We start from the raw sequence: 57671 nt of genomic DNA, 5'->3' as shown, positions 1-57671 counted from the left end.
ACGATGATCGACGGCGAAGCCTGGAAGATCAGGTCCGCCTGGCGATACGGCGTATTCCCGTTCAGCGCTGGGGTCAGCTCGCTCTCGATGATGCGGGCATGCGTGTAGGTCGCGCCGCCGGTCAGGTGGAACACGCCGTAATCGACGCCCGCTTCGAGCTCGACGCCGTAGGAGCGGTAGCGATTGTTGATCGTGCGCTGCTGCGGGATGATGATCTCGTTCGACTCCGCGGTCGTCGCGCGGAAGCCGGTGACGTTGGCGAAGAACGGACCCGAGCGGAACTTCACGCCCGCCTCCTGCTGGTTGACGAAGTTCACCGCGACGTCGTCGGCGATGCTGCCGTCATCACGGACACCGCCGCCGAATAGCACGCGATCCGCGTTGAAGCGCGCACCGCGGCTGACTCGGGCGAACAGCGCGAGATCGTTCTTGATCTCGTAGTTCGCACCCACCGACCAGGTGAAATAGTTCTTGCGGTAGTTCACCGGCTTGGCGGCGGACAGGCTGACGACCGGAACGGTCTGTTCGGGAACCTGGATCACGCCATCCTGATTGACGTCGAGTACGGTCAGCGCGTTCGACGCGTAAATGCCCTTCGCCTTCGAGCTGTTGTAGCGGACGCTGCCGTCGAGGTTGAGACGACCGGTCTTCCACGTCGCCGCCAGATACGGCGCGTCGATGGTGTAATCGACATCGTAATAGCGCTGGCAGCAATTGCCGTACACCGGCTCGCCATAGGCGATCAGCCCGTTCTGCGTGATCGGCTGGCCTGCCGCGTTAAAGACGTCGAGCAGCGCAGGCTCGTTGCCGTTGACCTCCTGCAGATAGCTGTTCCAGTGCCAGTCCATCTTCACCGCCTGGCGCGACTTGAAATAGCCTGCTGTGAGCGAGCCCGTGCCGAGGCTGCCGCCGTTGATGTCCTTGCCGATCGTCAGGATGTTGGTGATGTTCGTGAAGTCTTCGAGCGTCGCATTGAACAGCAGCGAGTTGCTGGCCAGGCCGTTGCCGTTCAGCGCCGCCGGGTTGGCGATCGTCTGACCGGCATTGGGACCGGTGGCATAGCGCAACGTCGCGCCCGCGCCGCCGATCGAATTCGCGAACGACGCGGCGGTGTTCACATTTGCTGCGTACGGCGAGGTGAAGCCGCCCGAATTCTTGGCGTAGTTAAACTTGTCGTCGAACGTCCAGCCGCCGCCGAGATCGAACGACGCTTCGCCGCCGATGCCGCGCACCTTGGTCCGATAGCCATCGGCGATATCGGTGCGGATACGGCGACCGTTCAGGCCGACCGACAGATCCGAGCGGAAGTTCGGCGACTGGAGCGTGTCGCTCTTCGGGTAGAAGTTCGCAAACGCACCGAATTTGGGATCGCTGTTCGTGCCGGTGTTGCTGACCGGGACCGGGATATAGACCGGTGCCTTGTCGTCGAGATACTTGGCGTTGATCCGGACGAAGCCGTTCGAGAAGGTGCGCGTGACGTTGGCCTTGATCTGGCCGCCCTTCTCGGCGTTGTAGCCGATGTCCTTCACGCCGTCGCCGATCCGGTAAAACCCGCCGACATGGAAGCTCCAGTCGTCGCCGATTGGTGCACCGTAATCGGCATCGATCCGGGTCCGATCGAAATCGATGCCCTTGGTCAGCGAGATGTTGCCGCCCGCGGTCTTGCCGGTCTTGCTGATGAAGTTGATGATCGCGCCCGGCGCGTTGCTGGTGAAGGTCGATGCCGAGCCGCCACGGACGACCTCGACGCGCTGGACGTTGTTGTCGGGGCGCACGAACGCGTCCGCGGTCGCAAACGCGATGTCACCGAAGTCGAGGACAGGCAAACCGTCTTCCTGGAACTGGACGAACTTGGCGCCGCCGCTGGCGACCGGCAGGCCGCGCACTGCGATGTTGGCATTGCCTTCGCCGCCCGACGCCTCGGAGCGCAGACCCGGGATGTTGCGGACCAGATCGGCGCTGCCGAGCGGCGCGGCCTGAGCGATCTGCGTCGCGTCGAGCGCGCTGACCGTGATGCTGGTGGTGAGACGACGCTCGGGGCGCGAGGTGCCGGTCACGACGATGTCGTTGCCGGCCTCGGCGGTGTCCGTGGTCGTCTCGGCAACCGGCGCAGGCGCCGATGCGGGCGCGACCTGTGCGGCGGCGGCAAAGGGCAAAACCGTGCCGAGCGCTGCGCCGACGAGCCAATAGGATGCTGTCTTCATATACCCTCTCCTGCAGGATCCGCCGTAACCGCGGACTGATATGCAGAGCCGGTATGCGCCAATGCAATGGATTGCAACAATCGATTGCGGTGCGACGATCAAACGTTTCCGGTGTGACTTTTTCGCATCATTATTACTGGCAGTGGGCGGCGGTCAGGCTGAATCGCGCAGGATGAGATCGGCCGGCATGACGACCGATGGCGCGTCTTCGCCCCCCAGTCGGGCAAACAACGCGGCGATCATCGCTGATGCACCCTCCTGAATGTCCTGGCGCACCGTCGTCAGCCGCGGGACGATCGTGCTGGCAAGCGGCAGATCGTCAAACCCGATCACGGGCAGGCCACCCGGCACGGCAATGCCGCGGTCCGCGAGGACCCGGATCGTGTGCATCGCGATGACGTCCGACGCAGCGGCGATGCCGTCGATCCTGCCGCAGAGACGATCGAGATGGCCGGCGATTTCGTCCGACATCACATCGGAGGCCAGATGGGTGGCGCATTGGATCGGTTCGCAGAGCCCCGCCTCCTGCGTCGCCTGTTGCAGCCCGGCGTAACGCTCGCTCAGTTCGAGCGTGCGGATCTCGCCGAAGAACGCGATCTGGCGACATCCGCGTTCGATCAGCCGTCGTCCCGCACGCAACCCGCCGGCGCGGTTATCGACACCGACGGCACAATGATGCTGGCCTTCGATATGGCTGCCCCAGACCACCAGCGGCCGATAGCGCTGCGCCACCCGCTCGATCGCCTCGAACTGGTCCGACTGCCCGATCAGCAGCACGCCGTCGAGCATGCCAGAGTCGACGATCCGCTCGAGCCAGTCGCTCGCATCCGGGATGACCCGCGACAACATGATGTCGTACCCGGCCTCGGTCAGTGCGTCGGCAAGATACCCCAGGATCGCCATGAAGAACGGATCGGACACGTGCTGGCGGCGCTCATGGCCGAGCGGCACGACGACGCCGATCACGTTGGTCTTCTGCGTCCGCAATCGGCTCGCCATCTGATTGAGGCGAAAATCATGCTCATGCGCCAAGGCCTGGATACGCGCCCGCGTTTCCGGGTTCACGAGCGGATTGTCCGCCAAGGCGCGCGATACCGTCCCCGGGTGCACACCCGCCAACTTGGCAAGATCGCTGATCGTTCGTGGTTTGGTCGACGGAATGATGGGGTCGGTCATCCCGTCTTATACAAACGCCTCTCCGAGCAACCCAACTGAAAACGGGTACCCGTGGTTCATGCCGTCCCCGCGGTCCCTTAAACCACCACGCGGACCGCGGCGAAGCGCCGGATCACACGGCATCGTCCAGGCTGAACCGGTCCGCATCCTCGTCATACGCGAACACTTCGGCATAGCGGCCCCAATGCGTCACGGTCCGCAAGGTCTCGTCCGCGTAGTCCTCCGACATATGATCCTCCAGCTCGTCGCGGAACCGGCGCGCCGGGGCGACATGCCCGCTGCGCTCGTCGAGGATGCGGCGGATGTGCTGCGCGAGCGGGACATGCGCCAGCAACGCCTGCGCGAACAGCGCTTTCCGCGCGTCGACATCGGCCTGCGCATAGCGTCGCGCCGCCGGCGTCAGGAGAATGTCCGCCCCCTGCAACTCGGCGAACCGCAGCAGCTGGAGCGTCTCCGCCATCGGGAACAGATCGTCGACCTCCAGCTGGAGCTGGTCGGCGAGATCGGCCATCGCCGCGCGGCCGTCGAACGGGCTGGCGTCGACTTCCTCGATCAGTCCGGCGAGCGCATTGGTCGAGACGCGAGGCAGCACCATCTGGATGCCGATGCCGGGGAACAGCCCGTCGCGGACCGGCTCGGCCGGCGCGCGCGCGGTCATCTGCGCGTAGATGTCGTCGACCAGCTTGCGGAAGGCGGGATCGAGGCGGTCGCGCGGTTGCGGCAGGTCGACCTTGAGCTCGGCGGCGACGCGGCCGGGGTTGGACGAGAAGACGAGGATGCGGTCGCACATCAGCACCGCCTCCTCGATATTGTGCGTGACGATCAGGATCGACTTGATCGGCATCCGCCCCTCCGCCCACAGATCGAGCAGGTCGGTGCGCAACGTCTCGGCGGTCAGCACGTCGAGTGCGGAGAAGGGTTCGTCCATCAACAACAGCGACGGATTGACGACGATCGCGCGCGCCAGCCCGACGCGCTGCCGCATCCCGCCCGACAATTCCTTGGGATAGGCGTTCTCGAACCCGTCGAGGCCGATCAGGTCGATCGCCGCCAGCGCGCGGGTGCGCCGCTCGTCCGCCGGAACGCGCTGCGCTTCGAGGCCAAGCTCGACATTCTGGAGCACGGTCAGCCACGGGAACAGCGCGAACGTCTGGAAGACCATGCTGATCGTATGTGCGGGACCGTCGGAAACGTCGGCGAACCGTACGCTCCCCTCGTCGGGCCGGATCAGCCTGGCGATCGAACGCAGCAGGGTCGACTTGCCCGAGCCCGAGCGACCGAGCAGCCCGACGACCTCGTCCTCGTGCAGCGTCAGGCTGACGTCGTCGAGCACCGGCGCGCCGCCATCGCCGCGGCCATAGCGATGACTGACATGCTCGACCCGAACGAGCGGGCGGCTGGCCGGGGCGCGGAGAAATGCTGTTGCCATGTCTTGTCCTTTCGACATCAGGCGAGCCGGAGACGGCGTTCGGCAAAGGCGTACATCGGACGCCAGACGAGCCGGTTGAAGGCGATCACGAACATCGACATCACCGCGATGCCGAGCGCGACGCGGGGATAGTCGCCGGCCTCGGTCGCCTTCGCGATGAACGTGCCCAGCCCGTGCGCCTCGACCTTCTGCGACCCCCACGAGACCGCTTCGGCGACGATGCTGGCGTTCCACGATCCGCCCGATGCGGTCAGCGCACCGGTGACGTAATAGGGAAACACGCCCGGCAGCGCGACCTGCCGCCACCATTGCCAGCCGCGCACGCCGAACATCCCCGCCGCCTCGCGCAGATCGGTCGGGATCGCGCTGGCGCCGGCGATGACGTTGAACAGGATGTACCATTGCGTGCCTAGGATCATCAGCGGTGACAGCCAGATATCGGGCGACAGCCGCCAGTGGACGATGCCGATCACCGCGAACGGGAACAGGACGTTGGCGGGGAACGCCGCGAGGAACTGCGCGACGGGTTGCAGGCGTTCCGCCCATTTGGGGTTGAGGCCGATCCAGACGCCAACCGGCACCCAGACGAGGCTGGCCAGCGCAATCAGCACGACGACGCGCAGCATCGTGATGCAGGCGAGGCCGAACACCGCGACCGCATCGCTGAGCCGCAGCGTCGCGAAGACATAACGTCCCGCGAGCCAGAGCGTGGCGACCACCAATACCAGGACCGCCGCCTGCCACAGCCGTTCCAACACGACGCTCGGTTCGCGGATGCGGCGCTCGCGCGGGCGTGCCCTGCCCCGGTCGAGCTTCAGCAGCAGTTGGCCGAGCGCGGTGACCGGCGCGAACAGCACGGGCAGCAGGCGCGTGCGGCGGAATAGATCATAGGCCCAGGATTGCGGCCGCTCGGTGCTGGCGGTCTGTTCGAACCGGAAGCGATCCGCCCAGGCGACGACCGGCCGGAAGACGAGCTGATCGTACAGCAGGATGACAATCCCCATCGCCAGCACCGCCAGCCCGATCGCGGTGAAGTCCTTGCGCGCGATCGCAAGCGCCAGCCACGAGCCGACCCCGGGCAGGGTCACGGTCGTGTTGCCGACCGTAATCGCTTCGGAGGCGACTACGAAGAACCAGCCGCCCGACATCGACATCATCGCGTTCCAGACCAGCGACGGGGTCGCGAACGGCAGGTCGAGGCGCAGGAAGCGCCGCACCGGCGACAGGGCGAAACCGCGCGTCACTTCGTCGAGGTCGGACGGCACCGAGCGCAGCGACTGGTAGAAGCTGAACGCCATGTTCCACGCCTGGCTTGTGAAGATCGCGAACACCGCGGCCAGCTCGACCCCGAGGATCTGGCCGGGGAACAGTCCCATGAAGAAGGTTACGGTGAAGGTCAGGAACCCGAGGATCGGCACCGATTGCAGGATGTCGAGCATCGGCACGATGATCTGCCCGGCGCGGCGGCTGCGCGCGGCCAGCGTCGCGACGACCAGCGTGAAGACGAGGCTCGCCGCGAGTGCTGCGAACATCCGGATCACGGTGCGCAGCGCGTAATAGGGCAGATACCGCGGATCGAGAGTCACCGGCTCGACGCGCAGGTGCGACAACGGCTCGGCCACACCCTCTGCGCCGCGGACCAGCAGCGCGGCGATGCCGATCAGCAGCACGAAGGCGGTGACGTCGGCGCGGTTGGGCTGGGTCAGCCGGAGGATGCGCGAGAACGAGCGGACCCGGCCGCCACTTGCTACCGTATCAGTCACGACGCCATCCCTCCCCGCCGACGGGACGCGCTAGCGTCGTCGCGTGACAGATGCGCGTCATGCCGAGAGCTCGGCTACGGTGCGCGATCCACTTGCCGCCCATCCCCTCAGGATACGGCCGCGATGAAGCGGTGCGGCGGCTAGCGCAGCGTGAATGGCGCGATCCTGCTGGATCGTGCAGAAAACGATAATGGTCATCAGGCGTCTCTTCCGGGCTCGTAAAGCGAGTCCGGAAGAGACGCTCAGCCGGATCGCACCTGCGATCGCCGAACGGCGTGCCCGAACCCGGGACGTCCAGCCGTGATCGTCAGCAGGGCAAAGCCTCTACTGTCGCCATCGCCGGACAAGGGGGTAGATCGGGGTTTCATGTGCGTCCTGTTCGTTACCGGTGCCGCGATTGCGTCACCTGCCGGGGCGCCCTTGGCGCCGCGACGAGCGCCCGCTATACCCTAGGGGGGTATAGATCAAGAGGGTGATGCACGTCGGCCATGAGCCATGTCGAAAAAGAGAAGAAGAAGCTACTCAACCGGCTCAAGCGGCTGAAAGGACAAATCGAAGCGCTCGAACGTGCGATCGAGGAAGACCGTGAGTGCGCGCGGGTTCTGCAACAGGCGACCTCGTGTCGCGGTGCACTCGACGGGTTCATCGCCGAGGTGATCGAGGATCATATCCGCGAGCACATGATCGATCCCGCGACCGCGCGTGACGATCCGCGCACGGTCGCGGCCGAGGAGCTGGTCGAAATCGTCCACGCGTATCTCACCTGATCACGCCACCCCTTTAAGCCGCGAACTCCTCGGGCAGATAGCGATCGGCGACGATCTCGAACCGATCGCCGTCGACCAGCACCTGCGGACTGAGCGCGCGGCAATTGTAGGTCGATGCCATCGCCGCGCCATAGGCTCCCGTGGCATGCAGCACGGCGAGGTCGCCGCGGCGGACACGGTCGATGTCGCGCGCGACCGCGAACACGTCGCCACTTTCGCAGACCGGGCCGGCGATCGTCGCGACCATCCGCTCGCCGTCGGGCATGACCGCTTCGAAGCGGTGAAAGGCATCGTACAGCGCCGGCCGCGCGAGGTCGTTCATCGCGGCATCGACGATCACGAAGGGGTGGTCGGCGCCCGGTTTCACCCAGATCACCCGCGTCAGCAGCACCCCGGCAAGCCCGGCGACCACCCGCCCCGGCTCGAACGTGAGTTCGACATCCCAGTCGCGCGTGACCCTGGCGACCATGGCGGCATAGGCGTCGAGCGTCGGAACGACGTCGTCGGCGCGGTAGGGGATGCCGAGACCACCACCGAGATCGACGCGGCCGACGACATGGCCGCGCGCGCGCAAGTCCGCCACGAGCTGACCGATCCGATCATAGGCTTCCTCCAGCAGGGCGAGATCGCGCAGCTGGCTACCGATGTGCAACGCGACCCCGACCAGATCGAGACCCTCGAGGCGGGACAGGCGATCGTACATTGCGGGCACGTCGGCGATCGCCACGCCGAACTTGTTGCCGCGCCGCCCCGTCGAGATCTTGGCATGCGTGCCGCCATCGACGTCGGGATTGACGCGCAGCACCGCGGTCGCCCGCCTGCCCTGCGCGCGGGCCAGAGCAGCGAGCACCCGCCCCTCCTCCTCCAGTTCGAGATTGAACTGACCGACGCCGGCAGCGAGTGCGTCGGCGAGTTCACGGTCGGTCTTACCGACGCCCGAGAAGACGATGTCGGACGCCGCGATCCCCGCGTCGAGCGCGCGCCGCATCTCGCCCCCCGAGACGATGTCGGCTCCGAACCCGCACCCGGCCAGCAGATGCAGCACCGCGCCGTTCGGGTTCGCCTTGACGGCAAACGCGACGCGCACGCGTGGCAGGATCGACAGCGCCGCCCTGAACCGCTGTGCCGCATCGCGCAGCGCGGCGGCGGAGTAGACATGGACGGGGGTGCCAACCGCCTCGGCGATGACGGGCAGCGGCACGCGCTCGGCGCACAGGACGCCGTCCCGCGGACTGAAATAGGTCATGGGTTTTCGGTGTCCGATAATCAGGAATAGGGCGGATCGGCGCGCCGGCGGGTGCGACGAAGGCGCACGGCATGGATCGCTTCGGCGGTGTGTCCGTGGCCATGCCGTTCGGCGCGCAGCACCACCGCCACGCGCTTGCCGTTGATCATCAGCGTCAGGCCGAGCAACGCGATCGGAAACACCAGCATCGCCAGCGCCGACCCGTTCATCGCCGCGGCCACGCCGCAAGCCCCGGCTGCCATGACCAGCCCGACCGTACGCCACGCGATATCGCGCCTGGTCATGCCGCGATGTCGCGATCATGCGAACTGGCCTGATCGTCGATGACGATCCGCCCGGCCTTGCACAGCGCAAGCCGCGCGTCAGGCTGCCGCGCCCGCGCGGAGTCGTGGCAGATCACGATATCGGCGGGCAGGTCCTGCTCGTCGCGCAAGGCCGTGACCATGTCCGCAGCCTCGAAATCCAGGCCGATCGCCGGGTCGACCACACGATGCGCGGCAGACCGCGCACGGCCGATCAACAGTGGCGATCGATCGATGCCGTGCCCCTCGATCGCGGTAAAACCGAGCCGCCGCGCCTCCGCCAGGGCGTGCAACAGCAGCGTCCCGGCACCGCATTGGGCATCGACGATGCGCACCGCGTGTCGGCCATTCGTCCGCAATGCCGACAGGGCGCCCTCGATCTGGGGCCAGCGCGGGTCCTGCACGGCGGCCTTTGACGGGTGCCGCGACGTGTTACCGCCGACCGCCGTCCGCAACCGGACGGGAAGAGCATGAACGTTCATCGCAATCTCCCGATCAAGCCGCACGTGGCAGCGCCCGCTCGTCGCGACCGAAGGGGGCAAAGGACACGAGCGGCGTCAGCGGCAGGTCGGCGATCTCGACGCTCGCATGGTAGATATCCCGTTCGGCCTGCGCGTAGCGCATCGCCGCGCCGTAGGAGATGAAGCGGCCTTCCAGGTTGCGCCTGCTGTCCTGGACCAGCCAATGGCCCGCGCGATCCTGGCCGACATAGATGACGAGCCCGGTAGGATCGGGCTCCGATATGGGTTCAGACGACATCTCGCCTCGGTACCTTTCGTATCGCGAGCGTCCTGCCCGCCCCCGGGATTTACGAGGTACGGCATAGCGCTTCGAGATCGATCCGCGCCGATCGCATAGTACCAGCATAGTATTCCGCGGAGGTGGGGGGCAGTCGATCCAGCGGGCTCGACCCTGCGCCAGGCGGTCGTGATCCGGCGGCGTTAAAATCGCCATTTGAAGGTGACGGCGGCGGCGGGCGTCGTGGCTACCGGACTTGTCTGCTGGATCGCGTGGAGGGTGGTCTCGGCTTTCAGGGGGCCGGTGAATTCCGCGCGAACGGGCTTCGCTACAAAACCCCGTACATCGCCGAGCCAGATATCCATCCCCTTTGGCGCGCACACGACGACGTCGTCAGAGCCGGTTCGATCCGCGCAGGTCACTTCTTTGGTACGAACCTTGGCGAGGTCGAATTCCAGCGCGAGGGGGACAACCGTGGTTGGCCCGGCCGATGCAGCGATCATGACGATCAGATCGCCCACCATGTCGACCTCCTTTCCTAAGTCCCGAAAAATTCAGAGACCGTCGCAGCCGGTCTTAGATGCCTCGGCAATCGATGTCCGTATCGCGCTCCCGTCACCCGCCATTGGGGCGAGATCGGGCGATTCCACCCGGACATGGCGAACCCCGGCACGCCATTGCTGACGCCACCAATAGTTGCCCGCCTGTGCATCGATCGCTGGAAGACGGGTCTGCGCGCGTCGCAATAATGCGCTGGGCGGGATCAGCGCCCTGCCCGCGGCAAAAGCGTGAGAAAGGTCCTTGGCCAGTTCGACGTTCTGGACTTGGCCCATGGTGCTGGTGCGCCGGTCGAGATCCTGGATCAAAGCGCGCTGTCCCGCGTCCCATTCTTGATCGGAGAAGCCGCCACTATCAATCGCGCACCTCACCCGGGCCAGACCGGCAATGGCGGGGTGCCATGCGTTGCCCGCAAAATTGTCCCAGAGCATGATCAGCCGGTGACCCTGCTCACCGTTCTCGATGTAGAGCCCGACCTTGCCCGGTGGACTGTCTGGTTGCATTGCGCTCAGCCGCGTGTTGACCGCGCGGAGCACCAGCATCTCCAGCAGCATAGCGTCGATCTGTTGTCCGCGGGTCGGCAGCGGCGGAGCCGTTGGCATCACCGCCGTCATCAGCGCGGTCCTTCGCCCCTGGGGCAGCGCTGCGACGCTGATCGGTGCGATGCGGTCGGATTGAAGCGCTGGCACGGCGACATGCGCGGTAGCCTGCCCGGCGTGCCGCCAACTGCCGAAATGCTCGCGGATCAGCGCCTTCGTCTTTACCGGATCGACGTTTCCGACGATCACGATCATCATGTTTTCGGGCTGGTATAACCGCTGATAGAGAGCCCTGATCGTGGCGATGCTTGCTGTCGGTACGTCGTCCGAATTCTGGGCGTCGATCACGTCAGTCGGAGACCCAGGTGCGACGGCTGCGATATACCTGGCGTAGATGTCGTTCCCGAGCGTTTTTTCGGCCATTTCGCGGGTCACGTCCGCGCGCTGATCGTCCACCGCGTCCGCACGGAACGTCAAGTCGGTCGCCACCTCGCGGAATAGTCCCAGCAGCGTGTCGAGATCGGTCATGCTGGTCGTTCTTGTCGAGACGAAGTAATTGGATTCCCGCCAACTCGTCGTCGCGGCGGAGGGCGCGGGAAAGGTCAGTGGCAAGCCGACTTTGGGAAAATGCCGAAGTTCGTCGGGCGTATCGATCGTCGGGCTGGTGAAGACGAGATGTTCGATCAGATGGGTGAGCCCGCGTTCGCCCGGGCGGTGCTCCTCGATAAAGCCACCCTCGTTCCGCATCAGCACGCCGATGCCGGGTTCGTCCCCGCGCCGGGGAAGAATAGCGAAGCGCACGCCGTTCTTCAGGCGTCCCGTCATCGCCGGCTGCCAATCGGCCGAAGACGATCGCGTCACGCTCGCCTTTGCCTTGAGGGCAGCGAGGCTACGGCCCTCGTTCGCCTGTGCAACAGTAGCGGCAAGACTAAACAGACCCAAGTGCAATGGCACCGTCGAGACGTTCCTGAAACGCACGCCTGATCTCCCGCTCCTATCCGAACGCCGCGCGACATCGGATTTTATGGATTATGCGGGGCATTTGCGGCAACACGGTGGCGCCAGTCGTGACGGGCGGGACCAGCGATATTTTACTGACGTACGACATCGAACCAACGTGATCTTCCGTTGATCGGCGCACCGCTAACGGGATGTTAGTCCGGCGGTGCTAAATCTCCAGCTGGACGACTGCCCTGAAGGTCAAAACAGTTTGCGGAGCGACAGGACTACACTGCGGCCGACGGCATCGAGCAGATCCGGCTGATAACGATAGGGAACGACGCCGGTCGCATCACGCACGCGTTGACGCGCGTCGGTTATGTTAGCGACTTCGAGCTTGAAGCCGAGATGCCGGGTCCAATTCTCGTGTGGCAGAAAATGGTGGATGCTCAGCGAACCGCTGAGATTGATCTTGCACAGAGGCGCGAATGTCAGGGTCGATGCGGCGACCGTCCCGCGAACGGTGGCCCCGCCGGTGCAGTAAAAGTCGAACGTGCCGCCATTGCCGAGATAGCTCAAACCCCCATAGCCATAGCCGGCCAGTCGCTGCGTCGTGCCACCCGACAGCGTGTCACCGGCCAGCAGGTCGAGCATCGGCGCCCCCGGCCTGAGCGCGATCCGGTCGGCAAAGCGGAGCGTCGGGCCGATCCCGCCGTAGAAGGTCGGGCGGTCGGGCGGCCGACCATCCGGCGTCGTAGGAGGCTTGGCGCGACCGAGTTGGCCGTTGGCGGCGAGTGTGATGTTCAGCGTCCGCTGACGCTCTCGGAAGACGTTGGTCGGACGGAAAGCGACCGATACCAGTGCGCCGGCGCCATCGCGGACGAACAGATCGGGCAGCGCCGCCTGAATGGCGGGGGTGAGCGCATAGATGGTCTGGATGCCATCGCGGATCTCAGTTGCCTCGTAGGTTGCGCCGATCCGAAGCTCGCTCTTGGCGAACGGTTTGACGGTCGCGCCGATCGAACGCGTCCGGCGACGCTCCGCGGACAGCGCCGGGTTGCCGCCCAGAAACAGCGTGACGAGCGTCGAGCGGCCGGTAGCGAAGTCGAACAACGAAACCTGTGGCGCCGAAATCTGCGGCCCGGCAAGCTGGTCCAGCGTCGGCGCAACGGCCGACCGTTTGAACTGCGCCAACAGCTGCAGGCCGGTGAACGGCGCCCAGTTCACGCCCAGCGTAGAGTCCGATAAAGTGCCGAAACCGCCGACTTGGCGGACGCTGGCGGAGGTGTTGGCCGACAGCTCGCCGATCCAAGGCAGAACATCCTCACGGCGTGATGCGATCGGCAGGTCGAGCGCGACTGCGCCCTCGACCCGGCTGCGATCGAAGGCGATCGCGGAGGGCGTGGCGCCGCGCGTGCTGCTGTCCGTACCGATCTGGTCGCCCTCGACGGTGGCGGTCAACGTGACGCGGCCCGCGGGGAGGCGCAACGGGCGGTTGGTCGCAACGAATTTGGTCCCGGCACCATAGGTCGATTGCACGGTATGATCGACAAGCCGGGTGGCAAGGAGCGCGGAATCGAACGGCCGGAATGGATCGGCGCCGGCGGCGATCGCAGCATTGGCGGCGGTGATGTCGATCGCCTTGGCGACGATGCCGTCCCGGTGCTGCATATCGAGCGTACCGGTCCAGTCCCATTGCCAGCCCCGCCATGCGCCACGCACCACGGTACCGGCATGAAGCGTGGTGATATCGGTGCGCTGGCTGAGCGGCGGCGCCTCGACGAGGTAGCGCTGGAGCAGCACGTCCCGGCTGAACGGTGAATACGGATTGCCACTAGGCAGCATGAACGTCGCGCTGGCGGGGCCGAACACGGTCCGCTCGCGACTATGGTCCGCGGTCAGCGTCAGAGAACCGGACAGCTTTCGACTGATCCGGTTGGCGATCACCGCCTCGCCGTGGATCGTGTCGTTCGCGGGTGCGAGCGTACGCAGCGGCGACAGATCGAACAGCCGCGGCTGGTTTGCGTTCGCCGCAAAACTGTCCAGTCCAACCATGCCGACCGATAGCGGCCCCGCCGGCACCGGGACGATCGTCACGACCTGCCCCACCATTGCGGACAATGCCGGGTCGATCTCGCCCCCTGCCAGCACACCGGTGATGTTACCCCTCGCGTCAAACGGCACGTCCGGATCCGGCAAGACGCGACGCCGCGATTGCAGCAGCGCATCGGTATGACGGGCGTCCAGCGACAGGGTCAGGCGACCGTCGCCGCGCAGCCGCGTGAAATCGAGATGCGCGTTGGCATTGTCCGCACCACCGCGTGTCGACGTCCCATCGGCCTGCTTCAGCGACAGCTGGCGAAACCGGCGCTTGGTGATGAAGTTCACGATCCGCCGGGTCGGTGGATAGCCATATTGGAGCGCGACCGGCTCCGGAAACACCTCGACCTTCTCGATCGCTTCCGGCGGCAGATTGCCGATCTCCTGATATCCCGACACGCGTTGCGCATTGAGCAGGAAGATCGGCTCCTGCCCGTCGCCCGATTGCGTCACCCCGCGAATGGTACGAAGCAACTCATCGATCGAGGTCGCGCCGGTCGCGGCTATCGCCCCCGCATCCAACGTCGCCAGCGGCAGGATCGCGGTGTCGACCTGCCCGCGCCGGCCTACGACGACGATATCGTGACGCGTATCCAATGCGTCGAGCCGGGCGGGTGTTGCATCGGGATCGGCGTTGACTGGCGCAGCGGGAAGCGCCCCAGACTGGCAAATACCCGCCACCGACCAGTTGAATGCGAGAACCGCTAGAGAAAAACGACCAACCTGTAGAGTGTCGCAATATATCCTGTCGGGTGATCTCACGGGTGCTTTACCTTTATGAGGTTGCGGTAATCGGCGACACCAAACGGATCAACTATACCCGGAATCGTACTGCGTATTCGCGGTGTCTCGATCTATGCACCAATGCCACCGCACGAGCACCAGGATCGCAACATGCTGCGCGACAAACGCCAGGATCGGCAGCGCCATGCGGGTCTCATCGAACCCGAGCAGCGCAACGAATACTATCAGGGTCAGTGTCGCCGCCGCGGTGAACCGCTCAAGCGCTGCGACGCGATCCCAGTTACGGTCCAGTATCGCCCAGGCGATGAGGACACTCGCGCCGGCCAGCAGGAACACGGCTAGCGACAGTGACGATGCCGCCGCTAGGTTGCCGTCGTCGAGAAGAGTCGAGCGGGCACCACCGAATGACAGGATACCAACGACGTCGTCATGCCCAAAATCGAGATACGGGAAGCCGATAATCGCGCCAATCGTCAACACGGCGGCGAGGGGAAGGATCAGGCCGACCGCGAGCGCGTAACTCGTCAACGCAAAGCGCCCGTCCGGGTCGGTGAGCATCATCCGCCACGCGCCGTGCAGGCAGCCAAGCGCAAAGGATAACGGCTTGCCATCGGCGATCGACGCCTCGAACTCGCCCAGCATCGCAAGCCCCCAATCGCGACGACGAGCACCGACGCAGCGGATTGCGATTTTCATCAGGCACCGGGACAGCGCGACAGTCATATCCGGAGCATTTCCCCGACGGGTTGCGCACGGTCATTCCCGATCGAGCGCGCAAGCGATACTCCCGCGGCGGTCAGACGATAGACGTGACGCGGGGGCCGCCCGGCCTGTATCGGTTCGCGCCACTCGGCCTCCGACAATCCCTGCTCCGTCATCCGTACGAGCAACGGGTAGAGCGTGCCCGACGAGATGCCGGTATCCTTCATCAGGTCATACCCATGCCGCCAATTCTGAGGATGATCCGCCATCGCCGCGAGTAGCGTGAGCATCTGTTTCGAGGGTCGTCGATCGCGCGTCATTCGTTTTTTCAACATATGTAGAGTTAAGAGTCAACGGTGATACGGTTAAGCTGGCTGCTGATGATTGGATTCAGTTTGCGCGGTCCCCGATGTTCATGACCGCAACGCGCAAAGTGCGAGCGAATTGATCGAGATTGCCTTCCTGGCGGCAAGTCGAGGGAACGGACACGGTCCTGCAACGTCCGGCAAGGACGTATCTCGCGAGGCTTCATGACCGGAATGACATTGGTGTTTCTTCACGCGCTAGGCGCCAGTGCGCGTGAATGGGAGCAGGTCATCGATCATCTCCCGGGGTACGAATGCGTGGCGCTCGACCTGCCTGGGTTCGGCGACGCTGCAAAGGCTGGCCATGCCGATGTCGGCACGATGACCGACTGGCTGGCGGACGAAATACGATCTCGCCAGCCCAACCCGTGCGTCCTTGTCGGACACAGCATGGGCGGCAAGATCGCGACGCTGGTTGCAGCGCGTGCAGCGTCCGGAGAGATCGGCCTGTCGGGTGTTCTGGGCGTCGTTCTGGTTGCCGCGTCGCCCCCTAGTCCAGAGCCGATGGAAGAGGATCGGCGGGCCGAGATGATCGGCTGGTTTGCCGATGGTCAGGCGTCACGCGAGGACGCCGTGACCTTTGTCGATGCCAATACCGCTACGCCGCTGCCGGACGTGTTGCGCGACAGGGCGATCGACGACGTGTTGCGCTCAAACAGAGCGGCGTGGCTGGGATGGCTGGAGCGTGGCAGCCGCGAGGATTGGAGCGCGGACGCTGGACGGATCACTCTTCCGGCGCTGATCGTCGCCGGTGCCGAAGACGGTGATCTCGACGCGGATGCACAGCGCCGGCTGAACCAGCCGCATTATGTCACCGCCGAATTGCGGGTGGTGGCAGATGCGGCACACCTGATCCCCTACGAACAACCCGAAGCGCTTGCCGCCCTGATCCGCGAACACGCGGCATCGGTTGCAGGCGCAATCCTGCCGGCGCACTTTGCCCAGATCCTCGGCTCGGATCGGGTCAGCCAGAGGACACGAAGCGCGATGCTCGAAAGGCTGCGTCCTGTCCGCGATGCAGCGACCTGGACCGACGATCACTATGCCACGCTTGCCATCTTGATCGGGCAGATTCTGCCGGATCGAGGCGTCGACCATGACCTGGCGCGTCGTATCGCATTCGGCGTCGCTCAGGGTGATGGCGATGGGTGGCGCTTCGCTGCGTTGCCCGCCGATGGCGAAGCCTGGATCCGCGGCTTGGCGACCTTGCACATGCTGATGGACGGTCTTGCGGCGCAGGATCACGCCTGGACCAGCCTCCTCGAAAATGTTGCCGAGGGAGAGGCTGGCCGCGCAGACGACGACGCGTATCTTTCCCCCGCGCAGATGAAGCTGTGGTTCGAAGATGTTCGCGCGGAAGTCGTGCGTGTTTGGATGTCGCTACCGACGACAATGGCTGAAATCGGATATGATGGATTTGCCGTGGGCGGGGATGCACATCGCAAGCAAGGCTACATCCGGACAGCGGCGGACGACTTGGAACCCTGGCAACGTGCGTCGGAGAGCGCGTCGTGACGCGTTTTCGTCACAGCGAGGCGGACGTCGTCGATGCCGTCGTGATCGGCACGGGGGCAGGTGGAGCACCGCTCACCGCACGTCTCGCCAAAGCGGGCCTGTCGGTCGTCGCGCTCGAGGCTGGCGGCGTATTCCGTCCGGAAGACCATGTCGCCGACGAGGTCGCCGCGGACATCTACTGGATGGAAGAGCGACTGAGTGGCGGCGCCAATCCTACCGCGTTCGGGTCGAACAATTCGGGTATGGGGGTTGGCGGGTCGACGCTGCACTGGGGCGCGTTCTGCCCCCGCCCCGACCCGCGCGACCTGCAATTGAAGACGCTGACCGGCGAAGGCGCCGACTGGCCGATCGATCATGCCGAGTTGATCCGCTACATCGAAGAGGTGGAGCAGTTCACCGGGGTATCGGGCCCGGCGCGGTATCCGTGGGACGAGCACCGCCGCTACGAGTATCCGCCCGTGGCGCGCAACGCCCCGGCCGACGCGATGGCGCGGGGCTGTGCGGCAGTCGGCATCGTCGCAACCGACGCACCGGCGGCACTGGTGTCACGCGACCGGGACCAACCGCACTGGGGTCAGCGACAGGCTTGCGTGAATTGCGGCGCCTGCCACCAAGGCTGCCGAAACGCCGCCAAAACGAGCATGGACACGACCTATCTGCCGCTCGCCGCTGCCCATGGTGCGGAAATTCGCGCTGGGTGCCGCGTGCTGTCGTTCGAATTCGACGCCGCCGGCCGGATCAGCGCGGTCGTGTACCGGCAAGGTGACGCGGAACACCGCCAGCGCTGTTCGGCGGTCTTCCTATGCGCTGGGGGTGTCGAAACACCACGCCTGCTGCTCAACCTGGGTATCGCCAATTCGAGCGGTCAGGTGGGACGCAACTTCATGGCGCATGTCGCGACGCAGGTTTGGGGCCGGTTCGATGCCGATATGCGGATGAATCGCGGTTACCCCTCGTCGCTCATCAGCGAGGATATGCTGCGCCCCGACGATGCCGACTGCGCCGGTGGCTATCTGATCCAGAGCCTGGGGGTATTGCCAGTCAATCTTGCCACCGGTCTCGCACGCGGCGCGGGCATGTGGGGCGAACGCCTCCAGACTATCTTGCGCGGCTACAATCATATGGCGGGGATCGGCATCAATGGGGAATGCCTGCCCCATCCGGACAATCGCTTGACGCTTGCCGACGAGACCGATGCCTTCGGCCATCGCAAGGCGCGGATCGACTTCAGCTACCACGCCAACGAGCATGCCATCGATCGCCACGCCCGCCGCACGCTTAGCGACATCTGGGCGGCGGCGGATGCGAAAGATATCTTCGCCGTCGATCGCTCCGCGCATACCATCGGCACCAGTCGCATGGGGCATGACGGCGACGAGGCGGTGGTCGATGCGGATGGTCGCAGTTTCGACATTCCCAATCTGCTGATATGCGACAACTCGATCTTTCCAAGCGCGCTGGCGGCGAACCCGGCACTGACGATCATGGCGCTGTCGCTGCGCACCGCCGACCGGTTTATCGCATCCCGTCGCTAGGTGGGTGAGCATGCGGCTGGCACCAAAAATCACTTCGCGATGATCCGGTATGCTGGGTCGACGACACGCCCGAATAGCAGGCGCCAAGGCGACCGGGCGCGCCGTGGCCTCGCTCAAACCTGGGCGCGGTTGGCAAGGCCGATTGCTCACATCGTGATTGCCGCATAGCGTCTATCGTTCATTCTTACCGGAAGGCCGCGATGTCACCCCCCATGGATCGAACCCCTATGAGTCGTCGCAGCATCCTGATCGCCGCCGGTGCTACATCGGCAGCGTTGGTGGCGAGCACACCCGCGCTGGCGGCGACACCGGGCCTGCCGGCGTCATGGGATCAGCAGCCGCGGATACCGTTATGGCCGAAGGGCACGCCCGAAACCGGCTTTGCCGCGCAACCGCAGCCAGCCGACTACCCCAAGAATTTCGTACGCAACGTGGCGCAGCCCGAGTTGCGCGTATTCGTCCCCGCGCGCTCGAACGGCCAGGCGGTGCTGTCGATCCCCGGCGGCGCCTACACGTTCGTCTCGGTCATCAACGAGGGCATCGACGTCGCGCGCCGGATGAATGCACTCGGCTACACGGTGTTCGTGCTCATCTACCGCCTGCCTGGCGAAGGCTGGACACACCGCGCCGACGTGCCGTTGCAGGATGCGCAGCGCGCAGTGCGCGTGATCCGGTCGCGCGCTGCCGAATATCGTCTCGATCCCGCGACGCTGGCGGTGGTCGGCTTCTCGGCTGGCGGGCACCTTGCCGCAAGCCTTGCGACCGGGTTCGGCGAGGCGGTGGCGCCGGTGCGCGATGCGATCGACCGTCTGGACGCCCGCCCTGCGCATGTCGGGTTGATCTACCCGGTCATCAGCCACGTCCCCGGCATCGGCCATGCCGATTCGAGCCTGAAGCTGCTTGGCCCCTCCCCCGACGCCGCGCTGATCGCCCGCCGCTCACCCGCCGAGCACGTCACCGCGGCGACCCCGCCGATCTTCCTCGCCCACGCACTGGACGACCCCGCGGTGCCTGCGGAGAACAGCGTCATCATGATGCGCGCGATGCAGGCGGCGAAACGCCCGGTCGAGGCGCATTTCTTCCAGCGCGGCGGGCACGGCTTCGGCACCGGCGAGCCCGACCTGCCCGCCAGCGCCTGGCCCGACCTGTTCCTGCGCTGGATCGCCGACCGCGTCGCTGCCGCTTGACCCGACACGGAATGGAGACCGTCATGACCGGATGGACCAGGCGCGACATGCTCCGCACCAGCAGCGCGGTCGTCGCCGGCACGATGCTGGCGGACGTGGCCGGCGCTGCCGCAACGCCGCAGCCATCGAGCGAGGCGCTGGCGCATGTCGCGTCCGAACTGCGCCCGGCCGCGCGGCAGATCATGCTGCTCTCCGCACAGGGTGGCCCGTTCACCGACGCCAAACTGCCCAAGCTGCGCGCGACGGGCGCGGCCGGCGCCCAACCGCCACTTGCCGACATACCCGTTCAGACGCGGCAAATTGTGGTCGGTCGCGGACAGCCCGACGTCACCGTCTATGTCGTCAATGCGAGGCCCGGTGGTCCAGCGCGCCCGGCGATCCTGCATACGCATGGCGGCGGTTTCATCGTCGGGTCGGCAAAGCAGGAACTCGCTTATCTCCAGCAACTGGCCAAGGACATCGACTGCGTCATCGTCACCGTCGAATACCGCCTGGCGCCCGAGACGCGCTACACCGGCTCGATCGAGGAGAATTACGCGGGGTTGCGCTGGCTCCATGCGCAGGCCGCGATGCTCGGCGTCGACCGCAGCCGGATCGCGGTGATGGGCGAAAGCGCGGGCGGCGGCCACGCCGCGCTGCTCGCGATCGTCGCGCGGGATCGCGGCGAGGTGCCGGTCGCGTTCCAGTCGCTGATCTATCCGATGCTCGACGATCGCACCGGCGGCGCAGTCCGGCTGCCGCCGTTCATCGGCGCGGTCGGCTGGGATGGCCCGGCCAATCAATATGGTTGGCGCTCGTTCCTCGGCATGGCGCCCGGCACCGCGCAGGTACCCAGCGCCGCCGTCCCCGCGCGCGTCGCCGACCTGCGCCGCCTGCCGCCCGCCTTCATCGCGGTCGGCGGCGTCGACCTGTTCGCACTCGAGGACATGACGTACGCGCGACGCCTCACCGAAAGCGGCGTCGCGACCGAATTCCTGCTCGTCCCCGGCGCGTTCCACGGCTTCGACCGCGTTGCACCGGAGACGCCGCAAGCGCAGCAGTTCACCCACGCCAAACTCGCCGCACTACGCCGCGCGTTTGCTACCGGTGGATGAGACTCTCGCCCCTCCCCAATCGTGACAGGATCTGCATCGCCTGTGCGCATGGGAGCACGCGGCCTGATAGGCCTCATTGCCCTGAGGCGACGATTTTTGATCGCCAGCGAGGGGCCGGGCAACGGCACGCGTAGGTACTGCATAGGGCAAAGGAACGATGATGATCGACGACCTGGACGTCCGGCTGGCGCGTATTGCCTCGGTGACGTTGACCGACGAACTCGAGGGTTTCGAACACGCCGTGCTGGGTCGGATAGCGACCGAACGGGCCCAGACCGACACAATGCTTCGTCTCGGCGTCGCCGCCGTCACCGGCGCATTGCTTCTCGGCGGACTCAGTTCACTTGACCAGGCACCGCCGACGCGGGCGGTCGGCGCGTTCGAGATGCTGGGCGGGGCAAGCGCCCTTGCGCCGTCCACCTTGCTTGGCGGATCGTGATGAGGCCGCGTACCGACGTGCTGCTCATCATCCTGGCGGCGTTCGTGGCCGCAATCGTGGGTGTCATCGCGGGCCGCGTCTTGACCGTCCCGGCCGCGACGCCCGCCGCCGAATTGCACGCTGTTCTGCACAACCGGATGGATCTGAATCGCGACCAGACGACGAGGCTCGACGCGCTGGAGCATGTCTATGCGGTCCATCGCGCGGCGATCGAACGTCAGATGCGGGCCGACAACACAGTGCTCGCCGCCGCGATCGAGACCGAGCACGGCTATGGTCCGGGCGTCGCCGCCGCCGTCGACCGCACGCACGCCACGATGGGGGAACTGCAAAAGGCGACACTCGCCCACATCTTTGCGATGCGCCAAGTGTTGACGCCCAGACAGGCCCCGCAGTTCGATGCCGCGGTGGTCAAAGCCTTGACCGACGACTCCCATGCCGCGAAGTGACGACCGCGTTCACCTCGATGTCCGATGCCGAGCTGGTCACGCTGGCGCTCGCACGCGAGGACGCCGCATTTGCCGAAATCGTCCGTCGACATCGTGCCGCGCTCTACAGGCTCGCCCGCGCCAGCCTGGGGGATGCCGACGACGCACTCGACGCAACCCAGGACAGTTTCGTACGCGCGTATCGATCGCTCAGCCGGTTCGATCTCGAACGACCGCTGCGCCCTTGGCTCGTACGGATCGTACTGAACGCCTGTCGCGACCGCATACGACGCCGGATGGTGCGCCGCTATCTGATGCCGTTCGCCGCCGAGGCGCATGATCGCGTCGCCGACGACTCCCCGCATCAGGGCGTCGTAGCCGGCGACCGGCAAGACCTTGACCGGACCCTGCGCGCGATCGCTGCGCTTCCCGCCGCCACGCGCGAGCCGCTGGTCCTCTGCGCGATCGACGGCATGAGCCAGGCGGACGCCGCGACGATTCTTGGCATAAGCATCAAGGCGGTGGAGACACGTGTTCGGCGCGCTCGGGAGGCTTTACGAACCGCGCTCGATCGTTTCTGACGAGGAAAAAAACACGCGCCGTCGAGGGGGCGACATCCGGCGTGCGTACCACCATCATCACCCATGCGGTACTCTGGAGCCTGAATGCACGACCATCTTACCCGCCGCACGGTGTTGCGCGGTGCCGGCCTCGCTGGCGGGGCCGCTGCGTTTGCAGGCTGGATGCCGGCATGGGCGCAGTCCGTCTCGGCCGGGCTGACAGCACCGCTACCAATGGTGTCGGGCGACGACATCCGCCTGACGATCGCACGGCAACGCATAACGATCGATGGACGTGTAATGAAGGCGATCGGGATCAACGGCACGGTTCCAGGCCCGTTGATCCGCCTGCGCGAAGGTCAAACCGCGCGCCTGTCGGTCGTCAACGACCTCGACGAGGACAGTTCACTGCACTGGCACGGGCTGCTCGTACCCGCGCAATATGATGGCGTACCCGGCGTCTCGTTTCCCGGTATCGCCCCGCGATCGACCTATGTCGCGGAGTTTCCGGTCCGACAGGCAGGCACCTATTGGTATCACAGCCATTCGGGTTTGCAGGAGCAGCTCGGGCTCTATGGTCCGATCGTCATCGATCCCGCGGGCATCGATCCGGTCGCGTCGACCCGTGAGCATGTCATCGTGCTGTCGGATCACAGTCCATCGTCGCCCGCCGCGATCTTCCGGCGGATGAAGCTTGGCGATGGCTATTACGACTTCCAGAAGCAGACGCTCGCGGGAACGCTGGCAGGCCGCGACCAGCCGCTGAAGGACCGGCTGAAATGGGGCGGGATGCGGATGTCTCCGACCGACATCGCCGACGGAACCGGCGCCGCTTATGTCTATCTCGTCAACGGCCACGGCCCCCGCGACAATTGGACGGCATTGTTCACACCGGGCGAACGCGTCCGCCTGCGGATCATCAACGCCTCGTCGATGACGACTTTCAACGTCCGCATTCCCGGCCTGCCGATGACGATGGTGCAGGCCGATGGGCAGAACGTGCGGCCCGTCGCCGTCGACGAATTCCAGATCGGCGTCGCCGAAACCTATGACGCGATCGTGACTCCTGGTGATTTGGCCTACACGCTGGTCGGTGAAAGCGTCGATCGATCGGGCATGGCCCGCGCGACACTTGCGCCCCGCGCCGGCATGACTGCCGCCGTTCCACCGCTGCGCGCACGACCATTGGCGACGATGATCGACATGGGCATGGGCGGAATGAGCCATGCCAGCATGGAGAGGGCCGCCCCAAACCACGGGGTCGATCCGACCGCCGAACAAAATGGATCGGCGCAGCTCGCGACGCCCGGAACGCCCGCAATGGCTATGCCAGCGCCCGCCATGCCCGGACCGACGGCGAAAATGGACCCAGCCATGGATCATGGATCGATGCCGGGCATGGACCATTCTGCTATGGTAATGGGGCAGCCCTCGGCGATGCACGGGAGCGACATGGCCGACATGAGGATGTCGATGCGCGACTTCTCGAACGCGCCGGCGATCGATCGGAACCCCGGCGTTCAGACGGTCGCGATGGCCCCGATCGATCGCACCGCTTATCCGGGACAAGGCTTGGAAAATGTCGGGCACAGGGTGCTGACCTATCGCGATCTGGTCGCCGTGGAGCGCAACCCCGACGTCCGCGCGCCGACCCGGCAGCTCGACATACACCTGACGGGCAACATGGAGCGCTTCATGTGGTCGTTCGACGGCGTGAAGATGTCGGACACGATGGACCCGTTTCCCTTCACCCTCGGCGAGCGTGTCCGCGTGACGCTTATCAACGACACGATGATGGCCCATCCCATCCATCTCCATGGTCATTTCTTCGAACTGGTGACCGGACACGGCGACCATGCACCGCGCAAGCATACGGTGATCGTCCAGCCGGGCGGCAAGGTAAGCTGGGATCTTACCGCCGACGCGGTCGGCGACTGGGCGTTTCATTGTCATATGCTCTACCATATGCATGCCGGGATGATGCGGACGGTGAGCGTCCGTCCAGCGGGAGACACGGCATGAACCGCGTCCTCGCACTACTGCTTATCGGCAGTGCAACTATCGCAACGCGTGCCCTTGCGCAGGATCACGCGATGCACGGTATGGCGATGCCCGCAAAACCGAAGCGCGCTAAACCCGCGCCTCGCAAGCTTCAGCCTGCCAAGCGTGCGACTGCAAAGACACCGACGCGCTCTGCCGCAACGCGGAAGGCTTCGACGGTCCGCCCGACGGCCCCTGCTGCGCGCCCGTCGACGGAACCCGCGATGCCGGCCATGGATCACGCGCATATGCCCGGCATGACGATGCCAGGTACGACGGCGCCCGGTATGACGGCGCCTGGTATGACGGTGCCCGAGATGGACAGGCCCGGCGGACATGCCGGTCATGACATGACTGCGCCCGCGATGGCCACCGACAAGATCGCGCCGACGGGTACCGCGTTCCCGGCAGGCAATGCCCCTGCCCCGCCCTTACCAACCGGTCATTTTGCCGATCGTCAGTTCGGAGCCGCCGCTATGATGCCGGCCCGCGCGCAGATGATGCGGGAGAGCGGTGCGCAACGCCTGGCGCAGGTGATGTTCAATCTCGCCGAATATCAGATCCGCAATGGCAAGGACGGCTATCGCTGGGACAGCGAAGGCTGGTTCGGTGGCGATATCGACCGCGCGGTCATCAAGACCGAAGGCTCCGGCGCAGTCCGCGGCGGTGTCGAGGCCGCCGAGGTACAGGCGCTCTACAGCCACGCGATCGGCCCCTATTTCGATGTGCAGGCGGGCATTCGCCACGACTTCGCACCATCACCGACGCGGAGCTATGCGACGATCGGCGTCGAGGGTCTCGCGCCGTACATGTTCGATACCGAGGCGGCGGTTTTCGTCTCGACCAAGGGGGACGTGCTCGGGCGGCTCGAAGGCTGGTATGACCAGCGCCTTGCTCAGCGGCTCGTGCTCCAGCCCCGGGTCGAATTCAATCTAGCCGCGCAGGATATTCCCGAAACGCGGGTCGGTGCAGGACTATCCGACGCCGAACTCGGCTTGCGCCTTCGTTACGAGATCGCGCGTGAGTTCGCCCCCTATGTCGGGATATCCTATGAGGTGAAGACCGGTCGCACCGCCGATTACGCGCGGACCGACGGCAAGGATGTGACGACGACCAGCCTGGTTGCGGGCGTACGATTCTGGTTCTGATGGCGGTGTCCGCCGCGCCGCGCAGCCAGGCCGGCCTTGGCAGCGCTGTGCTTCACCGCTCCCCGAACAGGTCCCGCTGTGCCTTTTCGAGTTCCTCGGCATAGCGTCGTCGGACGAAACTTTCTGACAAGATGCCGAGCACCCGCCGGTCGTCGTCGAGCACTGCGAGTTCGTCAGCGCCCGATGCGTCGAAGCGACGCATGATCTCGGCAATATCCATGGTCGGCGTCAGCGCGGATTCGATGTTGATCGCCAGCGGGCCGACCGGCGACTGCGGATCAAGCCCTTCCGCATAAGCCGTCGGGGTCTGGACGATGCCTGCATACCGATCCTCGCCATCGATCAGGACCGTTCGGCTGGTCGCACCGAGCGGCACGCGGCGTCGGAACTCGGCGATCATGATCCCCGCCGGCAACGGCTTGGCATCACGCCGCATCATCCGCCCCGCGGTCAACGTCTTGACCCAGCCGACGTCGCGCGCGCTCTTGATCGTCTCGCCGCGCAAATGCAGTCGCCAGGTCGAGAAGCTGTAGCCGAAGGTCTCGCGCACGATCGTCGATGAGACCAGCGCCGCCGCCAGTACCGCGCCGGTCAGCGCAAAATCATGCGTCGCCTCCAGCACCAGCATCGCCATCGTCATCGGCCCGCCGACCACCGCAACCGCGAGCGCCGCCATCCCGACCAGCGCGGCATTGCGCGGATCGACCACGTCCTGCCCGGCCAGCGCAGCCAGGCTGCCGGCAAACAAATGGCCGACCAGTGTGCCCAGGAACAGCGACGCGAAGAACAGCCCACCACGAAAGCCGAAGCCCAGCGACACGATCGAAGCCGCGCATTTCGCGAGGAAGATCATCGCGATGAACGCCAATGATGCCCCCAAAGCGAGATCGGCATGAAGCGCGCCATGTCCTGCAGACAGGACTTGCGGTGAGACCAGCGCGATGGGGATGAGCAAAAGGCCGCCGATTGTCGGCCGCGACCATTCCGGCAGTTTCGCGCGCCGCGATGCGGTTTCGACCAGCGCCACCGCGCGCATCAGGACGACACCGATCCCGGCACACAGCGCGCCGAGCCCTGCATAGATCAGATAGTGATACGTCTCGGTCGGCATCGTCGAGACCGAATCGATAACATAGGGCTGGATCCCGAGAAGCTGCGCGACCAGCGTCCCGGCCAGCGCCGCCGCCACCACCGGGGCGAGCGCGGTCGGCGTGTAGGCACCGATGACGATCTCGAACGCGTAGAACGCGCCGGCAAGCGGTGCACCGAAGGCTGCCGCGATCGCCGCGCCCGTCCCGGCGCCGACGAGATTCCGCAGGTCGGCACGGCGCAGGTTGAACACACGACCGGCGACCGATCCGATTGCGCCGCCCAGTTGCGCATAGGCCGCCTCGAGCCCGACCGACGCGCCGAACCCGTTGGACAGCATAGTCTGTACCGAGATGACGAGGCTGTCGGACACCGACATCCGACCACCGTGCAGCGCGTTCGCTTCGACCGCATCGACCATCCGGCGCTTGCGCGATCGGACGGCCAAGGAAAAAGCCGCCAGCACGACGCCGCCGATCGGCAGCACGACGAGTGCGCCCGCCGGTAATGCCGGCAGCGCGCTCAAACGCCCGGCCGACGACAGGCCGAACAGCACATGCTGCAACGTCCGCGCAATCGCGCCCTGTAGAACACTGAGCAGCCCCGCCCCGGCCCCGACGAGCGTCGCCAGCACGATGAAGGCAGCCTCGCTCGCGCGGACACGGCGGCGAATCCATTTGAGGAAGGAAAGAGCGTTCAGGGTCGTGCGCCAGGCCGGGGATTCGGTCTTGCTCATCTACGTCGGGACGCGGCAATCATGACAGGAATTTCGTTCGCCATTCAACTGACACACCCACCGCAGCTTCAGGACCGGGTTTCTGCACGTCCCCCGCCGCAGCCTGTGCGATAACGGAATGCTTCGAGGACACGCTGCCGACGACCGCGGCGCTGTTTCAAATCCACAAGACCAACATAGTGACCACCTTCGATGACACCCACGATCCTGTGCTTCGATGGGCGTTTCAGCGCTAGCGCTCGCGTCGGACTTGCCCGTCGAACATCGTCGTCGTCCGACCGCCGACCCATACCTGTCCGTTCCCATCCTGTGCGACGTCGATGCGTCCGTCGCGACCGATGCACGAGCCCTGCGCGGCAACATAGCGATCGTGCGCGCGACCGCTGGCGAACAGCCATTGGCCGACCGAGGCGTTGAGGCTGCCGCAGACCGGGTCCTCGATCAGCGCGCCGTGTGCGTCGCTGAAGATCGCGCGGATCTCGAACGCGGCGTCGCTGCCAGCCGGGTGCGGGCCGACGATCCCGATGTCGATGCGCCGGGAATGATGGCGGGCAGGCTCGACCGCCAGCACGTCCGCAGCGGTGGCGAGCATCACCGCGATCCAGCCGGGACCGTTGTCGACCCATTGCGCATCGACGATCGCGGCGCAGTCGATCCGCAGCAGGTCGGCTACTTCCAAGATTTCCACTTCGGTCGGCATGCCGCTACGGATCAACGGCGGTGCGGCGAACGCAAGCCGGTTGTCGTCGTGGCGGACCTCGACGAGACCGACGCCGCATTCCTGCACGATCACGCCCGCGCGCTTCGGCGTTCCCCCCGCCTCCAGCCACGCGTGGCATGTTCCCAGCGTCGGATGCCCGGCAAACGGCAGTTCGCGCGCAAGCGCGAAGATGCGGACGCGGTAGTCGGCGAGGGTATCGGTCGGCGGTAACAGGAACGTGGTTTCCGACAAATTGAGCCAGCGCGTGATGCGCTGCATGTCGTCGGTAGAAAGGCCCTGCGCGTCGGCGACGACCGCGAGCGGATTGCCGGTGAACGGCGCGGTGCCGAACACGTCGACCAGCTTGAAGGACTTGGTCATGAGCGAGTCTCCGGTTGGCGGCGGTCTTGCCAAGCTCGAGTCAGGAGCGGTGCGTCGATCCGGCGGACCGTATCGCCGACCGCCCCGCGCCAGCAGGCGGAAGCCTGGATCGCCTGGGTAACTATGCGCAGGCTCCCGCCCGCCCCGCCGCACGCCGCGGTCGCCGCGCGATCGATGCGGCGCAGCGCGCGGCGTGCCAAGGCCGGCGTGGGCGATGACAGGTCCGCGCGCGGCACCGTGACGGCGTACCGCTCGGGGCCGACCCGCATTTCGCGCGCAGTGCTTGGCGCGGACAGCGTGGTTAGCATTAGGGCGGCGAGAATCTTGGTCGTCATGAGAACCTCCTGTGCAGGCCACCGATGCCGATTTGCAGCTGGCCAGGACAGGGACGGATGCGTACGATCGGGGCGAACTGTATTGGTCAAGAGAGCGGTACGATGGCGACGAACATGCTCGAAACGCGGACCGGACAGGTCATGCACGTCATCCGCGATCGGATCGAGCGGCGGACGCTGACACCCGGTGCGCGGCTACCGTCGGTGCGCGCGATGGCGGAGACGATCGGGTTTTCCAAATCCACCGTGGTCGAGGCGTATGACCGGCTCGCCGCCGACGGCACGATCCGGTCGCGACCCGGATCTGGCTTCTACGTCGCCTCGCCGCTCGCCCCGCTGGCGCTTGACCGATTGGGTGGCGCGGTCGAGCGCGAAGTTGATCCGCTGTGGATGCTGCGCCAGTCACTCGCCGATGGTGGCAAGCGCATCAAGCCTGGCTGTGGCTGGCTGCCGGACGAGTGGCTGGCGGGCGATGCGATCCGCAAGGGGCTGCGGGCCGCCGCGCGTGAGACCCGCGATCGCGCGCTGACCGGTTATGCCTCGCCGCAGGGATCGTTGCCGCTGCGCGCGCTGCTCGCCCGGCGGCTGTCCGGACAGGGCGTCGATGCCGCGCCCGACCAGATCCTGCTGACCGACAGCAGTACGCATGCGCTCGACCTTGTCTGCCGCTTCCTGCTCGAACCCGGCGACACCGTGCTGGTCGACGATCCGTGCTATTTCAACTTCCTCGCGTTGCTCCGCGCGCACCGCGTCAAGGTCGTCGGCGTGGCGATGACGCCGACCGGGCCGGACGTGGCGGCATTCGCCGCCGCACTCGCCGAGCATCGCCCGCGTTTCTACCTGACCAACTCCGCGGTCCATAATCCGACCGGCGCGACCCTGGCCGCCGCGACGGCGCACAAACTGCTGAAGCTTGCCGACGCGCATGATCTGGTGATCGTCGAGGATGATATCTTCGCCGATTTCGAACATGCGATCGCACCCCGGCTGGCCGCGTTCGACGGTCTCGACCGCGTGATCCGGATCGGCAGCTTCTCCAAATCTGTGTCCGCCGCCATCCGCTGCGGGCATATCGCCGCGCGACCGGACTGGGTCGAGGCGCTCGCCGACCTGCGGATCGCGACTTCGATGTCGGGCAATCCGCTGTCGGCCGATCTGCTCCACGGCGTACTGACCGACGGCAGCTATCGCCGGCATGTCGAGACCCTCCGCGCTCGGCTGGCGCGCGCGATGGCGCGGACGGTGAAGCGACTGCGCGCGGTCGGGATCGAACCGTGGATCGAGCCCGACGCCGGCATCTTCCTATGGGCGCGGCTCCCGGATGGCATGGGCGCGGTCACGCTCGCCCGCGCGGCACTGGCGCAAGGCATCGTGCTGGCGCCCGGCAACGTGTTCAGCACGAGCGGGGCGTGGGGCGACTATTTGCGGTTCAACGTGGCGATGTGCGACGACGATGCGCTGTTCGCGTTTCTGGGTGACGCCTGCCGGTCGGTGGGTTGAGGACAGCCTGGGGCGATCGATGCCGGACCAGATTGTCCGCCATGTGATCGACGAATACGCGAACCTTGGGTGCGACGTGACGGCACGCCGCTCGCCTTTTAGCTCCGCGTACCCGCGGGAACGTTCCTTGGCGGCGCGCTCACGCTGTTCAGACGGCCTCTACGCACGCTGCAGGCTCGGCCGCGGACGTTGCGCAATCGATGATCGTCACTGCCTGGAATGGCGCGATCGCGGGCGGCGGACTGGTCGGCGGGTATGGGCTCGATACGCGGGGGGCCGGCAGCATGGTTTCTCGTCCCGCCGCGCTATGTGAATCCAGCAAGGTCTTGCGAAAGCGTTTTGCTGATCCGCTCCGACGATCAGGGTGTGACCGGATCGCCAGCCAAGACCATCGCTAGCGATGCCCCATCGGCACGTCTGGGTCCGCGTCATCCCCGCGTGGTGCAGGCCCTACCCGAGATATCGCTATCATAGAGGCTCCTCCCGGCACGCTTACGCACACAGATTTTAGCGTACGCACAAGGATGGCGATGGTCAGGACAGGTGTGATTTTCGTCAATCAAACCTGGATCTAGGCTTTCGCAGCCTTTCTTGCGGAAAGACTAACAGTCTGGCCGACGGTTGTTGATCTATATTACTGATTATCGAATACTATATTCGGGATCTGGTGTGGTGGCCCGCTAAATATAGTGCCAATTATGTCACAAAGCGGCAATACTGATAAGAAAAGTAAAACTGCTTCGCGTCGGATTCGGGCGTAATCAGCTGTCGCCGTTCCGCAAACCCCTGTAACGGAACTAGATGCTCCACCGTTACTCGTCGTTTTGGATCTAAATTACGACGTTCCCGCCGTTGACACGATCTCTCGGAATGGTAGCCCTATCATAAGCGGCAACGACCGTGTGCACTCTGGCCTGATCAGGGCGGCCGGAATTAGGGGAGGGACTATGATCAAATTTCCGCGCGCGTTGGCGCATTCGGTATCTACCATCGCCGTCGTGGCAGGGCTGGCAGCCTCGAACACCGGCAGCGCGCAGACAGGTCCTGCGCAGACGGGTCCAGCGCAGACGGCCCCCGCCCCCAGCGCGCAGACGACGCCTGGCGCGCCCCCCGCGGCCGACACGCTTGGTGAAGGCACGACCGAAGACATCGTCGTTACCGGTATCCGCGCCAGTCTCAACCGCGCGATCGACATCAAGCGCACGTCCGCAGGTGTCGTCGACGCCATCTCGGCCGAGGATATCGGCAAGTTTCCCGACACCAACCTAGCTGAGTCGCTGCAGCGGATCACCGGCGTGTCGATCACCCGCGCCAATGGCGAAGGTTCCCAGGTCGCAGTGCGCGGGTTCAGCGGTGGCTTCAACCTAGTGACATTGAACGGCCGCCAGCTGGCGTCGACGAGCATCGATACGAGCACCGGCAACGCCTTCGCGGTCGGCACCGGCCGTTCCTTCGACTTCCAGAACCTGGCGTCGGAAGGCGTCGCAACGCTGGAAGTCTACAAGACCGGCCGGGCCAACATCCCGTCAGGCGGCATCGGCGCGGCCATCAACGTCGTCACGCGCCGGCCGCTCGACTCCCGCGAGGACGGCTTCTCGGGCTCGATCGGCGCCAAGGCCTTGTATGACAGCTCAGTCGAGAACGCGGAAGCCAATCTCAAAAAGGTCACTCCGGAACTGTCCGGACTGATCAACTGGAAGAATCCCAGCGAAACCTTCGGCGTCAACCTCTTCGGCAGTTACCAGCTGCGTGAATCGACCTCGGTCCAGTCCAATCCGAACTATTGGAACATCGTACCGCTCGCCGATTTCATGGCGCGCAACGGCGTTTACACCGATGCGGCGACGAAGATCACGAACACGCCGACCACCGCCTATGTTCAGATCCCGAACGACAGCCGGTACCAGTTCTCGGAAAACCGTCGTGAGCGGCTTAACGGCCAGGCGAACATCCAGTTCAAGCCGACCGACCGGCTCGAGATCACGATCGATGGTCTCTATGCCCGGAACAAGTTGAGCGACGAGCGTAGCGAGCAGACCAACTGGTTCCAGCGGCCCTTCACCGAAGTCACATTCGACGACAACAAGCAGATGCAGACTGCTGTCATTCTGGCGGAATCGAAACAGGCGGACAAGGGCTACGAGCAGCAGCGGTTTGCGACGAAGACCGAGCTCTACTCGTTTGGCGGCAATGTGAAATGGAACTTCACCGACGTCCTGTCGCTGAAGCTCGACGCGAACCATTCGAAATCGACGACCGATCCGGACAATGCGAACGGCACGTCGGCAACGACGATCTCGATCGGCGCCCCGGTCCGCGCAACGCATAAGGTCGACTTCACCAACGGCTTCCCGCAACAGTCCGAAACGCTGAACGACTGCAACGCCACCAACGGCGGCCGCGGTGGTAACTGCAACAACATCCTGGATATCGGGGATGTCGGCACGCAGATCGCACGCGAAATTTTCTCAGAACAGCAGTCGCGGGTCAATCAGTTCAACGGGGAATTGGGCTGGGATCTCGGCAACGAGAGCCGCTTCGTGTTGGGTGGCAATTATGTGGATGCGAAGACCCGCTCGGCCAGTTCCAACACGCAGCAGCTTCTGGGTGACTGGGGCATCACCGACACCGGTCTGGTCAGCCAGCTCGCCGGCGACCTCGTCAGCACCTATTGCCTGACCTGCAAATTCGACAAGTTCGACCCGGCGTCGACCGGATCGGCGCTGGTTGCGTTCCGCGGTAATGCGGTCGACCTGTTGAACGTCTTCTCACCCTATTATGCGAATGTCCCGGGGCGTGGCCGGGTGTTGCAGGGCGCCACGGATGATACCGTCGGCGAGAAGACCTGGGCCGTCTATGGTCAGATGAAATGGGCCGGCGACATCGGCGGCCGTCGCGCGAACGCGCTGATCGGCGTTCGCTACGAGCAGACCCGGGTCGACTCGCTAGCTATCCAGTCGATCCCGACGGCGCTGGAATGGCAATCGGACAACGACTTCGCCATCCTCGGCGGAGCGACCGGTGGCGCCGTCAACGTCAAGGCGAAGTATAATAACCTGCTGCCGTCGCTCGATTTCAACATCGAAGTGCTCGACAATGTGGTCGCGCGTACGTCGTTCAGCCGGACGCTTGCGCGAGCCGACTATGGCAATCTCTTCGCCTCGGTCACCGCAAACGCCCCCAACCGCCCGACCGCGCTGGGTGCGGGAGCAGCGCCGGCCTCACGCCAGAACCCAGCGCTGTTGCCGCTGATTTCGGACAATTTCGACGTGTCGGTCGAATGGTACTACAAGCCAACAAGCTTCGTGTCGGTCGGCTTCTTCAAGAAGAACGTGCGAAACTTCGTCGGTAACCAGGTGACGAGTGGCAATCTGTTCGGGCTGCGCGATCCGGGTTCGGGGGTGGCGGGATCACGCTCGGGGACGGCGCTCGACTATCTGCGCACCAACGGGATCGCCCAGACCGACGAAAATCTGTTCGCCTACACCGCGTTGCTGCAGAAGAATGCCGGTAACCAGGCAGCGGCAACGGCGGCTTTCCAGGGCGCGCTCGATCCGGCAACGGGTAAACTCAACGGTGCATTCTACAACCAACTTGCACTCGACGTTAACCTTGTCGGCGACGTCAACGATCCGCTGGTCAATTTTGCGATCAGCGAGCCGATCAACAATCGCGAGGCGGACATTCACGGCTTCGAAGTCGCCTGGACCAACTTCTTTGGCCAAACCGGCTTTGGGTTCGCCGCCTCGTATACCAAGGTCAACGGCGATGTGAATGTCGACCCCTATGCCGATCCGAACGTCAACATCTTCGCACTAAGCGGCTTGGGCGACAGCGCAAACTTGACCGCCATCTACGACAAGAACGGAATCTCGGCCCGCGTGTCGTATAATTGGCGCGATAAATACCTCGCCGCTACCAACCAGGGTACCAACCGCAACCCGCTCTTCACCGCGGCGTTCGGCACCCTGGACGCGAGCCTGAGCTACGACGTGACGCAGAATATCTCGGTGTCGCTCGAAGCGGTCAATCTGACGAGCGAGCCGTTCCGGCAATATGCCCGCACCGAGACCAACCTGGTCTATGTGCAGGAGCTCAAACCGCGCTTTTATCTCGGCGCGCGCTACCGGTTCTGACGAAGGCGGGCGTGGATCTCGGTCCACACCCGACACTATAATGGGCCGCCGCGACGTCGTGCGGCGGCCTTTTTCTTTTGTTGGCCGCCATCGCGCTGATAGACCTGATCCAACAACAGGACCGGAGCGGATGAACCCCGTACAGATCAATAATATCGACCATGCCAATCTGCGCGTCAGCCCGAGAGCAGGTAGTGCGTTTGGCGACGCCGCCAATCAGGCACTGATATTCCCGGCCGAGTTCGAAGAGGCACAGCGCGAATTCGCGATCATATTTCGTCGCCGCGACGAAGGGTTGCAGGCCTACGCCTTGTTGGGACTGGACCGCGACGAGAATCTGTTTCTCGCCGGCGACTATTGGACGAGCCGCTATGTCCCAGCCAGTCACCAGCGTGGCCCCTTCTCGATCGGAATGGTCCGCGCATCCGGGGACGAAGTGGGCGAGCCGATGCTGCACGTCGATCTCGACGATACGCGGGTCGGCGATAGTGCAGGCCTGCCGCTGTTCCTCGAACATGGTGGCAACACACCGTATCTCGATCATGTCACCAGCGTGCTGCGGCTGCTGTACCAGGGAATCGAAACCGCGCCGGCCGCCTATGCCGCGCTCGACGAGGTAGGTCTCCTCACGCCGGTGACGCTGACCGTCGATGTCAGCGAAGAGCGCCGCTATACCATTCCCGACGTGCTGGTCGTGGACATCGAGCAGCTTGCTGCGCTGACCGGGGAACCGCTCGAGCGGCTGCATAGATCGGGTGTGCTGCGCCTCGCCATTCTCGCCGCGGCGTCGCTCGGCAACATCCAGCAGTTGATTGCCCGCAAGCAACGACTGCTGAGCCAGATCGGTTAAGCGCGGTGGCGGATATCACACGCCGTACGCGGGTGATCGAGGGGGCGGACGCGGCTGGCGTGCCCATTGCCGATCTGATCGCCGACGGCCTTCCGGTGATCCTGCGCAGGATCGCGCGCGACCTGCCGCTGGTCGCGATCGGGCTCGAGGGTGCAGAGCCGGCGATGACGTGGCTCAAGCAGTTCGACGCCGGGCGTCCGGTTACCGCGTATCTCGGCGATCCGGCGATCGGCGGCCGCTTCGGCTATTCCGACGATTGCACCGCGCTGAACTTCAAGCGGGAGAGCGGTTCGCTGTCCGGCTATCTGGATCAGATCCTCGCCAGCCTCGACGATCCGGATGCGCCCGCCATCTATATCGGTTCGACCGACATCGATCTGTATCTGCCCGGCCTTCGTGCGCAGGCGGCGTTGCCGTTCGGCGATCCGCAACTCGTCGAGAACCCGCCGCTCGTCAGCATCTGGATCGGCAATCAGACGGTCGCCTCAACGCATTACGACATGTCGAACAACCTGGCGTGCTGCCTCGTCGGCCGACGGCGCTTCACGCTGTTCCCGCCGGATCAGGTTGCCAACCTCTATCCCGGGCCGCTCGAGCCGACGCCGGCCGGACAGGTGGTCAGCATGGTCGACCTCCGCGCCCCCGATCTCGATCGCTACCCGCGCTTTGCCGAAGCGCTGGCGCATGCCGAGGTCGCCGAACTCGAACCGGGCGACGTGCTGCTCTACCCGGCGTTGTGGTGGCACAATGTCGAGGCGCTCGACGCGTTCAACGTGATGATCAATTATTGGTGGAACGCGGTGCCGCGGTTCATGGATACGCCGATGAACACGCTACTCCACGGGCTGCTGTCGCTGCGCGACCGGCCCGATCACGAGAAGCGGGCATGGCGCGCGATGTTCGACCATTATGTCTTTGGCCCTGTCGATCAGGCCAGAGCGCACCTGCCCGAGCACGCGCACGGCGAGCTTGCACCGCTGGATGCGCTGTCGGCGCGGCGTTTGCGCGCCAAAATTCTCCAGCGCATCAACCGATAGGAGCCGATCATGGTCGAGCAGCGCATCAGGAAAGTGGTCATCGCCGGCGGTGGCACCGCGGGCTGGCTCACCGCCGCCGCCCTGTCACGCCAATTGGGGCAGCTGCTCGACATCACGCTGGTCGAATCCGAGGAGATCGGCACGATCGGCGTCGGCGAAGCGACGATCCCGACGATGCGCTCGTTCCATGCGATCCTGGGGCTGGACGAGCGCGAGTTCATGCGTGCGACGCAGGCCACGTTCAAGCTCGGCATTGCGTTCGAGAACTGGGCACACGAGGGCGATCGGTACATCCATTCGTTCGGCGACCTCGGGAAATCGACCTGGATGGGCGACTTCCACCATTTCTGGCTGGCCGCCAAAGCCGCCGGCGATCCGAGCGAGATCGGCGACTATTGCCTCGAGCTTCAGGCGGCCAAGGCGGAGCGGTTCGCGTTGCCGTCCGAAGGCGAGATCAACTACGCCTATCACCTCGATGCAGGCCTTTACGCCCGGTTCCTGCGCGCCCGCAGCGAGGCGAACGGGCTGAAACGGATAGAGGGACGGATCGCCAGCGTCGATCGCGATGGCGAAACCGGCTTTATCCGCGCGCTCGTCCTCGACTCCGGCGAGCGCGTCGACGGCGACCTGTTTATCGACTGCACCGGCTTTCGCGGGCTGCTGATCGAAGGCACCTACGCCGCCGGTTACGAGGATTGGTCGCAATGGCTGCCGACCAACAGCGCCTTGGCCGTGCAGACCGCTTCGACGGGTCCGGCGCATCCTTACACGCGCGCGATCGCGCATGACGCGGGCTGGCGCTGGCGCATTCCGTTGCAGCACCGCGTCGGCAACGGGCTGGTCTATGCCAGCGAGCATCTGTCCGACGACGAGGCGCACGCCCGTCTGCTCGGCGCGATCGGCAGCGCGCCGCTGACCGAGCCGCGGCTGATCCGCTTCCGCACCGGTCGCCGGCGGCAGGTATGGAAGGGCAATTGCGTCGCGCTCAGCCTTGCCAGCGGGTTCGTCGAACCGCTCGAATCGACCAGCATCCACCTGATCATGACCGGCGTCCTGCGGCTGATGAAGAGCTTCCCGTTCGGCGGTATCGCCCCCGCGGTGGTGACGCGGTTCAACGATCAGGCGCAAGCCGAGCTGGAACACGTACGCGACTTCATCATCCTCCATTATCACCTCAACAATCGTCCCGAGCCGTTCTGGGCGGCGCGCAGAGACATGCCCATCCCCGACACACTGGTCGAACGGATCGCGCTGTTCGCCGAAGGCGCGCAGGCGTATCAGGGCGGTGAGGACCTGTTCCGTGTCGCCAGCTGGGTGCAGGTCATGCTCGGCCAGCATCTCGTTCCACACGACCACCATCGCCTGGGCAGCATCATGGGTGGCCCACAGCTCGCCAGCGTATTGACCAAGATCCGCAGCGACATCGCCGGCATGGTCTCTGGCATGCCGACGCACCAGCAGTTCCTGGATCGCTACCTCGCGCCACCGATCGCGGCCGGGTCCGGGATCCGATCGATGAACTGAACCGCTCGGAACGATGCGGTCGAGCACCCTATCCTCCTCCCGAGCGGTGAGCCTTGCGATCTGCAGCGCAAGACGGGGCGCAACACATGCGAGCTTGATCGCCGTCCACGCCATATTCGACCAGAACAGCGCCAGATACGCCCCCTTCGTCATACGCTTGTGAAGGAGGACGCTAAGCCCAGATCGACAGCATGATGGGGGTGAGCACTAGACGTAAAAGCGGGCAATCGGGGCGGACGATACCGGATCGGATAAGGCGGCATCTAAGCACCCGGCGAGCCCTCACCTCTAGCGGGCTTGAACCTGCCCTATCCCGAGCGACCTCTCAGCGCTTCGTGCAGATGCCCCGCGGCATCGCCTGACAGGATCGTCGCCGTTGGCTGGGCGACGACGCTGCCCGCGGGCACGTCCTCCAACAACCAGACATTGCCGCCGATCGTCGCGCCCCGACCGATCGTCACCCGGCCGAGAATCGTCGCACCCGCATAGATCACCACGTCGTCCTCGACGATCGGATGCCGCGCCAGCCGCTCGCGCGCCGAGACATCGGTCACGCCGAGGGGGCTGCGGGCCCCCAGCGTGACGTGCTGATAGATCTGCACGCGGTCGCCGACGATCGCGGTTTCGCCGATGACGACACCGGTGCCGTGGTCGATAAAGAAGCTGCGCCCGATCGTCGCGCCGGGATGAATGTCGATACCGGTGCGGTTGTTGGCGAGTTCGGAGATGATCCGGGCCACGATCGGCGCTCCCAGACCGTAGAGCGCGTGGGCGATCCGGTGATACAGGATCGCGACGATTCCAGGGTAGCAGATCAGGATCTCGTCGGCGCTGCGGGCCGCCGGATCGCCGAGAAACGCCGCGCGGACATCGTCGTCGACCAGTTCCCGGATCGGCCCCAGTTCGGCAGCGAAAAGCCCGACGATCATCGCGGCCTGACTGACGTCGAACGCGAGAAGCGCCTCGCCTTGCCAATAGTCGAACTCGTTCTCGATCTGTCGCTGCAATCCCGACAGCGCGCGTCGCAAATGCGTCTCCACGAACGCATCCTCCATGCTTTCCGGCCCCGCAAACGCGCCAAGCCGCCCAGGGAAAAGCGCTGCAACCAGGTCATCGATCATGCGCACGGTCTCGTCCCGCGACGGAAACCGCGCGACATTGTGCCCACCAATGGCGTCCAGTCGCCACGACGTCCTGGCCGCGCGCAATTCGTCGAGGGTGGGTGCGAGATCGAGTGATGCATCCGATGCAGTCAACGACATGATCAAATCCTTGTTAGGCTCAGCGCAAGTCCGGGTATCCGGCGCGTGCGGCATTTGACTGAAGCCTCATTATCGGTACCGAAATGGCTTCGTCGGCTGGCGCGGTGCCCGCCAGGAACAGGCATGCCCGTACGGCGGCCAGTTCCGGGTCGAGCATCACGTGCCGAAGCGCGCATTCGAGCGCGACGACCGTGGCGGCGCTGGTCGAGGCGGCGGTCACGAACGGCAATGTGGGCGACTCCGGACTGCTCATAAGGATTCGCAGTCGCGCAGTCAGTTCGGGCTCGAACCGGGCGATTGCCGCGTAGGTGACACAGTCGATCGCGGCGATGTCCGCATCCGCCGCACCGACCGCGACGATGCTGCCACGATGCGATCCCGTCGCGATCACGGTTTGGAAAAAGCCGCCGGTTGCCGATGAACGCCCCGCGATCGGCGCCAGCGTCGCCCGAAACAGATTCATGCCGGTATTGGAGTGTGCATCGTTGATCGCCGCGCGGGTGCCGCGAAACGCCTCGATCGACACCCGGTCATCATTTGCGCGCGCGACAAGGACGCTGGTGTGCGTCGCGCCGACGCAGCCCGGCGCATCGTAGACCGGAAGTGCGACCATCCGGAGTGCCAGCGTCGTATCTACGGCCAGCGGATAGCCACAGGCCTGCGCCAATAAGAGCCGAGGATCGCGCCAGGTCGCCTGCACGGCTTGCGTCCGATCGAGGTGGGGCGGCACGTCCTCCACGCCCTGCTCGCGAAGGAGGCGCGCGATCGCGGTCCAGAGCTGATCGTTGGCGTTCCTTTGTGCCGGATGATCGTACATGCCCAGCGAAGCAATCCGATGGGTCACGATAACGGTATCCGGTGCGATGGATGGATCATGTCGTCATGCGGATGGAACGCGAACCGGCGCACGATCTCGCCATATCCCCGGTAGATCGGGGCGCCGTGTGCGGCAAACCGTGCTCGGTGGATTTGATGATAGGCCGGCAAGTCATGCCAGGCGAGCGCCGGGCGCTCATGATGCGCCGCATGCAGATTATTGTTGAGAAATAGCAGCGCCAACAGGCCGCCCTCCTCCACGCTGGCCGCTCGACCGGGACTGCCAAGATCTGCTCGGTGTTCGGCATAAGACCGCAGCATCGTCAATGCCATGCCGGGATAGACGAACGTCACGCCATACCGGATCACGCTCAGCCCGACATGATCCAGCCACCAGAGTACCGCCATGACCGCCGCGAGATGCGGTAGCCAGTCGCGAACCACCAGCGCCGGTTGGTGGATCGCACGGCGCCCTTCCCCGGCCAGAAAGCGCAGAATGAGGATCGGCGGCCCGAAGACCATCTGCCCGAGCAGCGTCGATTGCAGCCTACCAGATACTGCTCCCATACCACCGGTCGCGCTACGATACCGGGACTCGGGATCATGCTGGGGATCGGTGATGACCTCGGCCGCGTGATGAGCGCGGTGGCTGCGACGGTAGAGCCGATAGGGTAACCAGAGCGACAAGGGCACAGAGCCGATCGCGTCGTTGATCGAGCGATTGCGCGTCGGGTGCCCATGAATCGTCTCGTGCTGCAACGATCCATGCCAGGCAAGCAACCAGCCGCCGACAAGGATGAGCAAGGGCCATGGAAGGACAGTATGAAACGCCGTTACGACAAACCAACTGCTGTAGATCGCGGCTGCGACGAGCACCGTCCGCCACTGTACCGCTTCGCTGAGATCATCTCGCTGCATCGCCACCTCCAGTTGGAAATAGAATATCCATCGGACTGGTGGGATTTGACAGTCGATTGCGCTTTAGAATGAGAAAATTCTGCTTGTGTGCTCGGCGAGGCCGGTCGGACGATCACGGCTTTTGCAACAGGCATGGCCCGTACTCGTAACCGGATAGGGCCCCGGCCGCCGCGATGGTCGCCGCGCTTGGGAGCGGTTCATTTCGCTGGATGGGATTGATCTCAACGGGCCTGGCGACGGGAAGGGTCGATGGTCGTCATCGGATAGATGGTGAAATGCCGCTTGGCGTTGGCTGAACTGGACCGATGCGCCCTCGCCATCGGAAACGGTACTGCATAAGACGATGATATGCGGATCGCGATCATCGACACGAGCACCACGCGAGCGGCGATCATCTCTGACGGCCTACGCGAAGCGGGGCTCGATGATATCGTCGTGATCGACGGGACGTTGGGGATGGTCGCGGCGCTCGAGAAGGCCGCGCCCGAGGTGGTGCTGATCAACCTCGAAAATCCCAGTCGCGACGTGCTCGAGGAGTTTTTCGCGGTGTCGCGCGCGCTGGCGCGGCCGATCGCGATGTTCGTCGACCAGAGCGATGCGGAGTCTACCGCCGCGGCGGTCGACGCAGGGGTGTCGGCGTATATCGTCGACGGGTTGGCCAAGCAGCGGATCAAGCCGGTCATCGACCTTGCGATCCGCCGGTTTCAGGCGTTTGCGCGGTTACAGGCGGAGTTGCATGAAGCTCGTAGTGCGCTGGCCGATCGGACGACGGTCGACCGCGCCAAGGCGATCCTGATGAGACGCCGCGGTATCGACGAACCGACCGCGTACGGCCTGTTGCGCGCGCAGGCGATGCGCTCCAACCGGCGGATCGCCGAGATCGCCGATGCGATCATCACCAGCGATGCGCTCATGGGAGATTTATGATGGCGCTCGACCGGGTCCGCATCGGGTTCCTGCCGTTGGTCGATGCGGCGCTGCCGATCCTGGCGCGCGAACGCGGGTTTGCCGAGGCCGAGGGGCTGGAGATCGAGCTGGTCCGCGACATGACCTGGGCGACGGTGCGCGACCGGCTGCTGTACGGGCATACCGACGCTGCGCACATGGTCGCGCCGCTGGCGATCGCGACGGCGCTGGGCCGCGGACGGCCGGCGGTGCCGATGGCGGTGCCGTTCGTGCTGGGGCTGAACGGTAATGCGATCACGTTGTCGTTGCCGCTCGCCGCGCAGGTGATGGACGGGGATGCGCTTGGCGATCCGGTCGTGCTCGGCGCGCGGCTTAAGGCGGTCGCGGTCGAGCGGCTCGCGGCGGGACGGCGGTTGCGGTTCGGCGTGGTGCATCGCTATTCGAGCCATAACTACATGCTGCGCTACTGGCTCGCCGCGGTCGGCATCCGGCCGGATACCGACGTCGAGATCGTTACCACCAGTCCGACCTTCGCCGCCGATGCGTTGGCGGCGGGCGAGGTCGACGGGATTTGCGTCGGCGAGCCTTGGAACGGCGTCGCGGTCGATCGCGGGGTCGGGCGGATCGCGCTGGTGACAGCGCAGGTCTGGCGGCGTGGGGTCGAGAAGGTGCTGGCGATGCGCGAGATTACGCTGGTCGAGCGCGGCGACGTCGTCCACCGGCTGATCCGTGCACTGCACGCTGCGGCTGCGCAGTTCGTCGATCCGGATACGCTTGAGGCGAATGCGGCGATACTTGCTCGTCCGGAGTATCTCGATGCGCCGGTCGATGCGGTGTCGCGGGCGATCGGCGACCGGGTGCGGCTGGTGAAGGATGCGGCGCCGATCCACGTTCCGGACTTCATGTTCCAGTACCGCGAGGCGGCGAACTTCCCGTGGCGCAGTCAGGCGGCGTGGCTGTATTCGCAGATGGTGCGGTGGGACGGCACGCCGTTCTCGGCGGAAGAGGCGGACGTCGCACAAGGCGTGTTCCGGCCGGACGTGTACCGCGCGGCACTCGCCGGGTCGGACGCGCCGCTTCCCAATGCGAGCTCGAAGCTGGAGGGAGCGATCGGCGCGGACAGCATCGGTGCGGGGTCTACGCAGGGCCGGTTGATCCTCGGGCGCGATGCGTTCTTCGATCGGCGCGCGTTCGATCCGGATGATATCGAGGGATATCTGGCGGGGCTGCCCTGAGGGCGAACGGTCCCCGCTTCTCCTTGTTCTCCCGCGAAGGCGGGAGCCCAGTCTGGGTCCCCGCCTTCGCGGGGAAACAATCTGCGTTTGGGTAGTGGCGATGCCGTTCAACCCAAATCTGCTGCATCTGCGAAATGACGCTTGCGCGATGGGGCCGCTTCGGTCATCTTGACACCGTCCGGCAAGGGAGTCGGACACGAAATCATCGCGAGACCGGTTCCAACGAAGGGATCTGACCGCGTAGGGCGATCGACCGATCGTCCATAGGCAACGAAGCCGCTCCGATGCGTCCGCAAGGTCGCCGTCGGGGCGGCTTTTTCTTTGTCCATCGCAGATGGGGGACCAACCATGTTGTTCGCATCACCAGGTATCGACACCGCCGCACCGAAAGCCACACGGATCGACCTGTTCAGCGCCGCCACGTCGCAGATGCGCGCTTTCCATGTCACGTGGCTGGCGTTCTTCGTGTGCTTCTTCGCGTGGTTCGCCGCCGCGCCGTTGATGCCACTGATCAAGGCCGAGTTCGGCCTTAGCAAGGATCAGATCGCCAACATCAACATCGCCGCGGTCGCGGTGACGATCCTGGTGCGGCTGGTGGTCGGGCCGCTCTGCGACCGGTTCGGGCCGCGTCGTACTTATACGTGGTTGCTGCTGCTCGGCGCGGTCCCGGTGTTCGGGCTGGCGTTCGCGCAGACCTACGAAACGTTCCTGTTTTTCCGCCTCGCGATCGGCGCGATCGGCGCGTCGTTCGTCATCACGCAATATCACACGAGCGTGATGTTCGCGCCCAACGTCGTCGGCACTGCCAACGCGACCGTTGGCGGCTGGGGCAATGCGGGTGGCGGCGCGGCGCAGAGCCTGATGCCACTGGTCGTCGCAGCACTGGTCGGTCTCGGTGTCGAGCACGCCTTCGGCTGGCGCGCGGCGATGTTCGTACCGGGCGTCGCGATGGTCGCGATGGCGTTCGTCTATGCGCGCTACACGCAGGACACCCCGCAGGGCGACATCGTCGACCTCCGCGCGGCGGGGATCGAGCTCGATGGCGGCAAGGCGACCGGCATGGCGATCTTCCGCCGCGCCGCCGCCAATTACCGCACCTGGATGCTCGCCGCGACGTACGGCGCGTGCTTCGGGGTCGAGATCTTCATTCATAATATTGCCGCAAGTTATTACGTCGATCGGTTCGGGCTTTCGCTGACCAATGCGGGGCTGGCAGCAGGGATCTTCGGCGGGCTTGCGCTGTTCGCCCGTGCGCTCGGCGGGATCGCCAGCGACCGGATCGCGCTCAGAAAAGGCCTCGACGGCCGCGCGCTGCTGTTGTTCGCGCTGATGCTCGGCGAAGGCGTCGGGCTGGTGCTGTTCGGTCATGCCGGCAGCGTCACGCTCGCGATTCTCGCCATGACGATGTTCGGGCTGTTCACGCACATGGCGTGCGGCGCGACCTATGCGCTGGTGCCGTTCATCGACCGCAAGGCGCTGGGCGGTGTCGCCGGGCTGATCGGCGCGGGCGGCAACATCGGCGCGGTCGCGGCGGGGTTCCTCAACAAGGCGTCGGCCACCCCGCAGCAATGCCTCATCGTGCTCGGCTACGTCGTCGCGGGCACCGCGGTCTGCGCGCTCGCCGTCCGCTTCTCCGCCACGCACAAATCGAACGAGCGCGCGCTGCTCAACGCCGCGCTCGACGCACGCCGCACCAGCGACCGCTCGGTCAACGGCGCGCTCCCCGCGTGACGCCTTCCCATTCCCGGCTCCAACCCGATTGGACGAACTGATGGAACACCAGACTATCACCCCCTCCCCCGACACCCGCGAACACCTCGTCGTGATCGGCAACGGCATGGCCGGCTGTCGCGCAGTCGAGGAACTGATCGCGCGCGATCCGACCCGGTACCGCGTGACGATCTTCGGTGCCGAGCCGCACGTGAACTACAACCGCATCATGCTGTCGCCGGTGCTGGCGGGCGAGAAGACGTTCGAGCAGATCGTCATCAACGACCACGCCTGGTACGCGACCAACACCATAGAGCTGGTGACGAGCGACCCGGTGCAGGCGATCGACCGCGTCGCAAAGACCGTCACCGCACGGTCGGGGCCGACGGTATCGTATGACCGGCTTCTGATCGCGACCGGCTCCGATCCGTTCATCATCCCCGTCCCCGGCAAGGATCTGCCCGGCGTCATCTCGTTCCGCGACATGGCGGACGTCGACCACATGCTGGAGGCTGCGGCCAAGGGTGGCGCCGCGGTCGTCATCGGCGGCGGGCTGCTCGGGCTGGAGGCCGCACACGGCCTCACGTTGCGCGGGATGAAGGTCACGGTGATCCACCTGATGCCGACGCTGATGGAGCGGCAGCTCGACGAGGCGGCGGGCTGGTTGCTCAAGTCGGCGCTGGAATCGCGCGGCCAGGTCATCCTCACCGAAGCGAATACCGCCGAGATCGTCGGCGATACCCACGTCGAGGGCGTGCTGCTGAAAGACGGCACGCTGATCCCCGCGAGCCTCGTCGTCATGGCGGTCGGCATCCGACCCTCGGTGGCGCTCGCGCGCGACGCGGGGCTGGAGATCGGGCGCGGGATCAAAGTCGACGACCATATGGTCACCAGCGACCCATCGATCCTCGCGGTCGGCGAATGCGTCGAGCATGACGGCAACGTCTACGGCCTCGTCGCGCCGCTGTGGGACATGTGCCGCGCGCTGGCCGACGGGCTGACCGACAGTCACAGCGGCTATCGCGGATCGGCGACCTCGACCAAATTGAAGGTCGCCGGGCTCGATGTGTTCTCGGCGGGCGATTTCTCCGGTGGTGCAGGCGCGGAGGACATCGTCCTGCGCGATGCGTCGCGCGGCATCTACAAGCGCGTCGTGGTCAAGGACGACCGGATCGTCGGCGCAGTGCTGTACGGCGACACGACCGATGGCGGCTGGTATTTCGACCTGCTCAAGCGGGCGGAAGACATCGCGCCGATCCGCGACATGCTGATCTTCGGCCAGTCCTTCGCCTCGGGAGGAGGCACTGCGGACCCTAAGGCGGCCGTTGCGGCGCTCTCCGACGATGCGGAGATCTGCGGCTGCAACGGCGTCACCAAAGGCAAGGTCGTGGCGTGCATCAGCGCCGGCAACGCGACGCTCGACGCGGTCCGCGCGACCTGCAAGGCATCGGCGTCGTGCGGATCGTGCACCGGGCTGGTCGAGACGCTGCTCGCGGTTACGCTCGGCGACGAGTATTCGGGCGAGCGTGCGGTGAAGACGGTCTGCAAATGCACCAGCTTCGGCCACGACGACGTCCGCCGCGAGATCGTCGCGCAGGGCATGCGATCGATTCCCGAAGTGATGCAGAAGATGAGCTGGTCGACCCCCGACGGGTGTTCGTCGTGCCGCCCCGCGCTCAATTACTACCTGCTGTGCGCGTTGCCGGGCGACTACAAGGACGACCAGCAGAGCCGCTTCGTCAACGAACGCGTGCACGCCAACATCCAGAAGGACGGGACCTATTCGGTCGTGCCGCGGATGTGGGGTGGGCTGACCAACCCGCGCGAGCTGCGCGCGATCGCCGATGTCGTCGAGAAATACGACGCGCCGATGGTCAAGGTGACGGGTGGCCAGCGGCTCGACATCTTCGGGATCAAGAAGGAGGATCTGCCCGCGGTCTGGGCCGATCTCAATGCCGCCGGGATGGTCAGCGGGCATGCGTACGGCAAGTCGCTGCGCACCGTAAAGACCTGCGTCGGGTCGGACTGGTGCCGGTTCGGAACGCAGGATTCGACCGGGCTCGGCGTCAAGGTCGAGCGGATGACCTGGGGCAGTTGGATGCCGCACAAGTTCAAGATCGCGGTCAGCGGCTGTCCGCGGAACTGCGCCGAGGCCACGATCAAGGATTTCGGTGTGGTCTGCGTCGACAGCGGCTACGAGCTGTCGGTCGGCGGCAATGGCGGGATCAAGGTCCGCGCGACCGACTTCCTGTGCAAGGTCGCGACCGAAGAAGAGGCGATGCATTACTGCGCCGCGTTCATCCAGTTGTACCGCGAGGAAGCGCGCTATCTGGAGCGCACCGCGCCGTGGATCGAGCGGATCGGCGTGGAATATATCCGCGAGCGGATCGCGGACGATCCGGAGGGCCGCGATGCGCTGGCGGCACGGTTCCTGTTCTCGCAGCAGTTCACGCAGGACGATCCGTGGGCGGCCCGTGCGGCGGGCGAGCACCGCGAACAGCATGCGCCGATGGCGCGCTTCACACCTCTGGACACGCCCGTCTTTCTCGGGAGGGAAATGGCATGATCGGCGAATGGCTCGATATCGGCTGGGTCGACGAGATCCCGGTCCGCGGCAGCCGGACGGTGCAGGTCACCGGTGGCGACGACATCGCGGTCTTCCGCACCGGCGACGGCAAGGTCTTCGCGCTGGCGGATCGCTGTCCGCACAAGGGTGGGCGACTGTCGCAGGGCATCGTGCACGGCGGCGCGGTGGCGTGCCCGCTGCACAACTGGCGGATCGCACTGGATACGGGCGAGGCGCTGGGCGAGGACAAAGGTTGTACGCCGGTGATCCCGGTGAAGGTCAGCGGTGGGCGGGTGCTCCTCTGCCGCACCTCGACCATGAAAGCCGCCGCATGATCCTCCCCGGCACGGGGAGGGGGACCGCCGCAGGCGGTGGAGGGGGGCCTCCACAAAGCAAGACGCCTGCGGGAGGGACTCCACGAAGGGGGACGCCTGCGGGAGCCCCCCTCCACCATCCATCGGATGGTCCCCCTCCCCGTGCCGGGGAGGATATCCGCACGACCTGCGCGTATTGCGGTGTCGGCTGCGGCATTCTCGCGACCCCGACGGGCGAGCGGTCCGTCACGATCAAGGGCGACCCCGACCACCCCGCCAACACCGGCAAGCTCTGCTCGAAGGGCACGCACCTCGGCGAGACGATCGGGCTCGAAGGCCGCCTCCTCACCCCGATGATCGGCCAGCGCCGCGCCTCCTGGGACAAGGCGCTACACCTCGTCGCCAAACGCTTCCGCGACACGATCGCGCAGCACGGGCCCAACAGCGTCGCGTTCTACGTCTCCGGGCAACTGCTCACCGAGGATTATTACGTCGCCAACAAGCTGATGAAGGGCTTCATCGGCTCGGCGAACATCGACACCAATTCGCGGCTTTGCATGGCAAGCGCCGTCGCCGGGCACATGCGAGCTTTCGGCGAGGATATCGTGCCGGCGAGCTACGACGATCTCGACGCCGCCGACCTGATCGTGCTGGTCGGATCGAACACCGCCTGGTGCCACCCGATCGTCTATCAACGCATCCGCACGCGCTGCGATGCGGGCGCCAAGCTCGTCGTGATCGACCCGCGCCGGACCGAAACCGCGGACGAGGCCGACCTGCACCTCGCGATCCGGCCCGGCACCGACGTCGCGCTGATGAACGGCTTGCTCGCGTGGTGCCGTGACGCGGGCGTGGTCGATTACGACTATCTCGCCGCGCACGTCGCCACGCCCGACGCGTTCTGGGACCAGATCGGCGAGGGCAGCGACCTTTGGTCGGTCGCGCGTACCTGCGACGTCCCGCCGCAGGATCTCAGGCGCTTCTTCGAACTGTTCGCCGCGAGGCCAAAGACCATCACCATGTTCAGCCAGGGCGTGAACCAGTCGCTGTCGGGCACCGATCAGGTCAACGCGATTATCAACCTGCACCTCGCCACCGGCCGCATCGGCAAGCCGGGTGCGGCCCCCTTCTCGATCACCGGCCAGCCCAATGCGATGGGTGGGCGCGAGGTCGGCGGACTCGCGTCGTCACTCGCCGCGCACATGGATTTCGCGCCCGAAAACGTCGCGCGGGTCGGCCGGTTCTGGGCCGCGTCCAACATTGCGACCAAGCCGGGGCTAAAGGCGGTCGACCTGTTCCGCGAACTCGGCAACGGCCGGATCAAGGCGCTGTGGGTGATGGCGACAAACCCCGCGGTATCGATGCCCGATGCGGGCCGCGTACGCGAGGCGCTTGCCGGTTGCCCGTTCGTCGTCGTGTCCGATGTGGTCGAAACCACCGATACCTCGGTCCACGCGCATGTCCGCCTGCCCGCCGCGGCGTGGGGCGAGAAGGACGGTACCGTCACCAATTCCGACCGCACGATCAGCCGGCAGCGCGCGTTCATGACCGCGCCGGGCGAGGCGAAGCCGGACTGGTGGATCGTCTCCGAAATCGGGCGGCGGATGGGGTGGAAGACCGCGTTTTCCTATGACCGCCCGGCCGAGATCTGGCGCGAGCATTGCCGTTTGTCGGCCTATGAGAATGACGGCACGCGGCTATTCTTGCTCCCCGGTCACTCGGCCAAGAGCAACGCCGAGTATGACGCTATGCCCCCGTTCCGCTGGGGCGGGACACCGTTTGCGGATGGCCGGTACTCGACGCCAGACGGCCGCGCGCGGCTGGTGCCGGTGGCGCAGAAGCCGGTCGCGACGCCACTCGCGCAGTGGCCAATGACGCTCAACACCGGGCGCTATCGCGACCAGTGGCACACCATGACCCGCACCGGTCTGTCACCCAAGCTCGCGCGCCACCGCGAGGAGCCGCTGGTCGAGATACATCCTGACGACGCGGCGCGTCTCGGGATCGTCGATGGCGGGCTGGCGCGCGTGACGACACCGCAGGACGACACGCTGTTCCGCGCTAGCGTCATCGCGACGCAGCGGGTCGGCGAGCTGTTCGTGCCGATCCACTGGACCGACCGCACCGCGACCGGTGGCCGCGCCGGACTGCTCCCGCGCCCGCTTGCCGATCCGATCTCCGGTCAGCCGGGCTTCAAGTCGACGCCCGTGCGGATCGAGCCGGTCACAACCGAGTGGCGCGGTTTCGTCGTCGTGCGCGGCGAACTGGCGACCCGCCCCGATTGCCTGTGGGCCACGCGTGTCGCAGTGACGTGTGGGACCGCGTGGGACATGGCCGGCAACGGCGACCCTGCTGCACTCGACGCGCTGCTGCCCAAGGGCCAGCGGATCGAAGCGATCGATGCCGCGCGAGGCTCACGCCGGATCGCGATCCTCGACAACGGCAAACTGACCGCGGTGCTGTTCGTCACGCGCGACGGCAGGCTCCCACCACGCGACTGGCTCGTCGCGCAACTGAGTAAAGCGGTCGCGGCGCCCACCTTGCTCGCTGGCCGGGCGCCGGGTGTGCAGGTCGATCGTGGCCCGATCGTCTGCGCGTGCTTCGACGTCGGGCTGAAGACCATCCTCGCCGCGATCGCCGACCAGCAGCTCGCCGACGTACCTGCGATCGGGGCGGCACTGAAAGCCGGCACCAATTGCGGATCGTGCCGCCCCGCCCTTGCAAAACTCCTCGTCAACGAAGGATCAGCCCATGTCGCATGATTTCCCGCCCGGTTCGGTCTGGCTGGTCGGTGCCGGCCCGGGCGATCCCGACCTCCTCACGCGCAAGGCCGAACGCCTGCTCGCGGCGGCCGACATCGTCTTCTACGACGCACTAGTCGGCCCAGGCGTCCTCGCGCTCGTCCCGCCCGGGGCCGAGATGGTCGGTGTAGGAAAGCGGTCGGGGCGGCATTCGAAGGACCAGGTCTCGATCAACGCCTTGCTCGCCAGCGCAGCGCTCGACGGCAAGCGTGTCGTCCGGCTCAAGGGCGGCGACCCGTCGATCTTCGGCCGCTCGACCGAGGAGGTCGATCACCTCGCCGCCAGCGGCATCCCCGTTCGTATCTGCCCCGGCATTACGGCCGCCAGCGCCGCCGCAGTCTCGGGCGGCGCGTCGCTGACGCTGCGCGGCCTCGCGCGGAAGCTCACCTTCGTCACCGCACACGCCCGCGCGGGCGAAGCGCTCGATCTCGACTGGACCGCGCTCGCCGCGCCCGACGCTACGCTCGCCGTCTATATGGGCCGCGCCGCCGCCGGCGAAGTGTCACGCGAACTGATCGCCGCCGGGCGCGCGCCCGACACGCCGGTGATGGTCGCGGTCAACGTCTCGCTCCCGACCGAACGCATCCTGCGCGGCCGGCTGTCGGCGCTGGCGTTCCTGGTAGAGACGATCAGCGACAACGATCCCTCGCGGCTGCTGATCGGCGATGCATTGGCAGTATCGTCGATCGCGGCCGTAAACACGATGGCGCAAACGCGGGGCTTCGAGGTTGGGGTGGCATAAGGCCAAAGACCTAAGCTCGGCGGCCAGCGAACATGTGCTCGCCGATGGGGCCGCCCTCAACTCTGTCTCGCTCGCCCTAGCTCGACGTGGAACGTCTCCGGGTCTTGCAGTTCGCCCCGCCCGCTTTTGCCGCGCCGCCGGGAACGGTCAGCGTCACGATTCCGCGGCTGAGCGTGGCGGAGTATCACAAGCCCTATGTCGCCGTGTGGCTGGAGCCAGTCGGTGGCGGCGCGCCGCGTACTCTGGCAGTGTGGTACGATCTCAAGAAGCGCGGCAATGATCCCGGGACCAAATGGCTCGCGGACCTGCGCGCATGGTGGCGCAAGAGTGGCCGCAGCATGACGATGCCCGCGGACGGCGTCAGCGGCGCGACGCGTGCGCCGGGCCAATACACCATCCCCATCCCCGCCGACGTCAAGCCCGGCCGGTATGTCCTGAACGTCGAGGCGGCGCGGGAAACCGGCGGTCCAGAACTCGTCTCCGTACCGCTTGCTGCCGGCGCTCGCACCACGGGCAAGACCGAGCTCGGCGCTATCGCCATCTCCGCCCGCCAAGGATTACATCATGAAGCCTTTTGTCGCACGCCTGATGGCCGCTGCCGCGCTGTTGTCGATCCCCGCCGCGCTGTCGGCGCACCGTATGTGGCTGCTGCCGTCCGCCACTGTGTTCTCGGGGACCGACGGCTGGGTAACGGTCGACGCCGCCGTCTCGAACGACCTGTTCTTCTTCGATCACCAGCCACTCCGGCTCGACGGCATGAAGGTCTGGCAGCCCGATGGCAGCGAGGGCATGCTCCCGAACGGCGCGACTGGGCGCTATCGCTCGGTATTCGACGTGAAGCTCGACAAGCCTGGCACCTGGAAGATCGGCACGGAGATGTCCGCCGTCATGGGCAGCTTCAAGGTGGATGGCGTCGAGAAGCGCATCGGCGGTCGTTGCGGTCCGCTACAGCCGAACGCGCCCGCGCCGCTGACGACCGCGACATCCCCCCGCCAACGCGACCGACGTGAAGGTCACGGTGAACCCCGGCGGTAAGCGCTACCGCAACGACGAGGGCGCGCGCGAACTTACCACCGGTGCGACCGCGCTCACCGTCCTCGGCCCGGACGGCCTGGGCCTCGCGGACGACCACGGAATTGCCGCCCGGCTCGTCGCGATGATCGACGGCCAACCGCAGGAGTACGTCACTCCAGCGCTCGCGGAGATGATCGATGCCTGACAGCCACGGGCGCCGTGCCTGACGGCCGTATTTCCCCGCGAAGGCGGGACCTAGACTGGACTCCCGCCTCCACGGGAGAACAAGGAGCGCAAGATGTTTTACGGGGACAGCCCCAACAAAATCGGGTCCGCTCCAAACCGCTCTCGCCGGACCAAGGATAAAAATGCAGAACGGAGTGAACCCCGCCGGCGGGCTCCATGAGCAGGGTAACGCCAAGATCAGCAAGAAGGGCGGCAGGCCCGCTACCTATGTCCACCAATATGCGATCAACACCTTCGTCCCAACGACCGACTCTGCGGTGGCGGCGGCGGATGCGTATTGGGCGAAAATGAAAGATTACTGGTCCGCGGGCTGCGTTAAATGTGCCTCGCAACCGCCCAAGGGATGGCGCCTCCGCCTCGAGAAGACGCGTCGGACGGGTCGACTACGGGTCATCAGTTGATGCTGCTGGCCGATCATATCGTCGCGGGCGACAGCATCGAAGATTGGAGAAGGCCGAGGCCAAGGCTGCCAATTCGCTCAGGCAGGAAACCGAAACGTAATGAGAGCCTGCACGTTAGCCCGAGCGACGACCCGTATTGAACATGGACCGGTTATGGCTCTCCGCGGGTGCTCTTGCGCTGCCGACTTCCGCCATAGCGGTGACTGCTGGCGTGGAGAGTCCCGCGACCCCTCGTCGGTCGGCCTTCTAAGTCGCCGGCACGGGCTCCTGTCATCACATAGATTCTCCGCTGCGCTCATTGATCCAGGCGCGGGTCTGCGCCAAGACTTCGTCGGATAGCGCAGGATCGTCGATCGCGCCCAAAGGCCAGCCGTCCTCGGCTGGCCTCATAAGTTTAGCGAACGGCTGACGCTTAGAACTTGGCGCGAATGCCACCCAGGAACTGGCGACCTGGATAATAGACGCTGTACGCGGCGTTGTCGTAGCCAAACGTCGTGCGCAGCGGCTCGTTCGTAATGTTCAGAACGTCGAGAGTAAGACGCAACCGGTTGTCGAAGAACGGCAGCTGATATCCGACCGACATGTCGAACTGACCGCGCGCATCGGCGCGAAGCGGCACGGGAATGTTGTTCTGCGGGCCATTCGCGGCGATCGATTCGTCGTTCCAGACATAGTTCAGGCTGAGCGATACGCCGTGGCCTTCGTAGAAGCCCTGGAGGTTGTAGCTCCATGGCGCGATGCCCGATGCGACGAGCCCGGTGTCCGACTTCTGGGTGATCCGCGTACCGTTCGCCGAGAAACCGAGCCCGCGGACTAGGAAATCGAGCGGCTGGACCCAGGTCGCCTCAACGCCCTGGATCTTGAGCTGGTTCAGATTGACCGGCTGCGTCACGACGATCTGCGCGACGTCGGGACCACCGCGACCGTTGATCGCCTGCTGCTGCGTCGTGGTCAGCGTGCTGAAAGCAAGGTTCAGCGCCATGAACGGCACCGTCGACTGGATGTTGGCGGTAAACCCGTCGATGTTCTTGCGGAAATACGATACACCGACATAGCCGATGCCGCCGGTATAATATTCGCCGCCGAGATCGATGTTCTCGGACGTGTAGGGCTTTAGGTTCGGATTGCCTGCGGTCGCAACCTGAGCGCCCTGATCAGAGAAAGTCAGGCCCGGCAGCAGCGATCCTGCATCGGCGCGGGTCATGCTGATCGAGGTCGCAAAACGCAGCTTGAGGCGACTCATCACATCATAGGTCAGATTGAGCGATGGCAAGACCTTCTCGTAAGACGAGTCCTGAACCACGTCGACGAGTCCCGCCGCCACTTGAACCGGGCCCGCAACGCGTTGGTCGGTATGGACGTAGCGAACGCCTGCGTTGGCGCGCAGTTCACGACCGAAGATTTCGGTGACGCCATTGCCCTCCATGTAGAAGCCAAACGTCTTTTCGAGGATATCGCCGGTCGTCCCGCCGGTTACCGAACCGCGGGCTTCGGGCGCGTTGTCGAGGAACGACTGGTAGTTGGTCGCCGCTTGCAGCTCTTTCAGCTTCGTCGAGATGATGCTGGTATACCCAACATTGCCCTTCGATAGCTTGCCGATATCCGTGACGTTCAGGCGCTCAAGATACTGCGACAATTGCGCGTTCGTGACGCTGCCGGTGGTGCCGTCGCACGTCGCACCGCAGACCGACGTCTGGTAGGCAGTCGAGTTGTCGTACGCGCGGACGTTGCGCAGCGCGCTGTCATAGGCGCCACCGAACTTCAAGTTCATGGTCGCGTCGCCAAGGGTGAAGTCGACATGCGCGCCCTTGGTCTCGGTCTTGCGGCGCACGCTCTGGACGTTCTGGCGATACCATTTCCAGCCGAGGTTCGGATCGCCCAGATCGACGTTCGAGGTGATGACCGGCTGCGGATTGTTGCTGTCGGTATTGTCGTAAAACGCGTTGATCCCGGTCTCGCGCGGGGTCTGGATCAGGAAGCTCGGCTGTTCGCGGTAGAAAGTGCTCTTACCGTAATTGACCTGTGCCTCGACCTTGAACGTGTCGCTCGGTGCCCAGGTGAGGCTTGGGTTCACATTGTAGAATTCGGTGGTCTGGCGGAAAATGCTCTCCTCAAGGAAGAACACCGAGTTCGCAAACGTGCCGCTGGTGACGACGTTGTTCGCGTCCACCGTCAAGCCGATCGGCACCATGCCGCCGGTCGAGGTCGGATCGGTACCGGGGCCCGAATTGCGAACGTACCAGTTCATGTTCGACTTGACGTAATCGCGCTTCGACTTGGCGTAGATGCCGTCGAGCGCGAAGCTGAGCGTGTCGGTGGGGCGGAACTCAAGTGCGAGCAAGGCCGAATAGCGCGAGCGGGTCCCCTGCGTCACGTTGTTGCGGCCGAGACGCGGGATCAGCGCGCTGCGGATCTGCGTATCGGTCAGCCCCGAGGTCGCCGCGAGATTGACCGGCGCACCCGGCGTCAGGCCAAAGCCAGTGTTGCGCGGCACGACCGGCGCATAGGCAAAGCCATTGCCGCCGACGTCACCCACACCCGCCCGCCCGGTCGGGACGTTGCCGTCTGTGTATCCGACCGTCTCGAAGCCATCGACACGGGTCTTCTGGTCCACGCCCTGCAAGCCGATCAGGATGCCGAACTTGTCCCAGGTCTTGCTGGCAACGATCGCGCCACGCGGGCCAAAGCGATTGTTTGTGTCGTTATATTGGCCTTGCCCGACGACCGTCAGGTGCGTGCCGGGATTGTCGAACGGCCGCGCGTTGCGCAAGTTGACCGTACCGGCGATCCCGCCCTCCAGAGTCGATGCTACCGGCGATTTTAGAACATCGAGGCGCGTGAAGAGTTCGGACGGGAAAAAGTCGAGATCGACCTCGCGGTTGCCGCCACCAGTCCCGTTCGTGCCGCCGTCAGATGCGATTGCGATCTGGGTGTTGTTGAGCAGGACCTTCGAGAAGCTCGGGCCGAGACCTCGGATTGCGACCTGTACGCCTTCACCCGTGATGTCGCGGTTCAAGCGGACGCCCGGAATGCGGTTCAGCGTTTCGGCAAGATTGGTAGCGGGCAGCTTGCCGATGTCTTCGGCGAAGATCGAATCGCCAAACGCGACGGCATTACGCTTGGCGTTGGTTGCGCTTTGAAGGCTGCCACGAATCCCGGTAACGACGATCTCGTCGGTCGCGCCGAGCCCATTGTCAGCGGCGGTCGTGCTCTGCCCGGTTGCATCCGCAGGAGCGGGTTCGGCCTGGGTGGTTGTACCGGTGATCCCCTGCTGACCCGGCGCGACCGGCGCTGTCGTGCTGGACGAAGCGACCTGCGCAGCGGCGGGTGCAACAACGCCCACGACATTGACCGCAACCGCGGCAAGCAATGCCACGCGAACATGATGACGGCGTACGATGAAATTCATTCTCGGTCCTCTCCTCATAACTTCCCCGCTTCGTCGTCGGGGTAAGTCAACCAGCTGCGCCTGATAGCGCTATCACGGTATCGGTAATAATTGGCCTGACCAGCTCTGTCAACTGGACGACCTAACGGTATCGGTAGAGTTTTATACGCTGAATTTGCCAGTCTCCAGCCGGCAAGCTGATATGGCGCCCCTGGTGCGTTTGATCGCCGTTGAGCAGCCGCCCCGGAACCCAGCGACCTGCAGCGTCGAACCGTCCTTCGAAGGCACTATCGATGCCGACGAGCGCCGGTCCATCGCCGATAGGCTTGAACGTAACCGTGATACCCTGACCTGCGACCAAGAATTCCTCAGCGCCGGTTTGAATGATCAACCCGCCATAGCTCGCGGTATCAGGCTTTGCGACGGGCCGTTGAATGTCGGCGTAGGCAACCGTGAAGCGATAGCCGCCAATGTCTCGAACCTGAGGCTCGTAGACGACGGTCTCGTCGTACAACACGCGCGGTTTGAAGCCGGCCATACGGTTTGATCCCTGCGCCGCAAGGATCTCCGGTGCAAGTTGATCGATCACGTTATAGGCCTTGGCCAGATCGCCCGGCGCATCATCGACCGAGTCGATCGAGAAAGGTCCAAAACCAATCGCATCATGCTCGCCATATGCATAAAAGGCATTTGCGGGGACCGCGGCATTGTCCGCGTTGTTCGCCTCCGGAATGAAGAGCGGATTATCGGGACGCTTATAGCGACCTACCAAGTCGACATAGTTCGGGAAATAGATGTCTGGCGCTAGAAAATCGATCGCAGGTGCGCCCGCCTTCCAGACATCGATCAAATGCGGCAATGGGCCGCCGCTCGGATATTCGCCCGGCGCGCGACCGGGGCGATTCAATGCAACGTTGACATACATCGGCATCGGGTACGCCGCCTTGCCTGCCATGGTCAGCTGATCGGCGAACCGTGCATAATACCACGCGGTAAATACCTCCGCGGCTGCGTCACCCGCGCCGAACAAATCCTCCCAAGACCCCTGCGTTTTGGCGCCCCGCTCGACCCACATCGCCTGCATCTCAGGGACAAGGCTTGCCTTGTGCTGTGTCAGATACTGGACGAGGTCGGCCGGTACCGGCTGTCGATATGCCGCTTCCGCCAGCGGCCCGTAATCGCGCGCGACCGGCAGCATGCCGATCTCGTTCTCGACCTGCATCATAACGACGGTATTCTGCGTACCGTCGACCGCTTTCAGATGCGTCATCAGCGCGGCGTAGGCGCGCTGATCGGCCTTTAGCGTCTCAGGTGCAAACGCCGAGAGAATATCGACGCCCTGCCCGTTGGGTCCCTGTGCCCGCGGGAACCGCGCCTGGTCGCGCTTCACCCACGACGGTACGTAGGTCGACATCGAATTCTTCCACGCGCCAAACCAAAGGATCACCAGTTTCAGGTCGGCCGCACGCGCATCACGTACCATCGCATCGACCGAACTCCAGTCAAACCGCCCCTCCCGCGGCTCAATGAGTTCCCACGCGACGGG

The 57671-nt window shown here is 65.2% G+C and carries 47 protein-coding genes and 1 pseudogene (2 of these 48 cut by a window edge); 26 read left to right on the top strand and 22 right to left on the bottom strand.

Features of this window, described 5'->3' with window-relative positions; all coding sequences use genetic code 11:
* From U1763_RS00495 to U1763_RS00475, 5 genes are all read right to left on the bottom strand, one after another.
* Positions 1-2204, bottom strand: partial view of a TonB-dependent siderophore receptor gene (locus tag U1763_RS00495; RefSeq protein ID WP_332753631.1) — the 5' portion only. 280 nt of this gene lie to the left of the window's left edge; the window shows 2204 of its 2484 coding nt (coding positions 1-2204); it begins with the start codon at positions 2202-2204; its stop codon lies off the left edge, out of view.
* A gap of 153 nt (positions 2205-2357) precedes the next feature.
* A complete protein-coding gene (locus U1763_RS00490) occupies positions 2358-3380 on the bottom strand; it encodes a LacI family DNA-binding transcriptional regulator (RefSeq protein WP_332753630.1) in 1023 nt (340 codons plus the stop codon).
* 112 nt (positions 3381-3492) lie between these two features.
* Positions 3493-4809, bottom strand: coding sequence for an ABC transporter ATP-binding protein (locus tag U1763_RS00485; RefSeq protein WP_332753629.1), 1317 nt, complete (start codon positions 4807-4809; stop codon positions 3493-3495).
* A gap of 17 nt (positions 4810-4826) precedes the next feature.
* Entirely contained in the window at positions 4827-6572 is a 1746-nt protein-coding gene (locus U1763_RS00480; RefSeq protein ID WP_332753628.1) for an ABC transporter permease, read from the bottom strand.
* Positions 6573-6629: 57 nt separating this feature from the next.
* Positions 6630-6770: a hypothetical protein gene (locus U1763_RS00475; RefSeq protein ID WP_332753627.1), complete on the bottom strand. Its 141-nt coding sequence runs from the start codon at positions 6768-6770 to the stop codon at positions 6630-6632.
* A gap of 290 nt (positions 6771-7060) precedes the next feature.
* Between U1763_RS00475 and U1763_RS00470 the strand changes: the two genes are divergently transcribed.
* Positions 7061-7339 carry a metal/formaldehyde-sensitive transcriptional repressor gene (locus tag U1763_RS00470; RefSeq protein ID WP_132734421.1) on the top strand — a complete coding sequence of 93 codons (279 nt, stop codon included), beginning with the start codon at positions 7061-7063 and terminating at the stop codon, positions 7337-7339.
* 13 nt (positions 7340-7352) lie between these two features.
* Here the strand turns inward: U1763_RS00470 and lysA are convergent, their stop codons facing one another.
* From lysA to U1763_RS00425, 9 genes are all read right to left on the bottom strand, one after another.
* Complete coding sequence (gene lysA, locus U1763_RS00465; protein WP_332753626.1) at positions 7353-8585, bottom strand: diaminopimelate decarboxylase; 1233 nt, start codon at positions 8583-8585, stop codon at positions 7353-7355.
* A gap of 20 nt (positions 8586-8605) precedes the next feature.
* Positions 8606-8869, bottom strand: coding sequence for a hypothetical protein (locus U1763_RS00460; RefSeq protein ID WP_332753625.1), 264 nt, complete (start codon positions 8867-8869; stop codon positions 8606-8608).
* On the bottom strand, positions 8866-9369 hold the full coding sequence (locus U1763_RS00455; RefSeq protein ID WP_332753624.1) for a methyltransferase domain-containing protein: 504 nt from the start codon (positions 9367-9369) through the stop codon (positions 8866-8868). Before U1763_RS00455 ends, U1763_RS00460 begins: the two co-directional genes overlap by 4 nt.
* 13 nt (positions 9370-9382) lie before the next feature.
* Complete coding sequence (locus U1763_RS00450; RefSeq protein WP_332753623.1) at positions 9383-9646, bottom strand: hypothetical protein; 264 nt, start codon at positions 9644-9646, stop codon at positions 9383-9385.
* A 182-nt stretch (positions 9647-9828) separates the two neighbouring features.
* Complete coding sequence (locus tag U1763_RS00445; protein ID WP_332753622.1) at positions 9829-10149, bottom strand: hypothetical protein; 321 nt, start codon at positions 10147-10149, stop codon at positions 9829-9831.
* Positions 10150-10179: 30 nt separating this feature from the next.
* Positions 10180-11700: a M16 family metallopeptidase gene (locus U1763_RS00440; RefSeq protein WP_332753621.1), complete on the bottom strand. Its 1521-nt coding sequence runs from the start codon at positions 11698-11700 to the stop codon at positions 10180-10182.
* 222 nt (positions 11701-11922) lie between these two features.
* Positions 11923-14442, bottom strand: coding sequence for a TonB-dependent receptor domain-containing protein (locus U1763_RS00435; RefSeq protein ID WP_332753620.1), 2520 nt, complete (start codon positions 14440-14442; stop codon positions 11923-11925).
* Positions 14443-14571: 129 nt separating this feature from the next.
* Entirely contained in the window at positions 14572-15201 is a 630-nt protein-coding gene (locus U1763_RS00430) for a hypothetical protein (RefSeq protein ID WP_332753619.1), read from the bottom strand.
* 23 nt (positions 15202-15224) lie between these two features.
* Positions 15225-15497 (bottom strand): PadR family transcriptional regulator, encoded by a 273-nt coding sequence (locus U1763_RS00425; protein WP_332753618.1) that lies wholly within the window; start codon positions 15495-15497, stop codon positions 15225-15227.
* 240 nt (positions 15498-15737) lie between these two features.
* On the opposite strand from U1763_RS00425, the gene U1763_RS00420 reads away from it, so the two are divergent.
* From U1763_RS00420 to U1763_RS00380, 9 genes are all read left to right on the top strand, one after another.
* Positions 15738-17087, top strand: coding sequence for an alpha/beta fold hydrolase (locus U1763_RS00420; protein ID WP_332753617.1), 1350 nt, complete (start codon positions 15738-15740; stop codon positions 17085-17087).
* Positions 17084-18622, top strand: a complete 1539-nt coding sequence (locus tag U1763_RS00415; protein WP_332753616.1) for a GMC family oxidoreductase — start codon at positions 17084-17086, stop codon at positions 18620-18622. The genes U1763_RS00420 and U1763_RS00415 overlap by 4 nt, the downstream gene beginning before the upstream one ends.
* A gap of 227 nt (positions 18623-18849) precedes the next feature.
* Positions 18850-19809 carry an alpha/beta hydrolase gene (locus U1763_RS00410; protein ID WP_243693266.1) on the top strand — a complete coding sequence of 320 codons (960 nt, stop codon included), beginning with the start codon at positions 18850-18852 and terminating at the stop codon, positions 19807-19809.
* 23 nt (positions 19810-19832) lie between these two features.
* Positions 19833-20903, top strand: coding sequence for an alpha/beta hydrolase (locus U1763_RS00405; protein WP_332753615.1), 1071 nt, complete (start codon positions 19833-19835; stop codon positions 20901-20903).
* Between the two features lie 160 nt (positions 20904-21063).
* On the top strand, positions 21064-21342 hold the full coding sequence (locus tag U1763_RS00400; protein ID WP_332753614.1) for a hypothetical protein: 279 nt from the start codon (positions 21064-21066) through the stop codon (positions 21340-21342).
* Positions 21342-21791, top strand: a complete 450-nt coding sequence (locus U1763_RS00395; RefSeq protein WP_332753613.1) for a periplasmic heavy metal sensor — start codon at positions 21342-21344, stop codon at positions 21789-21791. Before U1763_RS00400 ends, U1763_RS00395 begins: the two co-directional genes overlap by 1 nt.
* The gene (locus tag U1763_RS00390) at positions 21788-22351 is read left to right on the top strand and encodes an RNA polymerase sigma factor (protein ID WP_332753612.1); all 564 of its coding nucleotides are present in this window, start codon (positions 21788-21790) and stop codon (positions 22349-22351) included. The genes U1763_RS00395 and U1763_RS00390 overlap by 4 nt, the downstream gene beginning before the upstream one ends.
* Before the next feature lie 84 nt (positions 22352-22435).
* Positions 22436-24352 carry a copper resistance system multicopper oxidase gene (locus U1763_RS00385; protein WP_332753611.1) on the top strand — a complete coding sequence of 639 codons (1917 nt, stop codon included), beginning with the start codon at positions 22436-22438 and terminating at the stop codon, positions 24350-24352.
* Positions 24349-25518: a copper resistance protein B gene (locus U1763_RS00380; RefSeq protein WP_332753610.1), complete on the top strand. Its 1170-nt coding sequence runs from the start codon at positions 24349-24351 to the stop codon at positions 25516-25518. The genes U1763_RS00385 and U1763_RS00380 overlap by 4 nt, the downstream gene beginning before the upstream one ends.
* A 52-nt stretch (positions 25519-25570) precedes the next feature.
* Here U1763_RS00380 and U1763_RS00375 read toward each other — a convergent pair whose 3' ends face one another.
* The 3 genes from U1763_RS00375 to U1763_RS00365 all read right to left on the bottom strand — a co-directional run bounded on the left by U1763_RS00375 (position 25571) and on the right by U1763_RS00365 (position 28759).
* Positions 25571-27343 (bottom strand): chloride channel protein, encoded by a 1773-nt coding sequence (locus U1763_RS00375; protein WP_332753609.1) that lies wholly within the window; start codon positions 27341-27343, stop codon positions 25571-25573.
* A 232-nt stretch (positions 27344-27575) separates the two neighbouring features.
* The gene (locus tag U1763_RS00370; RefSeq protein ID WP_332753608.1) at positions 27576-28424 is read right to left on the bottom strand and encodes a PhzF family phenazine biosynthesis protein; all 849 of its coding nucleotides are present in this window, start codon (positions 28422-28424) and stop codon (positions 27576-27578) included.
* The gene (locus U1763_RS00365; RefSeq protein ID WP_332753607.1) at positions 28421-28759 is read right to left on the bottom strand and encodes a UrcA family protein; all 339 of its coding nucleotides are present in this window, start codon (positions 28757-28759) and stop codon (positions 28421-28423) included. The genes U1763_RS00370 and U1763_RS00365 overlap by 4 nt, the downstream gene beginning before the upstream one ends.
* A gap of 57 nt (positions 28760-28816) precedes the next feature.
* Here U1763_RS00365 and U1763_RS00360 point away from each other — a divergent pair, with 57 nt between their 5' ends.
* The 5 genes from U1763_RS00360 to U1763_RS00340 all read left to right on the top strand — a co-directional run bounded on the left by U1763_RS00360 (position 28817) and on the right by U1763_RS00340 (position 37806).
* Positions 28817-30259 carry an aminotransferase-like domain-containing protein gene (locus U1763_RS00360; protein ID WP_332753606.1) on the top strand — a complete coding sequence of 481 codons (1443 nt, stop codon included), beginning with the start codon at positions 28817-28819 and terminating at the stop codon, positions 30257-30259.
* Between the two features lie 947 nt (positions 30260-31206).
* Complete coding sequence (locus U1763_RS00355) at positions 31207-34395, top strand: TonB-dependent receptor (protein ID WP_332753605.1); 3189 nt, start codon at positions 31207-31209, stop codon at positions 34393-34395.
* A 40-nt stretch (positions 34396-34435) separates the two neighbouring features.
* Positions 34436-35245 carry a SapC family protein gene (locus U1763_RS00350; RefSeq protein WP_243693268.1) on the top strand — a complete coding sequence of 270 codons (810 nt, stop codon included), beginning with the start codon at positions 34436-34438 and terminating at the stop codon, positions 35243-35245.
* Positions 35246-35250: 5 nt separating this feature from the next.
* Positions 35251-36282 carry a cupin-like domain-containing protein gene (locus U1763_RS00345; protein ID WP_132896529.1) on the top strand — a complete coding sequence of 344 codons (1032 nt, stop codon included), beginning with the start codon at positions 35251-35253 and terminating at the stop codon, positions 36280-36282.
* Between the two features lie 9 nt (positions 36283-36291).
* A complete protein-coding gene (locus U1763_RS00340; protein ID WP_132896530.1) occupies positions 36292-37806 on the top strand; it encodes a tryptophan halogenase family protein in 1515 nt (504 codons plus the stop codon).
* A 308-nt stretch (positions 37807-38114) separates the two neighbouring features.
* Here the strand turns inward: U1763_RS00340 and epsC are convergent, their stop codons facing one another.
* Genes epsC through U1763_RS00325 form a run of 3 tightly spaced genes read right to left on the bottom strand, consistent with a single transcriptional unit; the run spans position 38115 to position 40802 of the window.
* Positions 38115-39068, bottom strand: a complete 954-nt coding sequence (gene epsC, locus U1763_RS00335; RefSeq protein WP_132896531.1) for a serine O-acetyltransferase EpsC — start codon at positions 39066-39068, stop codon at positions 38115-38117.
* Between the two features lie 19 nt (positions 39069-39087).
* Positions 39088-39912 carry a phosphate/phosphite/phosphonate ABC transporter substrate-binding protein gene (locus U1763_RS00330; RefSeq protein ID WP_332753604.1) on the bottom strand — a complete coding sequence of 275 codons (825 nt, stop codon included), beginning with the start codon at positions 39910-39912 and terminating at the stop codon, positions 39088-39090.
* Positions 39909-40802 (bottom strand): fatty acid desaturase, encoded by an 894-nt coding sequence (locus U1763_RS00325; RefSeq protein ID WP_332753603.1) that lies wholly within the window; start codon positions 40800-40802, stop codon positions 39909-39911. Before U1763_RS00325 ends, U1763_RS00330 begins: the two co-directional genes overlap by 4 nt.
* 348 nt (positions 40803-41150) lie before the next feature.
* Here U1763_RS00325 and U1763_RS00320 point away from each other — a divergent pair, with 348 nt between their 5' ends.
* From U1763_RS00320 to U1763_RS00270, 11 genes and pseudogenes are all read left to right on the top strand, one after another.
* A complete protein-coding gene (locus tag U1763_RS00320) occupies positions 41151-41729 on the top strand; it encodes an ANTAR domain-containing response regulator (RefSeq protein WP_332753602.1) in 579 nt (192 codons plus the stop codon).
* Complete coding sequence (locus tag U1763_RS00315; protein WP_332753601.1) at positions 41729-42943, top strand: CmpA/NrtA family ABC transporter substrate-binding protein; 1215 nt, start codon at positions 41729-41731, stop codon at positions 42941-42943. Before U1763_RS00320 ends, U1763_RS00315 begins: the two co-directional genes overlap by 1 nt.
* Before the next feature lie 348 nt (positions 42944-43291).
* A complete protein-coding gene (locus U1763_RS00310) occupies positions 43292-44674 on the top strand; it encodes an MFS transporter (protein WP_332753600.1) in 1383 nt (460 codons plus the stop codon).
* A gap of 40 nt (positions 44675-44714) precedes the next feature.
* Positions 44715-47219 carry a nitrite reductase large subunit NirB gene (nirB, locus tag U1763_RS00305; protein ID WP_332753599.1) on the top strand — a complete coding sequence of 835 codons (2505 nt, stop codon included), beginning with the start codon at positions 44715-44717 and terminating at the stop codon, positions 47217-47219.
* Complete coding sequence (gene nirD, locus U1763_RS00300; RefSeq protein WP_175518279.1) at positions 47216-47554, top strand: nitrite reductase small subunit NirD; 339 nt, start codon at positions 47216-47218, stop codon at positions 47552-47554. The genes nirB and nirD overlap by 4 nt, the downstream gene beginning before the upstream one ends.
* Positions 47551-50295, top strand: coding sequence for a molybdopterin-dependent oxidoreductase (locus U1763_RS00295; protein WP_332753598.1), 2745 nt, complete (start codon positions 47551-47553; stop codon positions 50293-50295). Before nirD ends, U1763_RS00295 begins: the two co-directional genes overlap by 4 nt.
* Entirely contained in the window at positions 50285-51076 is a 792-nt protein-coding gene (gene cobA / locus U1763_RS00290) for a uroporphyrinogen-III C-methyltransferase (protein ID WP_332753597.1), read from the top strand. The genes U1763_RS00295 and cobA overlap by 11 nt, the downstream gene beginning before the upstream one ends.
* An 86-nt stretch (positions 51077-51162) precedes the next feature.
* Positions 51163-51627, top strand: a pseudogene (locus tag U1763_RS00285) (DUF2271 domain-containing protein); the annotation flags it as partial.
* A 13-nt stretch (positions 51628-51640) separates the two neighbouring features.
* On the top strand, positions 51641-52111 hold the full coding sequence (locus U1763_RS00280; protein WP_332753596.1) for a DUF4198 domain-containing protein: 471 nt from the start codon (positions 51641-51643) through the stop codon (positions 52109-52111).
* On the top strand, positions 52083-52295 hold the full coding sequence (locus tag U1763_RS00275; protein WP_332753595.1) for a hypothetical protein: 213 nt from the start codon (positions 52083-52085) through the stop codon (positions 52293-52295). The genes U1763_RS00280 and U1763_RS00275 overlap by 29 nt, the downstream gene beginning before the upstream one ends.
* 163 nt (positions 52296-52458) lie before the next feature.
* Positions 52459-52737 (top strand): hypothetical protein, encoded by a 279-nt coding sequence (locus U1763_RS00270; RefSeq protein ID WP_332753594.1) that lies wholly within the window; start codon positions 52459-52461, stop codon positions 52735-52737.
* 412 nt (positions 52738-53149) lie between these two features.
* Here U1763_RS00270 and U1763_RS00265 read toward each other — a convergent pair whose 3' ends face one another.
* Both U1763_RS00265 and U1763_RS00260 read right to left on the bottom strand, forming a co-directional pair.
* Positions 53150-56146, bottom strand: a complete 2997-nt coding sequence (locus U1763_RS00265; protein WP_332753593.1) for a TonB-dependent receptor — start codon at positions 56144-56146, stop codon at positions 53150-53152.
* Positions 56147-56267: 121 nt separating this feature from the next.
* Positions 56268-57671: the 3' portion of a GH35 family beta-galactosidase gene (locus U1763_RS00260; RefSeq protein ID WP_332753592.1), read on the bottom strand. The gene runs 213 nt beyond the window's last position; the window shows 1404 of its 1617 coding nt (coding positions 214-1617); its start codon lies off the right edge, out of view — the gene reads right to left on this strand; its stop codon occupies positions 56268-56270.

Source organism: Sphingomonas sorbitolis (assembly GCF_036663875.1).
In the GTDB taxonomy this organism is placed as follows: Bacteria; Pseudomonadota; Alphaproteobacteria; order Sphingomonadales; family Sphingomonadaceae; genus Sphingomonas.
Note: the sequence above shows the minus strand (reverse complement) of the source record. Positions and strands in the feature narration are given on the sequence as shown.

Bases quoted from the DNA above. Each gene is read 5' to 3' on its own strand.
- U1763_RS00490 (WP_332753630.1), bottom strand. From the start codon at position 3,380: ATGACCGACCCCATCATTCCGTCGACCAAACCACGAACGATCAGCGAT.
- U1763_RS00485 (WP_332753629.1), bottom strand. From the start codon at position 4,809: ATGGCAACAGCATTTCTCCGCGCCCCGGCCAGCCGCCCGCTCGTTCGG.
- U1763_RS00475 (WP_332753627.1), bottom strand. From the start codon at position 6,770: ATGACCATTATCGTTTTCTGCACGATCCAGCAGGATCGCGCCATTCAC.
- U1763_RS00470 (WP_132734421.1), top strand. From the start codon at position 7,061: ATGAGCCATGTCGAAAAAGAGAAGAAGAAGCTACTCAACCGGCTCAAG.
- lysA (WP_332753626.1), bottom strand. From the start codon at position 8,585: ATGACCTATTTCAGTCCGCGGGACGGCGTCCTGTGCGCCGAGCGCGTG.
- U1763_RS00460 (WP_332753625.1), bottom strand. From the start codon at position 8,869: ATGACCAGGCGCGATATCGCGTGGCGTACGGTCGGGCTGGTCATGGCA.
- U1763_RS00455 (WP_332753624.1), bottom strand. From the start codon at position 9,369: ATGAACGTTCATGCTCTTCCCGTCCGGTTGCGGACGGCGGTCGGCGGT.
- U1763_RS00450 (WP_332753623.1), bottom strand. From the start codon at position 9,646: ATGTCGTCTGAACCCATATCGGAGCCCGATCCTACCGGGCTCGTCATC.
- U1763_RS00445 (WP_332753622.1), bottom strand. From the start codon at position 10,149: ATGGTGGGCGATCTGATCGTCATGATCGCTGCATCGGCCGGGCCAACC.
- U1763_RS00430 (WP_332753619.1), bottom strand. From the start codon at position 15,201: ATGAAAATCGCAATCCGCTGCGTCGGTGCTCGTCGTCGCGATTGGGGG.
- U1763_RS00425 (WP_332753618.1), bottom strand. From the start codon at position 15,497: ATGCTCACGCTACTCGCGGCGATGGCGGATCATCCTCAGAATTGGCGG.
- U1763_RS00420 (WP_332753617.1), top strand. From the start codon at position 15,738: ATGACCGGAATGACATTGGTGTTTCTTCACGCGCTAGGCGCCAGTGCG.
- U1763_RS00410 (WP_243693266.1), top strand. From the start codon at position 18,850: ATGAGTCGTCGCAGCATCCTGATCGCCGCCGGTGCTACATCGGCAGCG.
- U1763_RS00405 (WP_332753615.1), top strand. From the start codon at position 19,833: ATGACCGGATGGACCAGGCGCGACATGCTCCGCACCAGCAGCGCGGTC.
- U1763_RS00400 (WP_332753614.1), top strand. From the start codon at position 21,064: ATGATCGACGACCTGGACGTCCGGCTGGCGCGTATTGCCTCGGTGACG.
- U1763_RS00395 (WP_332753613.1), top strand. From the start codon at position 21,342: ATGAGGCCGCGTACCGACGTGCTGCTCATCATCCTGGCGGCGTTCGTG.
- U1763_RS00385 (WP_332753611.1), top strand. From the start codon at position 22,436: ATGCACGACCATCTTACCCGCCGCACGGTGTTGCGCGGTGCCGGCCTC.
- U1763_RS00380 (WP_332753610.1), top strand. From the start codon at position 24,349: ATGAACCGCGTCCTCGCACTACTGCTTATCGGCAGTGCAACTATCGCA.
- U1763_RS00375 (WP_332753609.1), bottom strand. From the start codon at position 27,343: ATGAGCAAGACCGAATCCCCGGCCTGGCGCACGACCCTGAACGCTCTT.
- U1763_RS00370 (WP_332753608.1), bottom strand. From the start codon at position 28,424: ATGACCAAGTCCTTCAAGCTGGTCGACGTGTTCGGCACCGCGCCGTTC.
- U1763_RS00365 (WP_332753607.1), bottom strand. From the start codon at position 28,759: ATGACGACCAAGATTCTCGCCGCCCTAATGCTAACCACGCTGTCCGCG.
- U1763_RS00360 (WP_332753606.1), top strand. From the start codon at position 28,817: ATGCGTACGATCGGGGCGAACTGTATTGGTCAAGAGAGCGGTACGATG.
- U1763_RS00355 (WP_332753605.1), top strand. From the start codon at position 31,207: ATGATCAAATTTCCGCGCGCGTTGGCGCATTCGGTATCTACCATCGCC.
- U1763_RS00350 (WP_243693268.1), top strand. From the start codon at position 34,436: ATGGGCCGCCGCGACGTCGTGCGGCGGCCTTTTTCTTTTGTTGGCCGC.
- U1763_RS00340 (WP_132896530.1), top strand. From the start codon at position 36,292: ATGGTCGAGCAGCGCATCAGGAAAGTGGTCATCGCCGGCGGTGGCACC.
- epsC (WP_132896531.1), bottom strand. From the start codon at position 39,068: ATGTCGTTGACTGCATCGGATGCATCACTCGATCTCGCACCCACCCTC.
- U1763_RS00325 (WP_332753603.1), bottom strand. From the start codon at position 40,802: ATGCAGCGAGATGATCTCAGCGAAGCGGTACAGTGGCGGACGGTGCTC.
- U1763_RS00320 (WP_332753602.1), top strand. From the start codon at position 41,151: ATGCGGATCGCGATCATCGACACGAGCACCACGCGAGCGGCGATCATC.
- U1763_RS00315 (WP_332753601.1), top strand. From the start codon at position 41,729: ATGGCGCTCGACCGGGTCCGCATCGGGTTCCTGCCGTTGGTCGATGCG.
- U1763_RS00310 (WP_332753600.1), top strand. From the start codon at position 43,292: ATGTTGTTCGCATCACCAGGTATCGACACCGCCGCACCGAAAGCCACA.
- nirB (WP_332753599.1), top strand. From the start codon at position 44,715: ATGGAACACCAGACTATCACCCCCTCCCCCGACACCCGCGAACACCTC.
- nirD (WP_175518279.1), top strand. From the start codon at position 47,216: ATGATCGGCGAATGGCTCGATATCGGCTGGGTCGACGAGATCCCGGTC.
- U1763_RS00295 (WP_332753598.1), top strand. From the start codon at position 47,551: ATGATCCTCCCCGGCACGGGGAGGGGGACCGCCGCAGGCGGTGGAGGG.
- cobA (WP_332753597.1), top strand. From the start codon at position 50,285: ATGTCGCATGATTTCCCGCCCGGTTCGGTCTGGCTGGTCGGTGCCGGC.
- U1763_RS00280 (WP_332753596.1), top strand. From the start codon at position 51,641: ATGAAGCCTTTTGTCGCACGCCTGATGGCCGCTGCCGCGCTGTTGTCG.
- U1763_RS00270 (WP_332753594.1), top strand. From the start codon at position 52,459: ATGCAGAACGGAGTGAACCCCGCCGGCGGGCTCCATGAGCAGGGTAAC.
- U1763_RS00265 (WP_332753593.1), bottom strand. From the start codon at position 56,146: ATGAATTTCATCGTACGCCGTCATCATGTTCGCGTGGCATTGCTTGCC.